36 protein-coding genes and 1 riboswitch (1 of these 37 running past the window's edge) are annotated in these 57,671 nt (G+C 71.2%); of the genes, 14 read left to right on the forward strand and 22 right to left on the reverse strand.

What is annotated here, in order from left to right; all coding sequences use genetic code 11:
• Nucleotides 1-583 precede the first annotated feature (583 nt).
• Nucleotides 584-1,633, reverse strand: a complete 1,050-nt coding sequence (locus tag ACFWBN_RS23220; RefSeq protein ID WP_385178809.1) for a phosphatidylinositol-specific phospholipase C domain-containing protein — start codon at nt 1,631-1,633, stop codon at nt 584-586.
• A gap of 204 nt (nt 1,634-1,837) precedes the next feature.
• Between ACFWBN_RS23220 and ACFWBN_RS23225 the strand changes: the two genes are divergently transcribed.
• Nucleotides 1,838-2,785: a trypsin-like serine peptidase gene (locus ACFWBN_RS23225; protein ID WP_385178810.1), complete on the forward strand. Its 948-nt coding sequence runs from the start codon at nt 1,838-1,840 to the stop codon at nt 2,783-2,785.
• Between the two features lie 95 nt (nt 2,786-2,880).
• On the forward strand, nt 2,881-3,489 hold the full coding sequence (locus ACFWBN_RS23230) for a TetR/AcrR family transcriptional regulator (RefSeq protein ID WP_385178811.1): 609 nt from the start codon (nt 2,881-2,883) through the stop codon (nt 3,487-3,489).
• A gap of 54 nt (nt 3,490-3,543) precedes the next feature.
• On the opposite strand, the gene ACFWBN_RS23235 is transcribed toward ACFWBN_RS23230, so the two are convergent.
• Both ACFWBN_RS23235 and ACFWBN_RS23240 read right to left on the reverse strand, forming a co-directional pair.
• The gene (locus ACFWBN_RS23235; protein WP_385178812.1) at nt 3,544-4,989 is read right to left on the reverse strand and encodes an FAD-dependent oxidoreductase; all 1,446 of its coding nucleotides are present in this window, start codon (nt 4,987-4,989) and stop codon (nt 3,544-3,546) included.
• A 128-nt stretch (nt 4,990-5,117) separates the two neighbouring features.
• Complete coding sequence (locus ACFWBN_RS23240) at nt 5,118-6,047, reverse strand: oxidoreductase (RefSeq protein WP_385178813.1); 930 nt, start codon at nt 6,045-6,047, stop codon at nt 5,118-5,120.
• A gap of 156 nt (nt 6,048-6,203) precedes the next feature.
• On the opposite strand from ACFWBN_RS23240, the gene cbiE reads away from it, so the two are divergent.
• From cbiE to ACFWBN_RS23255, 3 genes are read left to right on the forward strand one after another with little or no spacing between them, the layout of a single operon-like run.
• Nucleotides 6,204-7,457, forward strand: a complete 1,254-nt coding sequence (gene cbiE, locus ACFWBN_RS23245) for a precorrin-6y C5,15-methyltransferase (decarboxylating) subunit CbiE (RefSeq protein WP_385178814.1) — start codon at nt 6,204-6,206, stop codon at nt 7,455-7,457.
• Nucleotide 7,458: 1 nt separating this feature from the next.
• Nucleotides 7,459-8,208, forward strand: a complete 750-nt coding sequence (gene cobM / locus ACFWBN_RS23250; protein WP_385178815.1) for a precorrin-4 C(11)-methyltransferase — start codon at nt 7,459-7,461, stop codon at nt 8,206-8,208.
• Nucleotides 8,198-8,971, forward strand: a complete 774-nt coding sequence (locus ACFWBN_RS23255; RefSeq protein ID WP_385178816.1) for a cobalt-precorrin-6A reductase — start codon at nt 8,198-8,200, stop codon at nt 8,969-8,971. The genes cobM and ACFWBN_RS23255 overlap by 11 nt, the downstream gene beginning before the upstream one ends.
• A 93-nt stretch (nt 8,972-9,064) precedes the next feature.
• Here ACFWBN_RS23255 and ACFWBN_RS23260 read toward each other — a convergent pair whose 3' ends face one another.
• The 3 genes from ACFWBN_RS23260 to ACFWBN_RS23270 are packed head-to-tail and all read right to left on the reverse strand — an operon-like array spanning nt 9,065 to nt 12,438.
• Complete coding sequence (locus ACFWBN_RS23260; protein WP_385178817.1) at nt 9,065-10,561, reverse strand: precorrin-2 C(20)-methyltransferase; 1,497 nt, start codon at nt 10,559-10,561, stop codon at nt 9,065-9,067.
• Entirely contained in the window at nt 10,558-11,205 is a 648-nt protein-coding gene (locus tag ACFWBN_RS23265; protein ID WP_385178818.1) for a precorrin-8X methylmutase, read from the reverse strand. Before ACFWBN_RS23265 ends, ACFWBN_RS23260 begins: the two co-directional genes overlap by 4 nt.
• 36 nt (nt 11,206-11,241) lie before the next feature.
• The gene (locus ACFWBN_RS23270; protein WP_385178819.1) at nt 11,242-12,438 is read right to left on the reverse strand and encodes a cobalamin biosynthesis protein CobG; all 1,197 of its coding nucleotides are present in this window, start codon (nt 12,436-12,438) and stop codon (nt 11,242-11,244) included.
• A 438-nt stretch (nt 12,439-12,876) separates the two neighbouring features.
• Nucleotides 12,877-13,035: riboswitch (cobalamin riboswitch) on the forward strand.
• A 32-nt stretch (nt 13,036-13,067) separates the two neighbouring features.
• On the opposite strand from ACFWBN_RS23270, the gene cobN reads away from it, so the two are divergent.
• The gene (gene cobN / locus ACFWBN_RS23275; RefSeq protein WP_385178820.1) at nt 13,068-16,685 is read left to right on the forward strand and encodes a cobaltochelatase subunit CobN; all 3,618 of its coding nucleotides are present in this window, start codon (nt 13,068-13,070) and stop codon (nt 16,683-16,685) included.
• A 273-nt stretch (nt 16,686-16,958) separates the two neighbouring features.
• Here cobN and ACFWBN_RS23280 read toward each other — a convergent pair whose 3' ends face one another.
• Nucleotides 16,959-17,585, reverse strand: a complete 627-nt coding sequence (locus ACFWBN_RS23280; RefSeq protein ID WP_385178821.1) for a hypothetical protein — start codon at nt 17,583-17,585, stop codon at nt 16,959-16,961.
• Nucleotides 17,586-17,594: 9 nt separating this feature from the next.
• The gene (locus ACFWBN_RS23285) at nt 17,595-24,620 is read right to left on the reverse strand and encodes a polymorphic toxin-type HINT domain-containing protein (protein WP_385178822.1); all 7,026 of its coding nucleotides are present in this window, start codon (nt 24,618-24,620) and stop codon (nt 17,595-17,597) included.
• Between the two features lie 637 nt (nt 24,621-25,257).
• On the opposite strand from ACFWBN_RS23285, the gene ACFWBN_RS23290 reads away from it, so the two are divergent.
• Nucleotides 25,258-29,661, forward strand: a complete 4,404-nt coding sequence (locus ACFWBN_RS23290; RefSeq protein WP_385178823.1) for a ricin-type beta-trefoil lectin domain protein — start codon at nt 25,258-25,260, stop codon at nt 29,659-29,661.
• 149 nt (nt 29,662-29,810) lie between these two features.
• Here the strand turns inward: ACFWBN_RS23290 and ACFWBN_RS23295 are convergent, their stop codons facing one another.
• The 3 genes from ACFWBN_RS23295 to ACFWBN_RS23305 form a co-directional block, all read right to left on the reverse strand.
• On the reverse strand, nt 29,811-30,035 hold the full coding sequence (locus ACFWBN_RS23295) for a hypothetical protein (protein ID WP_385178824.1): 225 nt from the start codon (nt 30,033-30,035) through the stop codon (nt 29,811-29,813).
• A gap of 532 nt (nt 30,036-30,567) precedes the next feature.
• Nucleotides 30,568-31,065, reverse strand: a complete 498-nt coding sequence (locus ACFWBN_RS23300) for a hypothetical protein (RefSeq protein ID WP_385178825.1) — start codon at nt 31,063-31,065, stop codon at nt 30,568-30,570.
• A 318-nt stretch (nt 31,066-31,383) separates the two neighbouring features.
• A complete protein-coding gene (locus ACFWBN_RS23305; protein ID WP_385178826.1) occupies nt 31,384-32,679 on the reverse strand; it encodes an IS256 family transposase in 1,296 nt (431 codons plus the stop codon).
• A 2-nt stretch (nt 32,680-32,681) separates the two neighbouring features.
• Here ACFWBN_RS23305 and ACFWBN_RS23310 point away from each other — a divergent pair, with 2 nt between their 5' ends.
• From ACFWBN_RS23310 to ACFWBN_RS23320, 3 genes are all read left to right on the forward strand, one after another.
• Nucleotides 32,682-34,403, forward strand: coding sequence for a ricin-type beta-trefoil lectin domain protein (locus ACFWBN_RS23310; RefSeq protein WP_385178827.1), 1,722 nt, complete (start codon nt 32,682-32,684; stop codon nt 34,401-34,403).
• A gap of 340 nt (nt 34,404-34,743) precedes the next feature.
• On the forward strand, nt 34,744-36,771 hold the full coding sequence (locus ACFWBN_RS23315; RefSeq protein ID WP_385178828.1) for an ABC transporter ATP-binding protein: 2,028 nt from the start codon (nt 34,744-34,746) through the stop codon (nt 36,769-36,771).
• Nucleotides 36,772-36,882: 111 nt separating this feature from the next.
• Nucleotides 36,883-39,099 carry a germacradienol/geosmin synthase gene (locus tag ACFWBN_RS23320; RefSeq protein WP_385178829.1) on the forward strand — a complete coding sequence of 739 codons (2,217 nt, stop codon included), beginning with the start codon at nt 36,883-36,885 and terminating at the stop codon, nt 39,097-39,099.
• Between the two features lie 79 nt (nt 39,100-39,178).
• On the opposite strand, the gene ACFWBN_RS23325 is transcribed toward ACFWBN_RS23320, so the two are convergent.
• The 7 genes from ACFWBN_RS23325 to ACFWBN_RS23355 form a co-directional block, all read right to left on the reverse strand.
• Nucleotides 39,179-40,429 carry a GNAT family N-acetyltransferase gene (locus tag ACFWBN_RS23325; RefSeq protein WP_385178830.1) on the reverse strand — a complete coding sequence of 417 codons (1,251 nt, stop codon included), beginning with the start codon at nt 40,427-40,429 and terminating at the stop codon, nt 39,179-39,181.
• 145 nt (nt 40,430-40,574) lie between these two features.
• Entirely contained in the window at nt 40,575-41,810 is a 1,236-nt protein-coding gene (locus tag ACFWBN_RS23330; RefSeq protein WP_385178831.1) for a YncE family protein, read from the reverse strand.
• A 157-nt stretch (nt 41,811-41,967) separates the two neighbouring features.
• On the reverse strand, nt 41,968-43,119 hold the full coding sequence (locus ACFWBN_RS23335) for an XdhC family protein (RefSeq protein ID WP_385178832.1): 1,152 nt from the start codon (nt 43,117-43,119) through the stop codon (nt 41,968-41,970).
• Between the two features lie 98 nt (nt 43,120-43,217).
• Entirely contained in the window at nt 43,218-44,681 is a 1,464-nt protein-coding gene (locus tag ACFWBN_RS23340; protein ID WP_385178833.1) for an NCS2 family permease, read from the reverse strand.
• A gap of 352 nt (nt 44,682-45,033) precedes the next feature.
• Nucleotides 45,034-47,439, reverse strand: a complete 2,406-nt coding sequence (locus tag ACFWBN_RS23345) for a xanthine dehydrogenase family protein molybdopterin-binding subunit (protein ID WP_385178834.1) — start codon at nt 47,437-47,439, stop codon at nt 45,034-45,036.
• A 2-nt stretch (nt 47,440-47,441) separates the two neighbouring features.
• Nucleotides 47,442-48,050, reverse strand: a complete 609-nt coding sequence (locus ACFWBN_RS23350) for a (2Fe-2S)-binding protein (protein ID WP_385178835.1) — start codon at nt 48,048-48,050, stop codon at nt 47,442-47,444.
• Between the two features lie 2 nt (nt 48,051-48,052).
• Entirely contained in the window at nt 48,053-48,946 is an 894-nt protein-coding gene (locus ACFWBN_RS23355; RefSeq protein ID WP_385178836.1) for an FAD binding domain-containing protein, read from the reverse strand.
• 253 nt (nt 48,947-49,199) lie between these two features.
• Here ACFWBN_RS23355 and ACFWBN_RS23360 point away from each other — a divergent pair, with 253 nt between their 5' ends.
• Together ACFWBN_RS23360 and ACFWBN_RS23365 are read left to right on the forward strand one after the other, a co-directional pair.
• Nucleotides 49,200-50,879, forward strand: coding sequence for a PucR family transcriptional regulator (locus tag ACFWBN_RS23360; RefSeq protein WP_385178837.1), 1,680 nt, complete (start codon nt 49,200-49,202; stop codon nt 50,877-50,879).
• Nucleotides 50,880-51,060: 181 nt separating this feature from the next.
• Nucleotides 51,061-51,819, forward strand: coding sequence for a hypothetical protein (locus ACFWBN_RS23365; RefSeq protein ID WP_385178891.1), 759 nt, complete (start codon nt 51,061-51,063; stop codon nt 51,817-51,819).
• Between the two features lie 307 nt (nt 51,820-52,126).
• Here ACFWBN_RS23365 and ACFWBN_RS23370 read toward each other — a convergent pair whose 3' ends face one another.
• Nucleotides 52,127-52,789, reverse strand: coding sequence for a GntR family transcriptional regulator (locus ACFWBN_RS23370; protein ID WP_385178838.1), 663 nt, complete (start codon nt 52,787-52,789; stop codon nt 52,127-52,129).
• Between the two features lie 105 nt (nt 52,790-52,894).
• Between ACFWBN_RS23370 and ACFWBN_RS23375 the strand changes: the two genes are divergently transcribed.
• Together ACFWBN_RS23375 and ACFWBN_RS23380 are read left to right on the forward strand one after the other, a co-directional pair.
• On the forward strand, nt 52,895-53,770 hold the full coding sequence (locus tag ACFWBN_RS23375; protein ID WP_385178839.1) for a (2Fe-2S)-binding protein: 876 nt from the start codon (nt 52,895-52,897) through the stop codon (nt 53,768-53,770).
• 198 nt (nt 53,771-53,968) lie between these two features.
• Nucleotides 53,969-55,054, forward strand: a complete 1,086-nt coding sequence (locus tag ACFWBN_RS23380; RefSeq protein ID WP_385178840.1) for a DUF2637 domain-containing protein — start codon at nt 53,969-53,971, stop codon at nt 55,052-55,054.
• 35 nt (nt 55,055-55,089) lie between these two features.
• Here ACFWBN_RS23380 and ACFWBN_RS23385 read toward each other — a convergent pair whose 3' ends face one another.
• The 3 genes from ACFWBN_RS23385 to ACFWBN_RS23395 form a co-directional block, all read right to left on the reverse strand.
• Nucleotides 55,090-55,506: an ATP-binding protein gene (locus tag ACFWBN_RS23385; RefSeq protein WP_385178841.1), complete on the reverse strand. Its 417-nt coding sequence runs from the start codon at nt 55,504-55,506 to the stop codon at nt 55,090-55,092.
• Nucleotides 55,507-55,636: 130 nt separating this feature from the next.
• On the reverse strand, nt 55,637-57,379 hold the full coding sequence (locus tag ACFWBN_RS23390) for a pyruvate dehydrogenase (protein ID WP_385178842.1): 1,743 nt from the start codon (nt 57,377-57,379) through the stop codon (nt 55,637-55,639).
• A 78-nt stretch (nt 57,380-57,457) separates the two neighbouring features.
• On the reverse strand, nt 57,458-57,671 hold the 3' portion of the coding sequence (locus ACFWBN_RS23395; protein ID WP_385178843.1) for a hypothetical protein. 1,712 nt of this gene lie beyond the right edge of the window; the window shows 214 of its 1,926 coding nt (coding positions 1,713-1,926); its start codon lies beyond the right edge, outside the window; it ends in the stop codon at nt 57,458-57,460.

Genomic DNA, 57,671 nt, shown 5'->3' on the forward strand with positions numbered 1-57,671 from the left:
TCGTCCTGCGGGGACCCTCCTGCGTGTCCCCACCCCAACCCCCACTCCGCCCCCGCCCGACGCGCGCTTCGAATCCACTCCCCCCACACCGAGCCGGGGCCCTGGGACCCGCGGGGGGAGCGGGGGCGCGCAGGGGCGTCCCCGCAGGACGAGCGCGCAACCAAAGCAGCACGCCAGTGACGAGGCATAGTGCGCGAGGACGAGGAGACGTCCCGGAGGGACCCCGCGCACGGCCCGGGCACTCCGACCCCGCCCCGGCGAAACAAACCCACCTGGCCGACCCCGCCGGGGGGATAAACCCAGCCCGGGGGGACAAACCCAGCCCCGCCGGCGATTGAGGCGCGGGGTCTGGGGCGGAGCCCCAGCAACGGCGCCAAGCCCGGCCGGCCAGACCCCGCCCAGGGGAATCCCAGCCTCGCCGGCGTTTGAGGCGCGGGGTCTGGGGCGGAGCCCCAGCAGCGGCGCCGAGCCCGGCCGGCCAGACCCCGCCCGGGGGCGCCAAACCCAGCCCCGCCGGCGATTGAGGCGCGGGGGCGGAGCCCCCGGAGCGGCGGCGCGGCCCGGCCCAGGCCCTGGTGGCGGCCTAGCCCCGTGGTACGACCGCGCCCAACACCTGCGGCAGCGGGTACCAGTCCGCGGAGACGATCGACGCGTGGCGCCCGGCCAGGAGGGCGAGGCGGTCGCGCGCCTGGGCCTCCGTCGGGCGGGTGGAGTCGATGGCGGGGGCGACGTTGTGGGCGTCGGTGGCGATCACCAGGTAGTGGTTGCGGTCGTACCAGCCGGTGTCGACGGAGCCCGAGGCGTACACGCTCGCGTCCCCGTCGAAGATCACGAACCAGGGCCGCAGGGAGGCGTCGGCGTAGCGGGTGACGCGCGGGTCGCCCGCCTCGGCCCGGTGGACGGCGGGGAAGGCGGCGGCCTGGCCGAGCCGGCCCTGGGCGGCGAGGGAGCGCAGGTGGGTGGCGTACTCGCGGTCGGTCCACAGGGTGTCGGAGCCGTTGCCCTCCTCCACGGTGCCGGGGATCAGCTCCACGATGAACTTCCCGGCGAGCGCGGCGCGGCTGGGCCAGGCCCCGGCGCGAGCGGCGGCGTCGAGGTCGGGGTGGCCGGCGGCCAGCTGTCCGGGGCGGTAGACGGCGTCCCCGAGCTTCCCGGTGAGCAGTGCGTCGAGTTCGGCCGGGCCGCGGCCGAGGTTGGCGGCGAAGCCGTCCTTGAGCTCCAGCTTGAGGACGACCGGCCGGTGGCCGGGGTGGGCGTCGTGCCAGCTGCGGATGTCGGAGAGGCAGCCGGCGAGGTTCTGGTTGCGGGACTTGGTGCGCAGCTGGGCCGGGCCGGTGGCGTTCTCGCAGTTGTTGTCGTTGCCGAAGGGGTTGTCGTGGGAGACCCGCCACGAGCTGCCGAAGAAGTTGGTCCAGACGTCGAGTTCGAGCATGGCGGCGCCCGAGTCCAGCGCGTCCGCGAAGTAGGGGTACTTGGCCTTCTCGTAGGCGTTGTGCACGCCGACGCCCGTCGATCCGGCGTACGGGAGGTCGTCCGAGGGGCCCGCGGCGCCGGCCGGGGCCGTGCCCAGCGCGAGGGCGGCGGCCGCCAGTGCGGCGGTGACGGCGCCCGCCATCCGGTTGCGCAATCTCATGATCTCGACTCCTGTCGACTCGGTGGGAGTTCAAGTCGCCCGGAGAGTATGGGAGTTGAATGACGGGCGGAAGGCCGGGACATGGCGCGGCGACGACCGGGGGGCCGCTGTGACAACGGACACGTGGGCGGGACGGAACCCGGGCCCTCGCTCCCCCATCGAACGAGGAGTCGGAGGTGTCTGCGGGGGCGGGAGTAGGACCACATGTTCAGCAAGGTGCGCGGGCGGGCCGTACGGGCCTCCGTGTTCTTCGGCCTCTGCGCGCTGCTCGTCGCCGGCGGCGTGTACGTCTGGGAGCTGTGGGGCGTGGCCGCCCACCGCGCGGACGGGGACCGCGCGCTGGGCACCTACCAGCAGGACCCCGAGCGGGCCGACCGGACGGCGGCCGCCGTCCTGGACGGGATCGTCCAGGAGGACCCGAACCCGCCGGTGGACGGCAAGGCCTTCGCCGGCGGCGCCGTGAACTGGAAGTCGGCCGGCTGGCAGCCCTCCGACCCCCTGGAGGCCCGGCCCGCGCCCGCCGAGCCCGCGATCGGCGCGCTCTTCTCCCCCGGCTCCGACGGCGACCCCGACCACCACTGCTCGGCCGTCGTGGTCCACTCCCCCGGCGGCGACCTGATCGTCACCGCCGCCCACTGCGTGTACGGGGCGGGCTTCCGCACCAATCTCGCCTTCGCCCCCGGCTACCGCGACGGCGTGGCCCCGTACGGCGTGTGGGTGCCCACCCGGATCGACGTGGACCCCCGCTGGACCGAGGAGCAGGACCCCGACCGCGACATCGCCTTCATCCGGCTGCGCCGCCCCGGCTATCCAGGCCAGCGGCTGGAGGACGTCACCGGTTCCGAGACGATCTCCTTCCGGCCGGAACTGCCCGCGCCCGCCCGGGTCGTGGGCTATCCGAACGATTCCGAGCAGCCGCTGGACTGCCGGAACGCCGCCCGTGCGGCGGGGCCGACGCAGCTGCGGATCGACTGCGCGGACGTCCCCAACGGCACCAGCGGCGGCCCGGTGCTGACCGACGGCCATACGCTGATCGGCGTGATCGGCGGTCGCGACGGCGGCGGCGACGAAGAGACCTCGTACAGCAGCTACTTCGACGACGGCGTCCGCGCCCTGTACGAGCGGGCCACCAAGCCCCCGAACCGCGCCTAGCTCGTGTCCTGGAGTGCTTTTCTAGAAGGACCCTCTAGTTCCGGGTATTGCTAGGCTCTCCGCCACACACCAGCGGACACCGACGGGACTGGACCATGTCTCCCAAGCAGCAGCGCGGCGAAGCCACCGTCGACCTCCTCCTCACCGCCGCCCTGCGGGTGTTCGCCGAGTCCGGCCAGCAGGGGTTCACCGTGAACGCGGTCGTCTCGACCAGCGGGGTGAGCCTCGGCAGCCTCTACCACCACTTCGGCAGCTTCGACGGCCTGGCCGCCGCCCTGTACATCCGGTGCATGGACATGCTGTGCGACGACATGGTCGCCGCGCTGAACCGGTGCCGCACGGCGCGCACCGGCCTCCGTTCGTGGGTGACGTCCTACCTCCGCTTCACCCAGGAGCACCGTGACGTCGCACTGTTCCTGCACGCCTCGGCCTACTCCGGCTACCTGGTGGCCCACGCCGAGGAGATCGGCGCGGCCAAGGCGGCCAAGTTCGCGGCCATCATGGACTGGCTGCGGGTGCGCGTCGAGCGCGGCGAGATCGCCCCGCTCCCGGCCCCCGTGATCGAGGTCATGGTCATGGGCCCGCTCACCGAGGCCGCGCGCCGCTGGCTGTCCAGCACCTACGAGATCGACCTCAACGAGGCCGCCCGCCACCTGCCCGACCTCATCTGGCGCTCCCTGCGCCCCGAGTACGACGAGCGCTGAGCGGGGCCGGCCGGCCGGTGCGGCCGCCTGCTTCCGGGCGGCCGCACGGCGCGATCAGGCAGAGCCCGGCGGACCGTGGTGGGGCGGGTAGGCGGTGGTCGCCGGGGCGGTCGGGGTGCGCCACTTGGACAGGACGCGGAGCATCGTGGCCGGGCCGAGCAGGGTGTTCGGCGAGGCGGACAGCGACAGCACCCCGAAGAACCGGTCGGAGAGGGCGGGGTCGGTATTGGCCCCCACCATCACCCGTGACATGTAGCGCTGCAGGACGCGGGTGGCCCGGTCCGGCGGCGGTCCCTCCGTCTCCGGGTAGCGCATGTCCTCGCTGGTGGCGATCTGCCAGGCCACCTCGGCCGCCGCCACCGTCCTGCGCTGGATCCGCGGCGCCGCGGCGGGCACGTCGGCGACCGGCAGCATACGGATCTCCTTGCGCAGGGCGTCCGCGGCCAGGGCGGCCACCGTCATGCCGTGCCCGTACACCGGGTTGAACCGGCAGGCCGCGTCGCCGAGCACGACGAAGCCGGCGGGCGGGCGGTCCAGGCGCTCGTAGTGGCGCCATTCATTCGCGGTGGCCCGGAAGCCGATGGGGGACGAGAGCGGCTTCGCCGTGCGGATGGCGTCGTAGAGCGCGGGGCTGCGCAGGCTGCGGGCGAAGCCGAGGAACTCCTCCTCCTTGGTGGGCGGGGAGTGCTCGCCGTTGCCGATGAGGGTCACCAGCCACCGGTCGCCGTCCTGCGGAAGGACCACGGCCCCGCGCGGGCTCTCCGGGCGGCCCTGGACGTACATCCCCTGCCAGCGCCGACCGGGGTCCTGCGGAATCTCGAAGTAGCGGCTGGAGTAGCCGAGATGGGAGTCGTAGCGGCTGATTTCGGGGGCGGAGTGGCCGAGGGCCGCGAGCCAGGCCGAGGCCTTCGAGGTGCGGCCGGTCGCGTCGACCACGAACCGGGCGGCCAGCCGGTCACCGGCCTGGAGCTCCACGCCGGTCACCGCGCGGCCGTCCGCCGTGCCGACGAGCCCGGTGGCCGCACTGCCGGCCCGCAGCCGGATCCGCTCGTGCTTCAGGACCTCCCGACGCACCGTCCAGTCGATCAACTCCCTGCCGCCCACGAGGAGTTTGGCGCCGGGCACCGAATGGAACCAGTCGGCCGGGCTCAGCCAGAGGAAGTCCCCCGGCGTGTCCAGCAGGGCGGCCCCGTCCGCGATCAGCCTGTCGGTGATCCCGGGCAGCAGCTCTTCGATCAGCTGCACGCCGCGCGCCCACAGCACGTGCGCGTGCCGGGACTGCGGCACACCGGGCCGGAACTCCGGCCCGTCCCCTGTCAGTTCGTCCCGCTCGACCAGGGTCACGCACGCGAAGCGGTCCGCGAGCACCCGGGCCGCCAGCAGCCCGGCGACGCCCGCTCCGAGGACCACCGCGTGGTCCCGGGGGTCGGGTTCGCCGGGGGCCGTGCCGAGCGTGTCCGGTCGGGCTTCTGGGTGGTTGTCCTTACCGTCGTCGTCCATGCCGCCGAGTGTCCGGGGGCGGGGGCCGCAGGTCACGCCCGCTCCCGGGGCGCCTTGAGGCGTGCCGGGGGCGGACGGACTCACGCGCGGGGCGCCCGCGCGCGGCGGCATGGCCGGCCCCGGGCGGATCAGCGCGGCAGGGATGCGTACGAGACTCCCGTGAGCTTCTCGGAGGCGGCCCAGAGCTGTTCGCCGGACTTGTCGTCCAGGGTCCACTTCGCCCGCCAGGAGCGGGCGGGCGCGCCGCGCCAGCCGAACCGCGGGCCTATGAACGCGTCCTGCCGGACCCCGGGCGCCGTGGCCGCGTACAGCGTGGGCAGCGCGCCCCCGGCGGCGGGCTGCGCGATGACGTCGTTGGCGAGCGCCACCCCGCGCGCGTAGAGCGTGCCGCCGTCCTGCGTCGCGCCGGCGTGCAGGTTGGTGGAGGCGTAGCCGGGGTGGGCGGCGGCCGCGAGGAGGGTGGATCCGGCGGCGGTGAAGCGGCGGGACAGCTCGTGCGTGAAGAGCAGGTTGGCCGTCTTGGAGCGGCCGTAGGCGACCCAGCGCCGGTAGCCGCGCTCGTAGCCCAGGTCGTCGTGGTCGATGTTCCCCAGCACGTGGAAGCCGCTGGAGACGTTGACGATCCGGGCCCCGGGAGCGGCGGCCCGCAGCCGCGGCAGCAGCAGTCCGGTCAGCGCGAAGTGCCCGAGGTGGTTGACCCCGAGCTGCGTCTCGAAGCCGTCGGCCGTCCGCCCGAACGGGAGGGCCATCACGCCCGCGTTGTTGATCAGCAGGTCCAGGGCGGCGTGCCGCTCTCCGAACGCCTTCGCGAACTCCCGTACGGATCCCAGCTCCGCGAGGTCGAGCTCGGCGAACTCCACCTCGGCTCCCGGCACTTCGCCGCGCAGCCGGGTCACGGCGGCCCGGCCGCGCGCGGCGCTGCGGCAGGCCAGCACCACGGAGGCGCCGCGCCGGGCGAGCTCGCGGGCGGCCACGTAGCCGATCCCGCTGTTGGCCCCCGTCACGACGGCGGTCCGGCCCCTCTGGTCGGGGATGTTCGTGGCGTTCCAGCCCGGCATGGCAGCTCCCTGGCGACACGGTGGGTTACCGAGCGTAGACCCATGGCCCCGGCCGCGTGGGCGGGGGTCGGCAGCGGTGACCGAAGGCGCAGGCCAGTAGGCTGCGGGTCCGCACCCTTGTTCCGCTGTCCCCTTCCTGTTCCGAGGTACCGCGCAGTGAGTTCCGCACCGCCCCCCATACCCGTGACGGTCGTCGGCCTCGGCGCCGACGGCTGGGCCGGGCTCACCGCCGCCGCGCGGTCCGCGCTGTCCGCCGCCGAGGTGCTGATCGGCGGGCCGCGCCAGCTCCACCTGCTGCCGCCCGCCGACTGTCCCGGTGAGCGGGTGGCGTGGCCGAGCCCGCTGCGGCCGGCCGTGCCGAAGCTGATGGCCGAGCACGCGGGCCGCCGGATCGCGGTGCTGGCGAGCGGGGACCCGATGTTCTACGGGATCGGCCGGGCCCTCGCCGAGGAGCTGGGGCCGCGGTCGCTGCGCGTCCACCCGCACCCCTCCTCCGTCTCCTACGCCTGCGCCCGCCTGGGCTGGCCCGTCGAGGACACCGAGGTGGTCACGGTGGTGGGCCGCCCGGTGGCCCGGCTCGCGGCCGCCCTGTACGAGGGGCGGCGGGTGCTGGTGCTCAGTGCCGGAGCGGCGACCCCGAACGAGATCGCTGCTCTGCTTCGAGAGCGGGGCTTCGGCCCGAGCCGGATGCGGGTGCTGGAGCAGCTCGGCTCCGAGCGCGAGGACGCGTACGAGGGCGTGGCCGACGGCTGGGACCACCCGCCGGGCGATCCCCTGAACGTGGTGGCCGTGGAGTGCCGCCGGGACCCCGCCCACCCCGCCCCCCGGCTCGGCGCGACCCCCGGCCTGCCGGACGCCGCGTACGAGCACGACGGGCAGCTCACCAAGCGCCGGGTCCGTGCCGCGACCCTGTGCGCGCTGGCCCCGGCCCCCGGCGAGCTGCTGTGGGACATCGGCGGCGGCTCCGGCTCCATCGGCATCGAGTGGATGCGGACGCACCCCTCGTGCCGGGCGGTGGCGGTGGAGCGCGTACCGGAGCGGGCGGCGCGGATCACCCGCAACGCGGCGGCGCTCGGTGTGCCGGGCCTGCGCGTGGTCGTCGGCGCGGCGCCGGAGGCCCTGGAGGGACTGCCCGCCCCTGACGCGGTGTTCATCGGCGGCGGGCTGACCGCGCCGGGACTGCTCGACGCGGCATGGGCGGCGCTGGCCCCCGGCGGCCGGCTGGTGGTCAACACCGTCACCCTGGAGTCGGAGGCGGTCCTCACCGACCGCTACCGGCGGTACGGCGGCGAACTCGTGAAGCTCTCGGTCGCGCACGCCGTGCCGGTCGGCGGTTTCACGGGCTGGCGCCAGGCGATGCCGGTCACCCAGTGGTCGGTGACGAAGTCGACGAACGAGAGGGATCTCTGACATGACCGTGTACTTCATCGGTGCGGGCCCCGGCGCCGCCGACCTGATCACGGTGCGCGGTGCCCGGACCCTGGCCGCCGCCCCCGTCTGCCTGTACGCGGGCAGCCTCGTCCCGCGCGAGCTGCTGGCCGAATGCCCGGCGGACGCCCGGCTGGTCGACACCTCGCAGCTGAACCTGGACGAGATCATCGCCGAGTGCGTACGGGCCCACGCGGCGGGCCAGGACGTGGCGCGGCTGCACTCCGGCGACCCGTCGATCTTCAGCGCGGTCGCGGAGCAGATGCGGCGGCTCGACGCGGCCGGCATCCCCTACGAGGTCGTCCCGGGCGTCCCGGCCTTCGCGGCGGCGGCCGCCGCCCTGAAGCGGGAGCTGACCGTCCCCACCGTCGGCCAGACGGTCATCCTCACCCGGATCGCCCAGCAGGCCACCCCGATGCCGCCGGGCGAGGACCTGGCCACGCTGAGCCGCAGCGGCGCGCTGCTGGTGCTGCACCTGGCCACCCGCTACGTGGACCGCGTCGTCGACGAACTGCTGCCGCACTACGGGGCCGAGTGCCCGGTGGCGGTGGTGGCGATGGCCAGCCGCCCCGACGAGCTGATCCTGCGCGGCACGCTGGCCGACATCGCGGCCCAGGTGAAGGAGCACGGCCTGGTCCGCACCGCGGTCATCGTGGTGGGCCGCACGCTGGGCGCCGAGCAGTTCCGCGACAGCCACCTGTACTCCGCCGAACGCGACCGGCATGTCTGCTGAGCCGGCCCTCCGACCGGCCCACCACGTACTGATCCTGGGCGGTACGACCGAGGCCAGGCAGCTCGCGGAGGCGCTGGCGCCCGACCCCTCGGTCCAGGTGACCACGTCGCTCGCGGGCCGGGTCACCTCGCCGGTGCTCCCGCCGGGCGACACCAGGATCGGCGGCTTCGGCGGCATCGCGGGCCTCGCGGGCTGGATCGTCGGCCATGACGTCACGCGCGTCGTCGACGCCACCCACCCCTTCGCGGAGCGGATGAGTTTCCACGCCTCCGAGGCGGAGGCGCTCACGGGCGTCCCGCTGCTGGCGCTGCGGCGTCCCGGCTGGACTCCGGGAGCCGGCGACGACTGGCGGTTCGTCGACTCCCTCGAAGAGGCGGCCGCGGTACTGCCCTCGCTCGGCAGCCGGGCGTTCCTGACCACCGGCCGGATGGGGCTGCACACCTTCGCGCCCCTGACCGACACCTGGTTCCTGGTGCGTTCGGTGGACTCGCCGGCCGCGCCGGCCCCGCCGCACCTCGAAGTGCTCCTCGCCCGCGGCCCGTTCACCCTGGCCGACGAGCGCGAGCTGCTCGCCCGCCACCGGATCGACGTGCTGGTCACCAAGGACAGCGGCGGCTCGGCCACCGCCCCCAAGCTCACGGCCGCCCGCGAGGCGGGCATCCCGGTCCTCGTCGTACGCCGCCCCGCCGTGCCGGAGGGCGTACCGGAGGCGGATTCGGTGGCCGCGGCCCTGCGGTGGCTCGGCGTCGCGGATTCCGCGTAGGCGGATTCACCGTAGGCGGATTCACCGTAGGACGGCGGAGGGCCCGGGGTGGTTCACCGCCCCGGGCCCTCCGTCCGACAACGCCTCAGCCGGTCACGGGTAGCGGCGCGGGGTCCACGTGATCCGCGAGCCGTCGGCGCGCTCGGTGACCCGGGTCTGCGAGGAGCCGATCAGCAGGAGCGTGCGCATGTCCACTTCGGACGGCTCCAGTTCGGCGAGCGTGAGGATCCGCACCGACTGCTCCGGACCGCCCACGTCGCGCGCCACGACCACCGGGGTCTCGGGCGAACGCAGTTCCAGCAGGAGTTCCCGGGCCTGCGCCACCTGCCATGTGCGGCTGCGCGAACCGGGGTTGTACAGGGCGAGCACCAGGTCCGCCGAGGCGGCCGCGCGCAGCCGCTCCGCGATGACCTCCCACGGCTTGAGCCGGTCCGAGAGGGAGATGGTGGCGTAGTCGTGGCCGAGCGGGGCGCCGGCCGCGGCGGCTGCCGCGTTGGCCGCAGTCACCCCCGGCAGGACCCGTACGGGAACGTCCTTGTACTCCGCCTGCCCGGCGACCTCCAGGACCGCGGTGGCCATGGCGAAGACCCCCGGGTCGCCGCCGGAGACCACGGCCACCCGCTGTCCGCGGCGGGCCAGGTCGAGGGCGAACTCGGCGCGCTCCGACTCCACCTTGTTGTCGGAGCCGTGCCGGATCTGGCCCGGCTTCACGGGCACCCGGTCCAGGTACGTCGTGTACCCGACCAGCACCTCGGCGTCGGCCAGCGCCCGCCGGGTCTCGGGGGTCAGCCACAGCGGCCCGGCGGGACCGGTGCCGACGACCGCGACCTCGCCGGGACCGGACGGGACGCTGCCCGGGTTGCCGATCCGGCTGGGCACCACCGCGACGGCGAAGTAGGGCACGGATTCGGGGTCGGTGTCGGCGAGCCGGCCGGTCCGCTCCCCCTCCATCGTGGCGCGCTCGACGTAGCGGGCCTCGGCCAGCCGGCCGCTCTTGTCCATCGCCCCGCGCACGGCCGGGAAGGTCCGGCCGAGCTTCATCACGACCGCCGAGTCGGTGGCGGCGAGGCGGGCTGTGAGCTCCTCCTCGGGCAGGGTGCCGGGGAGGATGGTCAGGACTTCCTCGCCCTCCACGAGCGGGGTGCCGAGCCGGGCGGCGGCGGCGCTCACGGAGGTGACACCGGGGATGACCTCGGTCTCGTAGCGGTCGGCGAGCCGCTTGTGCATGTGCATGTACGAGCTGTAGAAGAGCGGATCGCCCTCCGCGAGCACGGCCACGGTCCGGCCCGCGTCCAGGTGGGCGGCGAGGCGCGCGGCGGCGGCCTCGTAGAACTCCTCCATCGCGCCCTGGTAGCCGCCGGGGTGGTCCGTGGTCTCGGTGGTGACCGGGTAGACCAGCGGCTCCTCGACGTGGTCCGCGCGCAGGTGCTTCGCGGCGATCGAGCGGGCGATGGAACGGCCGTGGCGGGCGCTGTGGTAGGCGACGACGTCCGCTTCGCCTATCACCTCGACGGCGCGCAGGGTCATCAGGGAGGGGTCGCCGGGCCCGAGCCCGACCCCGTACAGCCGCCCCTTGGCGATGTCGCTCATTCTTCCTCGCTCGCGATCGCGTTGACGGCGGCGGCCGCGATGGCGCTGCCGCCGCGGCGGCCCCGCACGATCAAGTGGTCGAGACCCGAGGGGTGTTCGGCGAGGGCGTCCTTGGACTCGGCGGCGCCGATGAAGCCGACGGGGACGCCGATGACGGCGGCCGGGCGCGGGGCGCCCTCCTCGATCATCTCCAGCAGCCGGAAGAGCGCGGTCGGCGCGTTGCCGACGGCGATCACCGAGCCCTCCAACAGGCCCCGGTCGCGCCAGACTTCGAGGGCGGCGGCGCTGCGCGTGGTGCCCATCTTCGCGGCGAGTTCGGGGACCGCCGGGTCGGAGAGGGTGCAGATCACGTCGTTGCCGGCGGGCAGCCGCTTGCGGGTGACGCCGCTGGCGACCATCTGCACGTCGCACAGGATCGGCGCACCGGCGGTGAGGGCGGCGCGGGCGCGCAGCACGACGTCCGGGGTGTAGCCGAGGTCCTTCGGCAGGTCGGTCATGCCGCAGGCGTGAATCATGCGCACCGCGACCTGGGCGACGGAGGCGGGCAGCCCGGAGAGGTCCGCCTCGGCGCGGATCGTGGCAAAGGACTGGCGGTAGATCGCTGCGCCGTCCTTCTCGTACTCAAACACTGTGTACTCGCTCATCTCTTCACTGCGTCTTCGGGACTGTGGTCTTTGTCTTCAGGAACCAGGAACATGGAGTGGGTTGCGCGCGGCGGCGAGGGTCGCGGCCAGTTCGTGGCGTGCCACCGGGTCCGCGCCGAGCCGGTACCCGTCGGGCGTGGCCACCAGGTCCACCCAGGCCGTGCCGCGCGGATGCCCGCAGCGGCGTTCGCAGCCGGACCAGTGCACGGGCAGGGGGCCCCGCGTCCGCTCGGCGACGGCCCGCGCGTCGGCGCGTACGTCGGCCAGGGACTTGGCGCAGCCGGGCCGGCCGGTGCAGGCGGTGACGGACTCCCAGGGGCTGTCGGGCGAGGTGACGAGCCCGGCGGGACGGGCGGCGGTGTCGGTGACGACGATGCTGCGCCACGGTGTGATCCGCAGATCGCCGGGCAGCTGCCGCCACTGCGCGGTGTCGAGCCGGCCGAGGGGGATCAGGACGCAGAGCGCGCCCGCGTGCACGCCGGGCGCGGGCGGGTCCGCGTACGGACGGGGGGCGTCGGGAACATACCGCGCACGAATTCCGGCACTCTCCAGCCGTGCGGCGAACTCCTCGACGTCCAGGGCGTGTTCGGGGGGCAGCTCGGCGATCCGCCAGGCCCGCGTCCCGGCGGCGGCCGCGGCGTCGAGGAAGTGGAGGGCGGCCTCCAGGCCGGCGGCCGCGGCATCGGCGGCGGCCACCTCGACGGCGGCCGGCGCCGCACCGAGCCGAACGAGCACCCGGCCGCCGGGCTGCGCGAGCAGGGTCACGTCGGGGTCGAGGGCGGCCACGTCCCCTCGCCCGTCGTCGACGGCGAACAGGAACCGGCCGGACAGCGCGGCGGCCTTCGGCTCGGCGCACAGCGCCCGGTCCAGGGCGCGCACCGGGGCCGGATCGGCCAGCGGGCTGGCGACGATGTTCCGGATCCGCTCGTGGCTCGGCCGGGGCAGCAGCCCGGCGGCGCCGAGCAGTTCGGCCAACTCGCCACCGCAACCGTCGGAAAGCCCGCGCAGCTGCACGTTCCCGCGCGAGGTCAGCTCCAGGTACCCGTCCCCGAACCAATCCGCGGCCTCCGCCAGCGCGGCGGCCTGCGCGGCGTCGAGCAGCCCGCCGGGAATCCGGACCCGCGCCAGGAACCCGTCGTCGGCCGCGTGCAGGCGCAGGGCGCCGGGGCAGGCGTCGCCGCGCTCCCGTATGACGGGCTCGTCCCGCACTGCGTCGGAAGGGGGCTGGGGCATGGCGGCGAGCATACCCACGATTCCCCTCCCCCGACCTGTGTCCGTCACCACCCCACCCCTCCCGACCAGCCACATCCACCCCCGCCGGCCGCCCCATCCAAGGCGTGCCCGCCCCACACCTCCAGCCCCACGCGGGCCACCTCCAGCCCCACGCGGGCCACCTCCAGCACCACGCCGGCCACATCCAGCACCAAGCCGGCCACATCCAGCCCTACGTCGGCCATATCCAGCCCCGCCGGCGTTTGAGGCGCGGGGTCTGGGGCGGAGCCCCAGGTCTTTTCAGCCCCGCCGGCGTTTGAGGCGCGGGGCCCGGGGCAGAGCCCCGGCGACGGCGCCGCAGCCGAATCCGCCCGTCCACGCCAGTGCGAACGCACCGGCAGAGCCCCGGCAACGGCGCCGCCCCCAGACCACCCCCACTCCCGGCCAGGGAAAGGGCCCCCTAAGATGACCTTCCGGCGGACCACACGGCCCGCCGTCGCCGAGGACGGCGACATGGGAGGAAGCCCGGTGGAAGTCCGGCGCGGTCCCGCCACTGTGAACCCGGCAGCCAACGGCCAAAGGGTGAGTCAGGAACTCCCGCTGTCCTCACTGCCCGGGGCGCGGAAACCCCGAGGAAGGCCTGCCGCCGCATGATCCTGCTGCTGTCGACGTCCGACACCGATCTGCTCAGCGCTCGCGCAGCGAACACGGGGGACGCCCCCGTCCCGTACCGGTTCGCGAACCCCTCCCGCCTTCCCCTCGACGACCTCCCCGGCCTCCTCGACGGAGTCGACCTGGTCGTCGTACGCCTCCTCGGCGGGCTCCGCGCCTGGCAGGAGGGCCTCGACCTGCTCCTCGCCCCCGGCCAGACCCGCCCGGTCGTGGTCCTGACCGGCGAACAGGCCCCGGACGCCCAGCTGATGGAGGCCTCCACGGTCCCCATCGGCATCGCCGCCGAAGCGCACGGCTACCTCGCCCACGGCGGCCCCGCCAACCTCGACCAGCTGGCCCGCTTCCTCTCGGACACGGTCCTGCTCACCGGCCACGGCTTCGAGCCCCCCGCCGGCGCCCCCACCTGGGGCCCCCTGGAGCGCACCGCGCAGCACACCACCGGCCCCAAGGTCGCCGTGCTCTACTACCGCGCCCACCAGATGAGCGGGAACACCGCCTTCGTGCACACCCTGTGCGAGGCCATCGAGGCCAAGGACGCGCAGGCGCTCCCCCTCTACGTCTCCTCCCTCCGCACCCCGGAGCCGGAGCTCCTGGCCGCGCTGGAGGGCGTCGACGCCATCGTCACGACCGTCCTCGCGGCCGGCGGCACCCGCCCCGCCACCGCCTCCGCGGGCGGGGACGACGAGTCCTGGGACGCGGGCGCCCTCGCCGCCCTCGGCGTGCCGATCCTCCAGGCCCTGTGCCTCACCGGTTCCCGCAGCACCTGGGAGGAGAACGACGAGGGCCTGTCCCCCCTCGACGCCGCCACCCAGGTCGCCGTGCCCGAGTTCGACGGCCGCCTGATCACCGTCCCGTTCTCCTTCAAGGAGCTCGACGAGGACGGCCTGCCCGCTTACGTTGCCGACCCCGAGCGGGCCGCGCGGGTCGCGGGGATCGCCGTACGCCACGCCCGCCTCAGCCACATCGAGCGCCGCGACAAGAAGGTCGCCCTCGTCCTCTCCGCGTACCCCACCAAGCACTCCCGCATCGGCAACGCGGTCGGTCTCGACACCCCGGCCAGCGCCGTGGAGCTGCTGCGCACCCTCATCGCCGGCGGCTACGACTTCGGCCCCGCCGACCAGATCCCCGGCCTGGTCTCGGGCGACGGCGACGAGCTGATCCGCGCCCTGATCGAGGCCGGCGGCCACGACCAGGACTGGCTGACCGAGGAGCAGCTGGCCCGCAACCCGGTCCGCATCCCGGCCGCCGACTACCGGCGCTGGTTCGCCGAGCTTCCCGCCGAGCTGCGCGAGAGCGTCGAGGAGCACTGGGGCGAGGCCCCCGGCAACATGTTCGTGGACCGCTCGGCGAACCCGGAGGGGGACATCGTCCTGGCGGCCCTGCGCCGCGGGAACCTCCTCATCCTCATCCAGCCGCCGCGCGGCTTCGGCGAGAACCCGATCGCGATCTACCACGACCCGGACCTGCCTCCGTCGCACCACTACCTGGCCGCGTACCGCTGGATCCAGGCACGCGCGGAGGACGGCGGCTTCGGCGCCGACGCGATGATCCACCTGGGCAAGCACGGCAACCTCGAATGGCTCCCGGGCAAGAACGCCGGCCTGTCGGCGTCCTGCGCGCCCGACGCCGCGCTCGGCGACCTCCCCCTGATCTACCCCTTCCTGGTCAACGACCCGGGCGAGGGCACGCAGGCCAAGCGCCGCGTGCACGCCACGCTCGTCGACCACCTGGTGCCGCCGATGGCCCGCGCGGAGTCGTACGGCGACATCGCGCGCCTGGAGCAGCACCTGGACGAGTACGCCCAGATCTCCGCGATGGACCCGGCCAAGCTGCCGGCCATCCGCGCGCAGATCTGGACCCTGATCCAGGCGGCGAAGCTCGACCACGACCTGGGTCTGGAGGAGCGCCCGGACGACGACGGCTTCGACGACTTCCTGCTCCACGTCGACGGCTGGCTGTGCGAGGTCAAGGACGCCCAGATCCGCGACGGCCTGCACGTGCTCGGCGGCGCCCCGACGGGTGCGGCCCGCGTCAACCTGGTCCTCGCGATCCTGCGCGCCCGCCAGATCTGGGGCGGTACGACGGCCCTTCCGGGTCTGCGCGAAGCCCTCGGTCTGGACGAGTCCGCGGCGACCCGCACCTCGGCGGACGCCGTGGAGGAGCAGGCGCGCGCCCTGGTCCAGGCGATGGAGGACGCGGGCTGGGACCCGTCGGCGGTGGCTTCGGTCGCGGCGGAACACTCGGCGGACGTCGCCGCGGTGCTGGACTTCGCCGCCCGCGAGGTCGTCCCGCGCCTGGCCGGCACCACGGACGAGATCGCCCACGTCGTGGCCGCCCTGGACGGCCGCTTCATCCCGGCCGGCCCCTCGGGCTCGCCGCTCCGCGGCCTGGTCAACGTCCTCCCGACCGGCCGCAACTTCTACTCGGTCGACCCGAAGGCCGTCCCGTCCCGCCTGGCGTGGGAGACGGGCCAGGCCCTGGCCGAGTCCCTCCTCACCCGCTACCGCACGGACAACGGCGAGTGGCCGGCCTCGGTCGGCCTGTCCCTGTGGGGCACGAGCGCGATGCGCACCTCGGGCGACGACGTGGCGGAAGCCCTGTCCCTGCTGGGCATCCGCCCGGTCTGGGACGAGGCCTCGCGCCGGGTCACGGGCCTGGAGCCCATCCCCCTCGCCGAACTGGGCCGCCCCCGCATCGACGTCACCCTCCGCATCTCGGGCTTCTTCCGCGACGCGTTCCCGCACGTCATCGGCCTCCTCGACGACGCGGTCCGGCTGGCGGCGTCCCTGGACGAGCCGGCCTCGGACAACTTCATCCGCGCCCACGCCCAGGCGGACCTGGCCGCCCACGGCGACGAACGCCGCGCCACCACCCGTATCTTCGGCTCGCGCCCGGGTACGTACGGGGCCGGCATCCTCCAGCTGATCGACTCCCGCGACTGGCGTACGGACGCCGACCTCGCGGAGGTCTACACGGTGTGGGGCGGCTACGCGTACGGCCGCGGCCTGGAAGGCCGCCCGGCCCGCGACGAAATGGAATCCGCCTACAAGCGCATCACGGTGGCGGCGAAGAACACGGACACCCGCGAGCACGACATCGCGGACTCGGACGACTACTTCCAGTACCACGGCGGCATGGTGGCCACGGTCCGCGCCCTGCGCGGCACGGCCCCGGAGGCGTACATCGGCGACTCCACCCGCCCGGAGACGGTCAAGACCCGCACCCTGGTGGAGGAGACGTCCCGCGTCTTCCGGGCCCGCGTGGTCAACCCCAAGTGGATCGAGGCGATGCGCCGCCACGGCTACAAGGGCGCCTTCGAGCTGGCGGCAACGGTGGACTACCTCTTCGGCTACGACGCCACGACGGGCGTGGTCGCGGACTGGATGTACGACAAGCTCACGGAAACCTACGTCCTGGACCCGGAGAACCGCGCCTTCCTGGAGGAGGCCAACCCGTGGGCCCTGCACGGCATCGCGGAACGCCTCCTGGAGGCGGAATCCCGCGGCATGTGGGAAAAGCCGGACCCCCAGATCCTCGAATCCCTCCGCCAGGTCTACCTGGACACGGAGGGCAACCTGGAAGGCGAAGCGGAGTAAACACCTGACGAGGGGTGATCCTGGGGCGATGTGCCACTACTGCGGCTGCCGCCAGATCCCCCTCATCAAGGAGTTCATCGCCGAACACGAGGCGGTGACGAACGCGGCGGGCGACGCCCTGCGCGCACTGGACGCGGACGACCTCCCGAAGGCCCGCGCCCTGGTCGGCACGATGAAGGCCGTCCTCCTCGCCCACTGGAAGGGCGAGGAGGACGGCCTTTTCACGCACGAGGCCCCGCCAGACACGCTGGCGGGGCCTCGACGTTCAGCTGGTCACTTCCAGTCGTTGGCCTCGGCGAACTCTTCCAGGGAAGGGGTCACCGCGGCGGCGAACTCGCGTGCAGAGTTGCGTAGTTCGACGAGCGCCGACAGGGCATCAGGCTGCTGCCCCGCGCCGCCCGACCTCCGGGAAAGCAAACCCAGTGCTGCGCCTGCCGCATCCAATTCGCGTTGGACAAGCGGGCCGGGAGGAGGCCTCTCTTCACCGCTCCGCACAATCACGGGTTTCTCTCCCGAGAGTTTGAAATCGACCATCGAGAAGAGCGTTCGCACCGTCTTGAGGGCAGTTTCGACACGGTCGCCGGATGGCATCAACGATGAAGCCAGCGATTCCCCGACCAGCCCGACGGCCTGATCGGCGTAGAAGCCGGGATGCGCAGTGGGATCCGCATCCTCGAATTCCTCCTCGTCGTCCTCCACCTCAAGCCAGTCGAGCATGGCTGAGCAATCGTCTGCCGCATCCTCTCCGGCAGCCATCCTCCATGCCAGCTCCAGCCCGCTTTCAAGCCAAGCCCGCTGCTCCTCTGTACCGAGGATTCGGCAGAAGGGCGCAGCCCTTTCGGCCGTTGCGGCGCAGAGCATGATCAGCTCAGAGTCCGACAGAGCAGAAAAACCCTCCACGACACCTCCTTAATCACCCGATAGCCAGAAATACCTGAACGGAGAATACTTAATGGTTCCATGCCCACCCTTGAGGGTCATGCCACGGACGTCCATCAGGGGCAGGCAATGCTCGAAGCAGAAGTTTGTTGTCGCCGCGCCGAAGATTATATGTTCATCCGGCCCGAGGTTCTTGATGATGCTCTCCTCGGCATGACCTGCGGCCTGAATGAACTCTTCTCCTTCTCGAAGCGTCCATGCTGCCGGCTGGTCGGCGCCCCCGCTGATACCGATACGGATTGCTACCTTCTTGGTCGCAGAGTTGAACACACCGATGACTGCCGTGGTGCCCTTGTAGTGCGCTCCGGGGAAGTCATCTCGGGTCGACTGCAGTTCCTGCGCTCGATCATGAGCTCGAATTGCGTCATCTTCGGTCGCAGCTCCGCAGTTGTGAACCAGGACCGACATCCCGGCAACGGCAACATAGTACGTGTGGAAGTCGGCAACCGTGAGGTTGTGCGTGGTGACGGCGTACGGGTAGTTGCGGGTCGCCTGGACGGTGAGGGTGCTGCCGTCGGCCTGGCGGAGCTTCTCGCCGAGGGCGAAGTCACCGGCGTCGATCCACTGGCGGCGGGTTTCGCTCCAGTGCGGGTGATGAGAGGTGGACGTGAGGAGCGACGGCGGGCCGCGGGGATTGGCGTCGTCGGTGAGGGTGAGGTCGGTGAATTCCTTGTCGTCAGGCGTGGTGATCGTGGCCGTGACCGTCTTGGGTGCGGTCTTGCCGGTCTGGGGGTCCGTAGCCAGGACCTGGTCGCCTACCTCGACGTCCTCAATGGCCTTGGTCGTACCGTCGGCCATCTGGACACGGGTACCCGTGGGGAAGCTGTTCCGCTTTATCGGGCAAGAGGCACCCGCGTCGGAGTCACCGCGCGAGCTCGATCCTCCACTGCCCGAATCGGCTTCGCTTCTGCTGGCCTTGGCCTCAGTACCGGCGGAGTCACTGGCCGATTCCTTGGCCGCCTTCGCGTCCGCTGATTTGGCTGCTTGTGACGCTGCGGCCGCTGCTTCGTCCTCAGCCTTCTTGGCCTTCGAGAAGGCCTCCATCGCCTTGGCCGCTCGGCTTTCCGCCGCATGGATCGTGTCGTAGGCCTTGTTCATCTCCTTGTAGATCTTGACGGCCTTGATGCCGACCTTGATGGCCTTGAAGAGCTTGCCCCAGGGCACGGCGTTCAGGGCGGTGTTGATGCATGCCATCACATCGCCCTTGGTGAAGCAGTCCCGGGCGTCGTTGAAGCCGATCAGGTCCCCGATGAGGTCGACGACACTGTGGACGAGCTCCTCACGGTGCTTCTTCGCCTTGGCCACTTCGGCGTTGGCGTCGTCGAGGTCCGTCTTGGTCTTACCCGAACCGCCACGGTTGCTCCCTTGGTCGCCGTTGCCGCTGGGCTTCGGCTTGGGCATCGTCGGCGTGGAGATCCAGGTGCGATTGCCTCCGCATTCGTTGTTCTCACACGGATAGGCCAGGCCGCTCGGGTCGGCCTTGTTGATCGGGTCGTTGCCGGCGTAGCCGTAGGCGTTCCACTGCTGCGGGTTGCGTGCGTCGATGACGGGGTCAGGGCTGATGAAGCGGCCCGTCGTGGGGTCGTACTCGCGGGCACCGAGGAGGGTGAAGCCTGTGGCCTTCTCCTTCGTGCCGCCGACGAAGCCCTTGTCGCCCGCCCAGGCACCGGGTGCCGGCTGGGTGCCGCGCTCATTGCCGAAGGGGTCGGTCGGGCGACGGACCTGAGCGAGGTCGGAGGCGTTGAACTGGACACCGTTGGTCCCGTGTCGGTCCGATGCCTGGTAGGCCAGTGACGAGGTGCCACCGGTCGTGGTCCGGGTGACGGCCAAGCCGCCGGGGGCGCTGTAGCTACGGACGTTGGTGACCTTGCCCGATGCCGTTTCCAGAGTGATCTGGTCACTGCCGAGGCTCAGCATGGTCGAGCCCGGGTCCCTGCGGATGAGCTGGTTGCCGGAAGCGTCGTAGAGGTAGCTGGTGCCGGCGCTCTCGCCGGTACCGGTGATCTTGTCGAGCTTGCCCTGGTCGTTCCAGGTCAGGGTCTTGGTGCCCGGAGTGCTGGTGATGGACGCCGTGTTACCCGAGGCGTCGTAGGTGTACGAGGAGAGCTTGGTGCCCGTGCTGCTGGTCTCCGTGGAGGTCATCAGCGCGTGCGGGCCGCCCGTACCCCCGCCGGTCTTCGGGTCCGTCGACTTGATGTTGGGACCGGTGCCGAAGGTCTGGGTGACCGTGGTGTCCTTGGCCACGACGCCGGTGACGTCCTTCTTCACCAGCTTGGTGCGGTTGCCGAGCTTGTCGTACTCGTACTGCTGCCAATAGGGAGCGGGACCGCCCACGCTTGGCTTGCCCGTGCCGTCGACCGCCGGACCGTCAGTGTTGGCGCAGCCGCCAATGCCGCGGACGCTCGGCTGCGGAGCAGTGCTCGTGGCGCCCGTGTCGGTCCACGCCTGCGCCATGCGGCCCAGGTAGTCGTACGTGAAACACTGCAGGTCACGGGTGGCCCCGTCCTGCGTGTTCCCGACGGAGGTGAGCTTGCCGACCTTGTTGTAGGTGTAGTCGACGACGTCGACACTCGCCGTGGCGGCTGTCTGCTTGTCCAGCGTCGTGCGCACCGGGCGACCGGTGCCCATGTCGTAGTCGAGGGTGGAGACGACCTGCTTGCCGCTCTTGCCGACCGTCGAACGGATCGCCTGGCCGAAGGCGTCGTATCGCACGTCTACGACGTACGGGCTGAGGGTTGAGCCGATCAGGCCATCCATCGCGAGCATGTTGCCGGCGTTGTCGACATTGAAGGTGAGCGTCTCGGCCTTCAGCCCCGCGGCGGGGATCGCCGGAAGGGTGGTCGACTCCAGCTGGCCGTACGGGCTGTAGGTGTTGGTCGACTCGTAGACCCCCTGGAGCTTCCCCTCCCCGGCCGGGATCGTGGTCTTCATGCCGAGCGGCCGGTAGCCACCGTCGTAGCCGGTGATCTCGGAGACGTACGCGGCTCCGGTGCTCCCGCCCACGAAGCGGGTGGTGGTGTCGGGCTTTCCGATGGCCTTGGCGTCGTAGGTGAGAGCACTCACCTGCTTGGCCGCGTCGACCGCCGTGCCCTCGTACATCGCGATGGTGCGGCCGAGGATGTCGGTGACGGTCGTGGCGCTCTTGCCGCGGGCGTCGGTGGCCGTGACCAGGTTCTTGCTGTCGTCGTAGACGGTGGTCGCGATGCCCGAGTCCGGGTCCGTCGTCTTCACCGTGCGGCCCAGGAGGTCGTAGGTGAAGGTCCACTCGTTGTTGGCGGAGTCCTTGCGGGACACCTCCTTGCCCTGGGTGTTGCTGACGTACGTGGTCTCGTCGTAGGCACCCGTGGGGGTGTTGCTCTTGTACTGGCGCAGGACCGAGGTCAGGCCGTTGGTGATGGTCGCCGTGGCGAAACCACCGGCCGGCGGGATCGTACGGACCTCGTCCGCGCCCGGGTACTCGGTCTTCGAGCGCCACTGCTCGATACCGAAGGACTGGAAGACCGAGTCGGTCACACGGTCCAGCCCGTCGAACACCGACACCTGCTGGGCCGGGATCTTGCTGTCCGGGTTGACGCCGCCGTTCGGCAGGAAGAGAGCCGCGGACGGGTCATTCTCGTCGTTGTAGTACGGCACGCTTGTCTTTACCTGGCGGCCGTGCGCGTCGAACAGCGCGTCCGTGATGAGACGGCCCGTCACTCCCGAGCCCGGCGTGGCCTGCGTCTGGCGGACGCGGCCCAGGCCGTCGTAGAGGGTGTAGCTGGAGGTGTAGGTCTGGCCGTCCTTCATGAGCGCCTGGCTCAGAGCCATCGACGGCGCGTTGGTGCCGTTCATCGCGTACGAGAACTTGCGCACCGGCAGGAACGAGTTGGCCCGTTCCTGGCCCGGCTGCCAGATCGCGGTGATCCGGCCGAGGGCGTCGTACTCGCGCTCGCCGACGTGGTTGTTCTCGTCCTTCGTGATCAGCGGCAGGGCGCGGCCGATGTCGAGGGTGGTCGAGGACTTCCAGCCCAGCGGGTTCGTGTGGACGACCTCGGACGGCAGTACGCCGGTGGCCGGCTTGTACTCGGTCGAGGTGACCGCGCCGCCGGGGTGGGCGGCATCCTTACGAACCTTGTTGGTGTTGCTGGTGACGCGGCCGTAGCCGTCGTAGGTGGAGGTGGAGTTCAGGCGGTACACCGGCTTGCCGGCGCCGTCGTACTTCTCCAGGACCTCCGTGCCCGTCTGGTCGGCGGTCGCGAGCGTCTGGCCGAGCGGCTTGCCGTCGAAGTACGAGCGGGTGTCGCCCACCGTGTTCGCAGGGGTCGGGGTCTGGCCGCACGCAGTGGACAGGACCAGGGTGCGGGAGGCCAGCTCGGTCAGGGTTCCGCCCGGACCCGTCGCGTACTCGAACGTGGTGCAGAGGCGTTCGTTCGCCTTCGAGACGTCGCGGACGTCGTCGACCTGGAGCGGTCGCGAGAGGAGCGTGCTGTCGTATGTCGACGTACGTTCACTCGTGCGCCAGGCGCCGCTGGCGAGCTTGTCGCGCGTGGTCACCTTTCCGGTGTTCATCGCACGGGCAGTGATGGCCGGCATGCCCCCCGACTGCGCGCGCGTAGCGGTGACCGCGCCGAGCCACGGGGTGGACACCTCGTCGCCGACGACGGTGCCGCCGTCGCGGTCGTAGGTCTCGACCTGGCGGACGAAGCCCGACAGGACGTCCTCGTCCTTGATGCTGCCGCCCTGCGCGTCGGCGACGTTCACGGTGCGCTTGCTGCCGTTGGCCAGGACGTCGCCGTCCATGCCCCGCAGGAAGGTGGCCACCGACTTGCTGCGCGGGCCGTCCGCCGCGTTGCCGTTGCCGGTGCGGGTGGTGACGGTCGCGTAGCCGCGGAACTGGTCCCACGTACGGGTCTTGGGGTCGGCCGCCTCGGAGTCGTTGCGGTGCCAGGCGACGCCGCCGCCGTACTCGTAGTCGGTGACCGTGGTGACCTGGCCGGCGACCATGTCCTGCTGCGTGACGGACTGGACGACGATCTTGTTGAACCAGTCGTTGACCGGGTCCGGGTAGGACTGCCCCGGCAGGTACCACTTGACCGGCATGCAGGCCATCGTGTTGCCGTCCTCGGAGGACGGCATGGTGCCCCTGACCCGCGAGCACTCCGCGGCCTTGTAGACCACGTTGATGCGGCCACCGGTCTCGGTGGTGATGGTCTGGATGCGCGGACGGTTGTAGGACGGGGCCGAGGCCTCGGTGCCGTCCGGGCGCTTGACGACGCCGTCGACGCGGTTGGCGATCTGCAGCGGCTGGAAGGAGACCTCGGGCAGCGTCTGCGCCGTCTTGCCGTTGGAGCCGGTGCGCTGGATCGAGTCGAGCCACAGGGTCGGGGAGGTGCCGTCGCCCGGGTCCTGGAAGGAGTGCTTGAAGGCGTAGGAGTCGACCCTGCGCCAGGCGGTGCCGGTCCACACCTCGCTGTAGAGCTGGGTGAACTTCTTCGTCGTGAAGTAGGTCGGCGAGAGGTTCAGGCACTGGCCGGTGGCCGGGCACTCCTGGTCGACGGGAGTGTCGGGCCAGGACTTGGCGTTGGCCTTGGTGCGCTGGGCCGTGTCCGTGCAGGTGACCGTGCCGATGACGACGCAGCGCTCGGCGTTCTTGAGCACGATCTGGGCGGCCGGCTTGGCGGCGCCCTTCGCGGCGATCTGGTCGGGCAGGCGCTGGCCGTAGCCGATCCAGGTCGGGTAGGAGGCGCGCTGGTACTTGGTGTTGGTGCCGGTGCCGTTGTTCTGGCCGCCGCCGCGCCCGTAGTAGTTGTTCTCCTGCTCGTAGCGGTAGGAGACCAGGTTCTGGTGCGGGTCCACGACGTAGTCGAGGTTCCACTGCCAGCCCAGCTGCTGCCAGGTGCCGTTGGCGGGGGTGTCGGCGCCCAGGCACTTGTCCTGGCCGCTGTTGAAGTACACGGGGACGGTGGAGACCGACTTGGCCTCCGGGTCCGTGCCGTCGCCGCCGGGCAGGCGGTTGGAGCCGAAGTAGTACTGGGTGCCGTCGGTCGTGGTGACCTTGAAGCCCTCGCCCTTCCAGGCCGCGTTCCGCTGGCCGGTCAGCCGCTCGATCTTCGTGCCGTCCTCGCCCTGGAGGTGGTACTGGCACGTGGCGTCGTCGCGGACGATCTGTCCCGCGTGACCCGCGAGCGAGAGGGAGAGGATGTCGCCGCCCCAGCACTCGTCGCCCGACTCCGCGATTCCGGCGTCCGCGCAGCCCTTGTACGAGCGGGAGATCGAGCCGGGGCTCCACTCCCAGCCCTCGCCGAACATGCCGGCCTGGCTGTTCGTCGAGGCCGTACGGCCGTCGATGGCGGAGGAGTCGTAGCCCAGGGCCACGTCCGGGCCCGCGCCCGCGATGGAGGACGGGACCTCGACGGTGTAGCCGTAGGTGAAGTTCGCGGCGTTGGAACCGGCCTGCCAGGAGGCCGACGGGAGCAGCGGAGTCGCGGAGAAGTCACCGCTCGCGCCCGAGGCGCCCGCTTCCACGGCCAGGGCCACGCCCTGGGCGGCGAGCACCTGCGGGGCGCTCTCGGGCGCGGACTGCGGCGCCGACTTCAGGAGGGAGGAACCCGCGGGCGCCGCCGCGGTGGCCTTCGGGGCCTCGACCTCGGCGACGAGGAGTCCGGAGGGGGCGCGGTGCGAGGCGACCGGGGTACGGGTCGTGCAGCCGGCGGCGCCGGGGGTGGTCAGGGCGCAGGTCGGCAGCTGGACCACCCGGGCGCGGTCCGCCCAGTTGGCGCCGGCCGAGGTGGCCCAGGCGGCGACGTCGAGGCCGACCTTGACCGTGCCCGACGGGGCGCTGCCGGCCGGGTTCGTGAGGGCGACGAGGGCGCCGTTGACGCCGGCGGCCCTGGTGCGGTCCGCGTCCTTCACTTCGACGGTGAGGGCGCCGACGCCCTGGGTGCCGGCCGCGTTCTGGGGCTGGCCGGCGGCCGCGGAAGGCTTCGCACTCTTTCCGGGTGCGACCCATACGGGCAAAGCTCCGGCCTGAACCGACTCCGGCCCGGCGCCCGTTCGGGATGTGGCTGAAATGTGCAGGTCAACGGTTGCTGTGCCGGCCGGAAGCTTTCCCTTCGCATCCGGCGCCCATTTCCGGCCGGATTCGGTCCGCTTTGCCGACGGCTTCGCGCTGGAGCCCTTGACCGGCTTGGTGTTGGACAGGGGTGTGTTCGGTGGAACCCACACCTTTGGCGGCTTGTCAGCCGCCTCGGCCAGGGGAAGCCCCAGGCCCGACAGGAGCACCGCGAGCACGGAGGCGACCGCTACGCGCGACCGTCCCGCGCGCGAGCGCTCGAAGTAACCAGCCCGACGAAACAACGAAATCCCCCACAAGTGCAAAAAAGGCATGACGAACGGACGGTCTGAGCCCGAATCGAACGCACTGTAGGGATCGTGTTCGCGCCACGTACAGGGTTTTCTTAAAAGATCCTTACATGACCAACATCACCCACTGGACATGCCGCCCCTTCCCCCGGCAAACGGGGCATCACGTATCCACGGCTTGTTGACACATTGCGCAAGTGAAGCGAATCTGCGCCTGGCTCACGCCATCTCAGTTCCCAAACCACAGCCGCAGCCACAGCCACAGCCACAGCCACAGCGAGGACCCGCCACCGTGAGGCCGTCACTACTTCCATCCTGGATACCGGGGCCGGGCTCCGGCCCCCGCCGACGGCGGGCCTCCCGTGTCTCGGCACTCCCCGTCGCCGGTGCCGTCGCACTCGCCCTCGGGGCCGGCCTGCTCACCGGGCAGCCGGCCCTCGCGGACGACGCGGCCGCCCGCGGCCACGGCCCGGCGAACACCGACTGGCCCGCCCCCACGGGCAAGCCCGGTGCCCAGAGCGCCGCGGCCAAGGCCGTCGAGGACGCCAAGGCCCAGGCGAAGAAGACCGGGAAGCCCGTCGCCGTCGACCGGCTGACCACCGGCAACGCGCTGACCGTCGCCAACCCGGACGGCACCTTCACCACCGACACCGCCCCCGTGCCCCAGCGGGTCAAGGGAGCGGACGGCAAGTGGCGCGGCCTCGACGCGACCCTCCGTACCAACCCGGACGGCACCGTCACGCCCACCGCTTCCGCCTCGAAGCTGAGCTTCTCCGGCGGCGGCACCGGCCCGATGGCCACGATGACCACCGCCGACGGCAAGAAGCTGGCCCTCAAGGCCCCCTTCCCGCTGCCCAAGCCGCAGCTCAACGGCGACAGCGCGCTCTACAAGGCCGTCCTGCCCGACGTCGACCTCCAGCTGACCGCCACCCCCGTCGGCGGCTGGCGCCAGGTCCTCATCGTCCGCACCGCACGGGCCGCGGCCGACCCCGCCGTCAAGAAGCTCCAGCTCGCCGTCGACGCCGACGGACTGACCGTCACCGCGGACAAGGCCGGCAACCTGACGGCCGCCGACGCCCAGGGCAAGGCCCGCTTCACGGCCCCCACGCCCCTCATGTGGGACTCCGCGACGACCCCGGCGACCACCCCTGTGACCGCCCCGCAGACCGAGCAGGCCCCCGCCGCGAAGTCCGGTACGGCGCGCAGCCTCACGGCGGCCCCCGGCGCCGACGCACCCCCGACCGACGCCACCGACGCCCCTGCCGCCGCAGCGGCCGCCGCGCCCGCCGCCGAACAGCCGCCGGTCTCCAGCGCGGACGGCCCCGGCCAGGCCGCGGCCGTCGCCGCCATCGGCACCACGACCGACTCGAAGACCATCCAGCTCGTGCCGGACAACGCCGTCCTCGGGAAGGGCACCGGCCCCTGGTACATCGACCCGGGCTGGAACCCGGACGTCGACAACGGCACCCAGGCCTGGTCCCAGGTCCAGGAGGCGTACCCCGACACCAACGAGTACAACGGCACCGCCGACGGCCAGGACAAGCCCGCCGCCGGCTACTGCGGCTACTCGTCCTGCACGCGCAAGGGCAAGGAGCGCGCCTACTTCCAGGTCGGAATCAACTCCGTCATCCACGGCGCGGTGGTCCTCGACGCCCGGCTGTACGCGACCGTCGTCTCCTCCTCCAGCCCCAGCACCGCCACCCCCATGGGCCTGTACTGGACCGGCGGGATCTCGAACCCCACCAGCTGGAGCCGGCAGCCCTGCGGCACCGGCTCCACCATGCAGGGGTGCTCCAAGATCGGCATCGTCTGGATGAAGGGATCCGGCGAGATCTCCTTCGACGTCAAGTCCCAGATGGAAGCCGCTGCCCGGGACAAGTGGTCCAACTTCACGTTCGGCCTCGCGCCGGACGACGAGGGCAACATGTACTACCGGCAGCGGTTCTCCAACACTCCGCACATCAAGATCACGTACGACATCAAGCCCACCATCTGGTACCCGCGCACCAGTCCCACCCCGGGCTTCGCCGACACGGCCTCCTACGCGGACTGCTTCACGCCGGGAGGCGCCCACCCGTGGGACAACCCGGGCTGGGTCGGGGCGAACAGCAACATCACGCTGACCAGCAACACCTACTCGGCCACCAACCGCCAGCTCATGACCACGTTCCAGTACTGGGACGACGACGACGGCGGCAAGACCTCGTACGCCCAGACGGGCTGGAACGGCAGCTACGGACCGGCCACCGTCGACGTCGGCCGGCTGACCGAGGGACACCAGTACGGCTGGACCTCGCGCACCACCGACGAGACGCTCACCAGCGGCGACAGCGACTGGTGCTACTTCCGCGTCGACCGGACCCCGCCGACCGCCGCCGTCACCTCCACCGACTTCCCCGAGTCCGGCACCATCGGCGGCCACCCCAAGCTCGTCAACCAGGAGGGCTCCTTCACCCTCACCGGCGCCGACCCGGCCCCGGCCGCGGGCGGCCGCAGCTCCGGCCTGGCCTGCGCCCGCTGGACCACCGACCCGGTCAAGGCCGCCGCCACCAACTGGAAGTGCACGGACACCGACCCGGGCGTCACCAAGCTCGTCGGCGGTACGGCCACCATCAAGGTCACCCCGCAGCGCTGGGGCACCAACTTCGTGTACCTGCAGACCCAGGACGTCGCGGGCAACCTCTCACAGCCCGTCGCCTACAGCTACTACGCCCCGTCCAACCCCAACAGCCCGGCCCCGCTCTTCGGTGACGTGACCGGCGACAAGAAGGCGGACGTCCTCCTTCCCGACACGGCGGGCAACCTCCGCCAGATCGGCGGCGGCACCGACCCCGCCGCGGCGCCCAACGCCCGGACCAAGCCCGCTCCCGGCAACAACGGCTGGAACGGCATCCAGATCACCCACCGCGGCAGCCTCGGCTTCAAGGAAGTCGACGACCTGATCGCCCACCAGCCGGGCAACACCGGTCTTCAGCTCTACACGAACAACGGCAGCGGGCTGTTCGACACCCAGGCGGCGGCCCCTATCAACAAGCCCTCCGGATGCACCAACCCGGCCGGCGCGACCATCGACTGCGCCGCGCACGGGTACGGCTCCAACTGGGCCAACGTCTCCCAGATCGCGGCCTTCGGCTCCCCCAACGGCGACACCCTGGACGGTGACGGGGCGCTCCCGCGCACGTCCCTCCTCTTCGTCGAGAACGGGCGCCTGTGGCTGGGCACCGCCGGCTCCACGAACCAGCTGGCCGCCAAGGCCGTCCTGCTGTCCGCCAACGACCAGCGCTGGGACGGCTACGACCTGATCGCCCCGGGCCGGGCCCAGGGCACGGCCTTCCCGACCCTGTGGGCCCGCTCCAAGAGCGACGGAAGCCTCCACGCCTTCTCGGTGAAGGGCACGGCGGACGACCCGGACCTGACCGGCTTCACCGACCCCGCCGCGGGTCTGCTGACCGGCCGGGTCGACCCGGCCGTCTACCCCCGCGTCGGCTCGAACGGCGACCTGAACGGCGACGGCCTCCCCGACCTGTGGGCCGTCGACGCCAACCAGCAGCTCGTCGCCTTCAACGGGGCCGGCACGGCCGCCGCGCACCCGAACGTCACCGGCATCGACACCACGGCCATCACCCTGGGCAACCTCAACATGCCCAAGGCCCAGTGGAAGCTGACCAGCCAGACCGGCGCGACCACCCCGAGCGCGGTCGGCAACTTCCCCGCCACAGCGGCAGGCATCACCTGGCCCACCGAGAAGATCGGCGGGCGCGACTCGGCGTACGCCGCCTTCAAGGACACCAGCTCCTCCATCACCACCGCCGGCCCGGTCATCGACACCCGCAGCAGCTTCACCATCAGCACCTGGGTCAAGGCCAAGGCGGCCGGAGGCGTCGTCCTCAGCCAGGACCTGAACAACCACAGCTCCCTGCTCCTGTTCCCCAACCACAACAAGAAGGTCTGGCAGTTCGCCCTCGCCAACGGCGACAGCGGATCCTGGCCGTACGACGAGACCAACGAGACCAACAGCGCCGCCACCCTCGCGCTGGACACCTGGACGCGTCTCAGCGCCGTCTACGACCACACGACCGGCCTGATGCGCCTGTACGTCAACGGCGCGCTCGCCGCGACCGGCCACCACAAGGCGTCCACCAGCCCGGCCCCCGTCGGGCCCTTCAACCTGGGCCGGTACAAGAGCTCCGGGGCGTACGCCAACTCCCCCTTCAACGGCGGCATCAGCAACCTCGCCGTCTACCCCTACGCCGCCTCCCCCACGGCCTCCGGCACCTCCGGCAAGATCTCGTACACCGCCACCGGTACCCACTGCGCCGACCTGGGCGCGGACGGCACCAAGGTCCAGATCTGGGAGTGCAACGAGATCAGCGGCGGCTTCGCCCAGAAGTTCGAGGTCCGCGGCGACGGAACCCTCCGCGTCCAGGGCAAGTGCCTGGACGCCAAGGACGCCGGCACCGCCCCCGGCACGCTGATCCAGGCCGTCGGCTGCCACGACCACCCGGCGCAGCAGTTCCTGCCCCGCGCCGACGGCAGCCTCTACAACCCGGTCTCCGGCCTCTGCGTGGACCTGGACCACGGCAACACCACCAACGGGATCCAGCTCCAGCTCTGGAACTGCAACCAGAGCAACCCCCAGCGCTGGACCCTTCCCGCGCTGAGCACCGCACCGCTCCCGGTTCCCAGCACCGCGTAGCACGCGCAACGCACCGAGGCCGCCTCCCCGTCCGGGGAGGCGGCCTCCGCCTTATCTCAAGCCCCCCTCACCGCACTCGGGAAGGGGACCGCTCCCTCAAGCCCCGGCGTACGGCCCACCCGGACCGCGAGCTGCACGCCGCCGGGTGGTCACACCTTGGTGGTCTGGTTCAGCGCGACGAGCGCGTGCGCCCACCGCGCGAACTTCAGCTGCCCGAAGTCGGCGACGGTCCTGACCCCGAACGCCTGCTCAAGCAGCTCACCGTCCTTGTCGGTGACCCCCTTCAGCGCCGCCACGGGGGCGGAGAGGATCTCGGCGAGGGGCTTGTCCTCCCAGGCCTTGTCCAGAACCTTGCTCAGATCGATCGAAGACATGCGTGTGCCCTCCCAGGCGGGGATCTACATACAAGTAGAAACATAGACGAATCGGACATCGACCCAAAGCTTCGACACCACCCGGCCCAGGGGCGGCGTCCGGCCCACCCAAGCGGAGCCGGCGCGGGCGCAACGTCGCGTCCGGCCTCGACGCCATCGCGCTCAACCAACGAGCAGGAGAACGCCCAGCCCTCGGGCGCGTGGATGGTCTTCGAGGCATTGACCACTAAAAGAACCATGAACCCCTCCCAGGAAGATTTCCGGAAAGGGTTCATGGGTGTCATCTCCTGATTCCCACAAAGAGAACCAATTAATGCCTCAGCGGGCTCTACAACTCCTACGCACGCCCTCGATCCACAGATTCGTCACGGACCGTCCACGATCCAGGGGACACCAATACACTGCCACCGCATCTCGGGTCCCGAGTAAGAATTAGAGCAGCATCCTACCGCTTGGGGTGCCGTGGACGGCTGGCTGGCCCCGATGGTGGTACCACCTTCCCGCAAGTACCGCTCTACCGCCGGCGCTGCCCTCAGTTACTACTGCCAATAGTCGGCGGTGCATCCCAAAGGGACTGGATAAGGCAGCTCCTGACCCATCCAGAAAACGCATCACTAGAGGGATCTCCAGGCGTCGCAAGAGATAGATGAAGCCCTTCCGGAATTGCAATATACGCATCCTGCCAAGATGTTTCATTTTCTACCTCGACACCACGGTCCACTCGAATGGAGAGCCTCTTGAACGGCTTATAGAAAATACCGACTGGACCCTCCCCCGTGGCGTCAAGCGAATACCCTTCCTCCTCCCAGAATTCCTCCATTTCGCGGTCCCGAGAGAACGTGACAATGTCCGACGTCATGTCGTCACTCTCGAAATCAATGGATGTCGACCCGAAATCAAACGACCGAAAAATCTCCCCATTCACCAGGTGGGCAGGCCATCTTTCTTCAAGTCTGACCGAGAACCGGCGGAACAAATGCCCCGCCGGGCCGGCCACGACGAGGTCCGTCGAGTACCCAGAGAAATCCACAGTGCCCCCTTTAGGCATCCAAGCCCGCTACCTGCCCCAGCCCTTGACTGGCCCTGCATACACAATGTCAGCGCGAGCAATATCAAGATCATCGGGGGAGAACCAGACGTGATCTCGCCCGCCTCTCAGGCGTCCAGAAACTCGGCATGCACAAACCTCAAACTGAATAACGTATTCGGATTTCTCTCTCGTCAATCCGAGGTACGACTTGAAGCCTCCCGGCTTCTTGGCGACGTCTGCAGGGCTCATCCCAGCCAAGTGGGAGTGTCAGTTTCTTTGTGTAAGCCCTGGTGCTGACGTTCCTTGCGGGTGGTGCGGTTACTGGTTGTCGGTGACGCGGTCGCCGTAGTAGCCGGCGAGGGTGTTGATCGCTTCCTTCCAGTTGTGGGTCCGGCCGGTGGGGTTGCGCCGGTTGGGTTGCCGGTCCCGGATGACGAGGTAGAGGACCTTCAACGCCGCGTCCTCGTTCGGGAAGTGTCCGCGGCGGCGGGTGGCCTGGCGGAAGCGGGAGTTAAGAGACTCGATCATGTTCGTCGTGTAGACGATTTTTCGGATCTCGGGTGGGAACCGCAGGAACATGACGAAGTGTTCCCAGCTGCGGCGCCAGACCGCGACCAGGGCCGGGTAGCGGCGGCCCCAGTCGGCCTCGAACTCGGCGAACCGGGCCTCGGCCGCGTCCGCGGTCGCGGCCGTGTAGACCTGCCGGAGCTCCTTCGCGATCTGCGACCAGTGCTTGGTGGAGGCGTACTTCAGCGAGTTGCGGACCATGTGGACCACGCAGAGCTGGACGTCCGCCAGCGGCCAGATCGCGGCGATGGAGTCGGGCAGGCCCTTCAGGCCGTCGCAGCAGGCGATCAGAACGTCCTGGACTCCACGGTTCTTCAGCTCCGCGAGCCAGGTCATCCAGGTCTTGGCGCCCTCACCACCGCTGCCGACCCACATGCCCAGGATGTCCCGCTCGCCTTCGAGGTTGATGCCCACCGCGATGTAGACGGGCCGGTTGGCGACCGCGCCGTCGCGGATCTTCAGGACGATCGCGTCGATCATGACGACGGCGTAGACGCGGTCCAGCGGCCGGTTGCGCCAGGCGTCCAGCTCGGCGCTGACCTTGTCGGTGGCCTTGGAGATCGTCTCGCGCGAGACGTCCACGTCGTAGATCTCCGCGAGATGGGCCTGGATCTCACCCGTGGTCAGACCCTTCGCGTAGAGGGACAGGATCGCCTCGTCGAAGCCCTCCGCCCGCCGCTGATGCTTGGGCACGATCTGCGGGCTGAAGGTGCCGGCGCGGTCGCGGGGAATGTCCAGTTCCACCGCCCCCACGTCCGTCAGGATCCGCTTGCGGCTGGTGCCGTTGCGGGAGTGGCCCGACCCGATCCCGACCCGGTCGCCCTTCTCGTAGCCGAGGTGGTCGGCCATCTCACTCTCGAGAGCGCCTTCCAGGACCAGCTTCACCGGTCCCTTGAGCAGCCCGTTCTCTCCGACCAGGTTCATGCCCTCCGCGCGGGCCCGCTCCACGAGCTGCCCAGCCAAGTCACGTTCCGTCTCCGCCAGTCGAGCCAACTCAGCCCCCGTCCGTACGATGCCTTCACGGGGCCGGTCATCCTTGATCCCCATCAGTGATCCTTCCCGGCAGAGACCACGTCTCATGCCTTACGGGTCACACCGGGGCGTACACAAAATTCCGGACAGTCCCCTGTGCGGCCAACGGCTACGGTCCCGACTGGTCCAAGGTCAGCCAGATAGCGGCATTCGGCTCGATCACCGGTGACACAGCAACTCCACCGGCACTACTGCCCCGCACCTCACTGCTTTTCGTTGAGAACGGACGGCTCTGGATAAGCCTCGCAGGCGCCGCTGACCAGCTGTCCACCCGCGCCATCCTGCTTTCCGCCAACGACACGAAGTGGGGCGGCTACGACCTGATCGCCCCGGGCCGCGCCCAGGGCACCGACTTCCCGACCCTGTGGGCCCGCTCCAAGACCGACGGAAGCCTCCACGCCTTCTCGGTCAAGGGCACCGCACAGGCCCCCGACCTCACCGGTTTCGCCGATCCGTCCGCAGGCGCAATCTCCGGAAAGATCGATCCGAAGACCTACCCGCGGGTCGGCTCCGAGGGAGACCTGACCGGCGACGGCATCCCCGACCTGTGGGCCGTCGACGCCAACCAGCAGCTCGTCGCCTTCAGCGGCGCCGGCACGGCGCCCAACGGTGGGACCGTCCCGTACCCCACCGTCACCGGCGTCGACCCCGGCACCGTCAGCCTGGGCAACCTCAACACGCCGAAGGAACAGTGGCTGCTGACCGACCACAAGGGCACCACCGTCCCCAGCGCGATCGGCAACTTCCCCGCCACCGCGGCCGGCATCACCTGGCCCACCGAGAAGATCGGCGGGCGCGACTCGACCTACGCCGCCTTCAAGGACACCAGCTCCTCCATCACCACCGCCGGCCCGGTGATCGACACCCGGAAGAGCTTCACCATCAGCACCTGGGTCAAGGCCAAGGCGGCCGGAGGCGTCGTCCTCAGCCAAGACCTCAACCGCAACAGCTCCCTACTCCTGTACCCCGACCACAACCTGAACGTCTGGCGCTTCGGTCTCGCCAACGCGGACACCGACACGTGGCCGTACGACCTGACCAACGAGTCCAACAGCGCCGCCAAGCTCGCTCTCGACACCTGGACCCAGCTCACCGCCGTCTACGACCACACCACCGGGCACATGCGCCTGTACGTCAACGGCACCCTCGCGGCCACCGGCCAACACGGAGCATCCAGCAGCCCGGCCCCCGTCGGCCCCTTCAACCTGGGCCGCTTCAAGGACTCCGGCGCATACGTCAACTCACTGTTCGACGGCGGCATCAGCAACCTCGCCGTCTACCCCTACGCGGCCTCCGTCACCGCTCCCGGAGCCGCGGGCCCCATCAACCTGACCGCCGCCGCCGGAAGCTGTGTCGACAACGACGCCGGGGAGACCGCCGAAGGGAACAAGATCCAGATCTGGGGGTGCAGCGGCAACTGGATGTCCCAGCAGTTCGAGATCCGCAACGACGGCACCGTCCGCATCCAGGGCAAGTGCCTCAATGCCGCAGGCGCCGGGACCGTGAACGCCACGCCCATCGAACTCCGCACCTGCGACAGCAGCGCCGGAAGCCAGAAGTTCCTCCCCCGAGCCGACAACGGCCTCTACAACCCCGCCTCCAACCGCTGCCTCGACCTCGGCAACTTCAACACCACCCCAGGCACCCAGCTCTGGCTCTACGACTGCAATTCCTCCCCTGCCCAGCGCTGGACCATCCCCACCCTCGGTACCGCCCCTCTCCCACTGCCCAGCCCGTAACCCCGCACCAGACCGAGGCCGCCTCCCCCACCCGGGGAGGCGGCCTCCGCCATGTCCCCGGTCCCGCCGTCACGGCCAGGTGCGCAATCCCTCGAAGGGGGTCATGACCACCCCCGAGTGGTTCGAACGCCGCGTTACGGGCCCCTGCCCGGCCGTCCCTTGGGGTCTTCGGGCCGGTCGCAACTGCGTGCGGGCGTTCGCTCCCCCCGCCCCGTGACGCCGCTCTGAGCAGCCACGTTCTTCCGGCGTCAGTTCGCAGACGCTGCGCCTCGGGAGGAATCTTGCGATCCGTGCACGTTCATGTGGTGTTCGACCCGGCCCCGGGCGGAGGTGGCCGCGCATGAGGCTCCTCAAGCGGCCCGCGGCCGCCGAGCCCGCCGTCTCCGAGAGCGAGCGCCGCCTCTTCGGCGGGCCCCTGCGCTACGACGCCGGCTGGTCCAACCACGACTACGCCCGGCTGGAGAGCCGGCTGTTGGCCACCCTGCGGTCCATGCCCCGGATGGTCGGCGGGACCCTGCGCCTCGCCTGGGACACCGACCGGCGGGCCCTGCTCACCGTCGCCGTGTCCGAGGCCGGGCAGGGGGTCACCTCCGCCGTCGGGCTGCTCGTCCTCAGCGAGGTGCTGCGTACGCTGCTCGGCTCGGGGAGCGCTGCCGACCGGCTGAACCACGCCGTGCCCGCCCTCGCCGCGGGTGCGCTGGTCGCCGTACTGGGCGCCGTACTGGCCTCGCGGTCGACCGCGGCCGCCGGGCGGCTGGAGCCCAAGGTGGAGCGGGCCGCGTACGAGCAGTACCTGAAGGCCGCCGTGGAGGTGGAGCTCGAAGCCATCGAGGACGGGGAGTTCCGGCGGCTGCTCGACAGCGCCCAGTGGGGGCCGCCCTCCGCCCGCCGGACGGTGGGGGCCTGTGTGGCCACCCTGGGAGGGGTGATCTCGCTGGTCGCGACCGCCGGGGTGCTGACCGTGCTGCACCCGCTGCTGCTGCCCATGCTGCTGCTGATCGCCGCCCCGCGCGGCTGGGGCGCGATGCGGGTGGCCCAGCGGCGCTACCTGTCCGTGATCACCTGGGTCGAGCACGTACGGGCCGCCCGGCTCATCGGCCAGCTGCTGATCTCCCGTACGTCGGCCCCCGAGGTACGGGTGCACGGCGTCGGCCGCTATCTGCTGGGCCACTACCGCAACATGGCCGAGCACGCCGAGGGCGAGGCCACCCGCCTCGCCAAGGACAAGGCCGCCACCGAGCTGCTCGCCGCCGCGCTCTCCGGCGCCGCCGCCCTCGTCACGTACGGGGCGATGGGAGCGCTGATCGTCTCCGGCCGGATGGACCTCGCCGTCGCCGGGACGGCCGTGATCGCGGTGCGCACCGGCTCGGCGAGCCTGGGCGCGCTGGTGAACACCACCAACACCCTGCACGAGGAGTCCTTGTACGTTAGGGACCTGGAGCGGTTCGTCGCCGCGGCGGGCCGCCGCGCCATCCCCGTCGGCGGGCTGCCGCTGCCCGAGCGGCTGGGCACGCTGCGGCTCGACGACGTGCACTTCAGCTATCCGGACCGGGAGGAACCGGCCCTCGCCGGGGTCTCCCTCACCATCGAGGCGGGCAGCGTGGTCGCCCTGGTCGGCGAGAACGGCTCCGGGAAGAGCACCCTCGTCAAACTCCTCGCCGGACTGCACCTGCCCGACTCCGGATCGCTGACCTGGGACGGGGTCGAGGTGCGGGAGGCGGACCGGGAGCAGGTCTTCGACCGGGTCGCCCTCCTCACCCAGGACTTCGAGCGCTGGCCGGTCACCGCCCGGACCAACATCTCCATCGGCAGGCCCGGCGCCGCCGAGGGCCCGGACCGCGCCGTGGACGAGGCGGCCGAGGTGGTCGCCGCCGCCCGCTACGCCGGGGCCGACCGGATCGTCGCGAAGCTGCCGCACGGCTACGAGACCCTGCTCGCCCGGGTGTTCAGGGGCGCCTCGGAACTCTCCGGCGGGCAGTGGCAGAAGTTCGGCCTGGCCCGCACCCGCTTCCGCGACGCCCGCGTCATCGTCGTGGACGAGCCCACCTCGGCGCTCGACCCGGAGGCGGAGGTCGCCGCCTTCGACAGCATCCGGGGCCTGGCCGGGCCGCGGCGGGCGGTCGTCCTCGTCACGCACCGGATGTCGGGGGTGCGGTACGCCGATGTCATCTACGTCCTGCACGAGGGCCGGGTCGTCGAACAGGGCGGCCACGAGGAGCTGTTGGCGCTCGGCGGCCGCTACGCGACCATGTTCCGGCTCCAGGCCGAGCAGTACGGGCACGGCGGACACGGCGGACACGACGCCCGGAAGCCCACTCCTATCCCCCGGCAGGCCCCCGCGCCCCGGAACGATCCGTCCGTCACCTGAAGCGGTGAACTCCTCCTTATCCCGGGCCCGCCCGGGGTAGGGCACTGCTGATCTCGTGCGGGGGCCGGGTGCCCCGGCCCCCGCACCAAAGGACGAAAGGCCGGCCCCGCCGTGACGCAGCCGTTCCAACTGCCGGATTTCTACGTGCCTTATCCGGCGCGACTGAACCCCCACCTGGAGGACGCGAGGGTCCACAGCAAGCAGTGGGCGCGCGCACTCGGGATGCTGGAGGGTTCCGGCGTCTGGGAGGAGGCCGACCTCGACTCGCACGACTACGCGCTGCTGTGCTCGTACACCCACCCCGACTGCGACGGCGAGGCGCTGTCGCTGGTCACCGACTGGTACGTGTGGGTGTTCTTCTTCGACGACCACTTCCTGGAGATGTACAAGCGCTCGCGGGACCGCGCCGGCGCCAAGGCCCATCTGGACCGGCTCGCCGCCTTCATGCCGATGGACCTGGCCGACGGCTTCCCCGAGCCCGTCAACCCGGTCGAGGCGGGCCTCGCCGACCTGTGGGAGCGGACCGTCCCGGCGATGTCCGCGGACTGGAGGGAACGGTTCTCCGAGTCCACGAGGAACCTCCTCGACGAGTCCCTGTGGGAGCTCGCCAACATCAACATCGGGCGGGTGGCGAACCCCCTCGAATACATCGAGATGCGCCGCAAGGTGGGCGGCGCCCCCTGGTCGGCCGGCCTGATCGAGTACGTCTCCGCCGCGGTCCCGGCGCGCGTGGCGCACTCGCGCGCGCTCGGCGTCCTGCGCGACGCGTTCTCCGACGCCGTGCACATCAGGAACGACATCTTCTCCTACGAGCGCGAGGTCACCGACGAGGGCGAGCTGTCCAACGCCGTCCTGGTCCTGGAGACCTTCCTCGGCTGCACCACCCAGGAGGCCGCCGAGGCCGCCAACGACCTCCTCACCTCCCGCCTCCAGCAGTTCGAGCAGACCGCGCTCGCCGAACTCCCCCAGCTCTTCGCCGACCACGCGATGGACCCGGAGGAGATCGCGGCCGTCCTCGCCTACGCCAAGGGCCTCCAGGACTGGCAGTCGGGCGGCCACGAGTGGCACATGGTCTCCGGCCGCTACATGAACGCGCATGCCAAGGCCACCGCCCCGCTCACCCTGCCCTTCCTCCCGACCGGACTCGGCACCACCGCCCTCGACCTGGGCTCCGTCTTCACCAGGCGCTCGATGGACCTGCGCCGCCGCTCCTTCACCCACGTCCCGTACGAGCGCACCGGCCCCTCCGTGATCCCGGACATCCGCATGCCGTTCGCGCTCTCCCTCAGCCCGCACCTGGACCACGCCCGCGAGGGCTCGGTCGACTGGGCCCGGCGCATGGGCCTGCTGGAACCGCAGCCCGGCGACCCCGGTTCGGCGATCTGGACCGAGGAGAAGCTGCGCGGCTACGACTTCGCGCTCTGCTCGGCCGGCATCGACCCCGACGCCACTGCGGAGGCGCTGCTGCTCAACGCCTGCTGGCTGACCTGGGGGACGTACGGGGACGACTACTACCCGGTGGTCTTCGCGCAGTCCAAGAACCTCTCCGCCGCCAAGGCGACCACCGCCCGGCTGGTCTCGATGATCCCGGTCGACCACGCCGATCAGCCGGTGCCCCGCACGGCGATGGAACGTTCCCTCGCCGACCTGTGGGTGCGCACCGGCCGGGACATGGCCCCGGCCGTGCGCACCGAGTTCCGGGCCACGCTCGTCAGCATGCTGGAGAGCTGGGTGTGGGAGATGGAGAACCAGATCCTGAACCGCATCCCGGACCCGGTGGACTACGCCGAGATGCGCCGCCACACCTTCGGCTCGCACCTCACCATGTACCTGTGCCGGCTCGGCCAGGCGGGTCGCGGCATCCCCGAGGAGGTCTACCGGTCCGGGACCGTCCGGTCCCTGGAGAACGCGGCGGCCGACGCCGCCTGCATGATGAACGACATCTTCTCGTACCAGAAGGAGGTGGAGGTCGAGGGCGAGGTGCACAACTACGTGCTCGTCACCCGGAACTTCTTCGACATCGGCTACCCGGAGGCCCTGCACATCTGCCATGAGCTGATGGCCCGGCGCATCGAGGAGTTCGAGCACATCGTCGCGACGCAGCTGCCGGTGCTCTACGACGACTGGCAGCTGGAGGTCGGCGCCCGGGCCGGGCTCGACGCGTACGTCGGCGAGCTCCAGGACTGGCTCGCCGGGATCCTCAACTGGCACCGGAAGTGCCGCCGTTACCGCGAGGAGGATCTGCACCGGCCGGCCGGCGTCCTGGCCACCGGCGTCCGGAGCTCCGGCTTCGGCATGTCGGCCGCGCGGATCTCCCTGCCTGCCTGATCATGTGGGGGTGGGGGCGGACCGCTCGCCCGCCCCCGCCCGACCCCCGACCCCCGCCGACCGCCGGCCGCCGGCCGCCTCAGAACTCGTCGGCCGTGTGCGGCAGCAGCGGCGTCCGCAGGGCCGCGTCCAGCGCCGTGGCCGCGCCCGGCGTGTGCTCGGCCACCAGCCCGGCCGCGACCAGCTCGGTGACCCGTGTCCCGCCCAGGTAGCAGGCGGCCAGCTCCCGTACGTCCAGGGCCAGATCCGCCGCCGCGCGGGCGGCCTCGTACGTCGCCCCGCCCGGCCCCGCCTTCAGCCGGAACCGTCCGGCGTTCGCGGGCAGCCGTACGTCGGTCAGCTCCAGCACCAGTTCCACCGGCGCGGCCCAGGACCGCCCGGTCAGCGCGGCCCGTACGTCGACCAGGCGCAGCCAGAGCGCCGGGAACTGGGCGGTGACCCGCACCTGGTCCCGGTCGGCGGCGAAGTGCAGCAGCGGGTCGTCGGCGGGGCGGCCCCAGGCGCGGACCCTGCCGGTGAGGTCGAGGGCGGCCAGGCACTCCCACAGCGCGGCGGCGACTGCCGGGGTGTCGGCCTCCAGTTCGTCCACGCGGACCAGGCCGGGGGTGCGGGTGCGCCCGGCGGCGGTGCCCGCGTCGTCCTCCGGCTTGGTGCGGTAGAGCACGTATCCGGCGATGGGCTCGCCCGGCTCGCCCAGGACGATGATCCGGGGCGGGCTCAACTCCTCGTCCTCCTCGTCCTGTTCGGACAGCCACTCCTCGGTCCAGCGCTCCGGGCTCCGGGTCGGGCGGCCGGCCCGGCCGGCGCGGGCGGCCTCGTGGAAGGGGCCGATCAGTTCGAGCGCCTCCTCCGGGGCGACGAGCCGCAGCGGGCGCCGGTCCGGTGCGATGCGCAGGGCGAGCGGGCGGGTGGAGTCGATCTCGATGGTGGCGCCGGTGGTGGCTCCGCCGTAGCCGAAGCGGCCGTAGATGGCGGCCTCGGAGGCCCACAGGGCGGCGATCGGGCTGCCCGCGGCCGCGGCGCGCCGCAGCTGTTCGGCCATGAGCGCGGTGAGGACGCCGCGGCGGCGGTGGGTGGGGGCGACGCAGACGAAGGTGAGCCCGGGACAGGACAGGTCCGCCCCGGGGACCGAGAGCCGGAAGTCGTGCGCGGCCATGAAGCCGACCAGGGTGTCCGTGTCCCCGTCGTAGGCGCCGATCCGGCCGCACCGGGTCAGCAGCGCGTGGTGCTTCTCGCGGCGCTCCTTCTCGGGCCGGTCGTGGAAGACCAGGTACGCGAGTTCCAGGGCGCGGTCGATGTCTGCCTCGGGTACGTCACGGATGTCCACCATGATCACGAGACTAATCGGCCATCGCGGACCAGTCATCCCAAATTGGCTTGATCTGCCCGTTTGGCCAGTTAGTGATCGGCCGAACCACTCTTGTGATCACCGGTCCGCGACCGCTGAACTCGCGCCGCGGGCGGCCGCTCCCCGGCTACCGGGCCGTCGGGCCGGTCCACCCGGCCGGGACGTGACCGAGTCGGACCCGCTGCGGGTGGTCGCCCACCGGTACGGACACCCGCTTGGTGCCGGTGGCGAAGTCGATGGCCGTGACCCGGTCGGAACCGCTCTCGGAGATCACGCAGGCGGTGCCGTCGCCGTCGACGGTGGCCCAGTAGGGCTTGTCGGCGGGCACGAGCGGCCCCTCGGTGAGGGTGGCCCGGTCCACGACGGTCGCGTAGTCGTCCATCGTGCCCGCGATGCAGAGCTTGGCCCCGTCCGGGCTCATGGACATCCCGTGGTGGCGGGAGTCGTTGACCCACTTGGTCCGGTCGGTGCTGGTGGCGGGGTTCTCCGGGAGGGTCTTGAGGCGGGTGATGCGGTCGGTGGCCACGTCGTACTCCAGGAAGCCGTTGAAGAACGACACCTGGAAGTAGAGCTTCGACTCGTCGGGGCTGAAGGAGACGGGGCGCACGGCGTCGGACAGGTCCTTGCGGCCGAAGGCGTCCAGCCGCTCCCGCATGTCGATCACCCGGACCGTGCGGAAGGTCTGCGCGTCGACGACGGTGATCTTCCGGTCGCCCTTCGTCCAGTCCAGCCAGGGCGCGTCCAGGGCGGAGGTCACGTCGCCGATGGAGCTGTTCCACAGGAAGCGGCCGTCGCGGCTGAAGGTGTTCTCGTGGGGCTTGTCGCCGGTGCCGAAGGAGCCGATCTGCCGGCCCGTGGCGATGTCGAGGACGTGGACGGTGTTGGCGGTGGAGGCGGAGACCGCGACCCGCGTTCCGTCCGGCGATACGGCCATGTGGTCGGCACGGTAACCAGCGACGGGGAAGCGCCAGTTGACCCGGCCCGACCGCACGTCGATGGAGACGACGTCGGCGAAGCTGGGCCGGGAGGCGACGACGGCCGAGCCGTCCGGGGTGGTGTACATGTCGTCCACGAACTGGTCGTGGCCCTCGCCCGCGGTGGCCCGGATGCCCAGGAAGAAGCCGAGCTTCACGGGGTTGAGGTAGATCTCCCGGAGCCGCTCCTCCTTGTCGGGGATCACGTTGATCCGGCCGACCTTGGCGAGGTCGCCGGTGGAGGCGAGGACGTCGGCGGTCCCCTCCCAGTTGTTCCCGACGAAGAGCACCTCGCGCAGCCCGTCTCCGGGCGCGGCCGCCGCGGGCGCGATCGCGGTCAGCAGGGTGGCCGCGGCCAGCGCGCCCAGGGTGCGGAGGGTACGTGACATCCGTTCAACTCCGGTGTGGGGAAGGGATGGAGAGGGTGCCTCCTGTTACCGGCCGGTAAAATAGGCGCAACGGCGAAAGGGCGCAACCCCCACGGGGTGCGCCCTTTTCTCTGCTTCGGGTCTCTGCTCCGGGTCCTCGGCTACGGGTGCCCGCCGGTCAGGCGACGGAGCCGATCCGGCCGACCACCGTGTTCGAGGCGTCGGGGTGGATCGGGATGTGCGCGCCGGTGAGGGCGGCGCCGGTGCCGCCTCGGCGGTTGGCGACGATCTCGGCGGCGATGGACAGCGCGGTCTCCTCGGGGGAGCGGGCGCCGAGGTCCAGGCCGATCGGGGAGCGCAGCCGGGCCAGTTCCAGCTCCGTCACGCCGACCTCGCGGAGCCGCTTGTTGCGGTCCTCGTGGGTGCGGCGGGAGCCCATGGCGCCGACGTAGGCAACGGGCAGTTTCAGGGCCAGTTCGAGGAGCGGGACATCGAACTTGGCGTCGTGGGTGAGCACGCACAGGACCGTCCGGCCGTCCACATCCGTGCTCTCCAGGTAGCGGTGCGGCCAGTCGACGACGATCTCGTCCGCCTCGGGGAAGCGGGTCTTCGTCGCGAAGATGGGCCGCGCGTCGCACACGGTCACCCGGTAGCCGAGGAACTTGCCGATCCGCACGAGGGCGGAGGCGAAGTCGATGGCACCGAAGACGATCATCCGCGGGGGCGGGACGCTGGACTCGACCAGCACCTTGAGCGGCTCTCCGCAGAGCCGGCCGTCGGCGCCTATCTCCAGTACGCCGGTCCTGCCGGCGTCGAGCATGGCGCGGGCCTCTTCGGCGATGGTGCGGTCCAGCTCGGGGTGTCCGCCGAAACCGCCCTCCCAGGCGCCTTCGGTACGGACGAGTACGGCGCGGCCCATCAGCTCGGCCGGGCCCTCGGCGATCCGGGCGACCGCCGCAGCCTCCCCACGGGCGGCGGCGGCCAGACCGGCCGCGAACACCTCCCGTACGGGAGAGCCCACGCTGACCGGGGTCACCAGGATGTCGATGATTCCGCCGCAGGTCAGACCCACGGCGAAGGCATCGTCGTCGCTGTACCCGAAGCGCTCCTGAACGGTTTCGCCGTCCTCGAGCGCCTGCCGGCACAGCTCGTACACCGCACCTTCCACGCATCCACCGGAAACCGAGCCGATCGCCGTGCCCTCGCCGTCGACGGCGAGTGCGGCTCCGGGCTGCCTGGGTGCGCTTCCGCCGACCGCCACGACCGTGGCGACCGCGAAGTCACGTCCCTGCTCGACCCACCGATTGAGTTCTTCGGCGATGTCCAGCATGAGGGCCTCCTCGGAGGGGTTCGGTTTCCAGTATCGGATACGTGGAGGGTGCGGTTCTCGTACGACTGCGCTGTCCGTACCGACCGGATCCGGCCGGGTCAGTGGACCCCGAGCCAGCCCTCGATCGGGTTGAGGGCGAAGAACACCAGGAAGATGGCGGTCAGTGCCCACATGAAGGCGCCGATCTCACGGGCCTTGCCCTGCGCGACCTTGATGGCCACGTAGGAGATGACACCGGCGGCCACACCAGCGGTGATCTGGTAGGTGAACGGCATGATCACGACGGTCAGGAAGACCGGGATCGCGGTCGCGCTGTCGGACCAGTCCACGTGGCGGGCGTTCTGCATCATCATCGCGCCGATGACGACCAGGGCCGCAGAGGCGACCTCACCCGGGACGATCTGGGTGATCGGGGTGAAGAAGAGGCAGGCGGCGAAGAACAGACCGGTGACGACGGAGGCGAGGCCTGTGCGGGCACCCTCACCGACGCCGGTCGCGGACTCGACGAACACGGTCTGGCCGGAGCCACCCGCGACGCCACCGATGGCGCCACCGGCACCGTCGATGAACAGCGCCTTGGACAGGCCCGGCATGCGGCCCTGGTCGTCGGCGAGCTTGGCCTCGGTGCCGACGCCGATGATGGTGGCCATCGCGTCGAAGAAGCCGGCGAGAACGAGGGTGAAGACGATCATGCCGATCGTCATCGCACTGACGTCGCCCCAGCCGCCGAACTCGACCTTGCCGAAGAGCGAGAAGTCGGGCATCGAGACCGCGGAGCCCGTGAGCTCCGGCGCGCCGTTCTTCCAGGCCTTCGGGTCGATGTCCACGATGGCGTTCAGGATCGCGGCCAGGACGGTTCCGCCGACGATGCCGATCAGGATCGCGCCGGGAACCTTGCGGGCCTGCAGCATGAAGATGGCGAGCAGGGTGATGCAGAAGAGCAGGACGGGCCAGCCGGCGAGTTCACCGACGGAACCGAGCTGCACCGGGGGGCCGAACTCCGACCCCTTGCCCACGAAGCCGGCCTTGACCAGGCCGATGAGGGCGACGAACAGGCCGATGCCCATGGTGATCGCGTGCTTGAGCGCGAGCGGGATCGCGTTCATGATCATCTCTCGGAGGCCGGTGACGACCAGGAGACAGATCACGACGCCGTACATCACGCACATGCCCATGGCCTGCGGCCAGGTCATCTGGGGGGCGACCTGCGAGGCGAGCACACCGGACACGGAGAGACCGGCGGCGAGCGCGAGCGGCACCTTGCCGACGAAGCCCATGAGCAGCGTGGTCAGGGCCGCGGCGAAGGCGGTGGCCGTGATCAGCGCCGCGGGCGCCATCGTGTTTCCGGCGACGTCCTTGCCGGAGAGGATCAGCGGGTTGAGCAGGAGGATGTACGCCATGGCCATGAAGGTCGTGATACCGCCACGAACCTCATTGCCGACGTTGGATCCTCTGTGGGTTATGTGAAAGTACCGGTCGAGCCAAGAACGTCCGGCGGGGTTCAGAGAGCCGTCGCCGGCCTCTTCCGCGGTGGTCTTGGGCTCCACAGACGACTGGGTCATGGTGCCTAACTCCCAAGGTTCAAAGGGGCACCCGCATAAAGATTGGAGACACGGGATTTGGGAAACTGCGTTGGCTGCACGACCCGGGGTGACGGCCCGAGGCGACGCGAATTGTGCACTGCGTGTACTGCGGGTAGTGCGGGGGTGACCGCTGGTACTACGAATGTTCTTGCAGGGGTACTGCGGGGTATTGCGGGGTGTTGCGGGGTGTTGCCGGTAAAGGACCGCGAGCGGTGCGGCACTTCGTGTACTCCGGGCGGTGCGACTGGAAGTGTGACGTTCCCGTGTGTCACACCGCCCGGAGAGTCTTTGGGGGGGTCCGGGGGCCACGCGGCCCCCGGACCACGCCGTCCTAGAGGGTGCCGGTGAGGGCTTCCGGACGGATCGGCGTCTTGTTGAGCTCCAGACCCGTCGCCTGCCGGATCGCCGCGAGGACGGCCGGGGTGGACGAGAGGGTCGGGGCCTCGCCCATACCGCGAAGGCCGTAGGGCGCGTTCGGGTCGGCGAGCTCCAGGACGTCGACCGGGATGGTCGGGGTGTCGAGGATGGTCGGGATCAGGTAGTCCGTGAAGGAGGGGTTGCGCACCTTCGCGGTCTTCGGGTCCACGATGATCTCTTCCATGATCGCGACGCCCAGGCCCTGGGTGGTACCACCCTGGATCTGGCCGACCACGGAAAGCATGTTCAGGGCCTTGCCGACGTCCTGGGCGGTCGCCAGCTCGACGACCTTGACGAGGCCGAGCTCGGTGTCCACCTCGACCACCGCGCGGTGCGCGGCGAAGGTGTACTGGACGTGGCCGTCGCCCTGGCCGGTGACCAGGTCGAAGGGGACGGTCGGCCGGTGCCGGAACTCCAGCTCCAGGTCGATCGCGTCCTCGCCCTCCAGGATGTCGGCCAGGTCCGCGAGGACCTCGCCGCCGTCGGTGACGACCTTGCCGCCCTCGAGGAGCAGCTCGGCGGTCGCCCACGCCGGGTGGTAGGACCCGTTCTTGCGGCGGCCGATCTCCAGGACGGCCTCGCGGACGGCCTCACAGGTGTTCTTCACGGCGCCACCGGTCATGTACGTCTGCCGCGAGGCGGACGTGGAACCGGCGGAGCCGACCTGCGTGTCGGCCGGGTGGATGGTCACCTGCGTGACACCCAGCTCCGTACGGGCGATCTGGGCGTGGACGGTGACACCGCCCTGGCCGACCTCCGCCATGGCCGTGTGGACCATCGCGACGGGCTCGCCGTTGATGACCTCGAGGCGCACGCGGGCGGTCGAGTAGTCGTCGAAGCCCTCGGAGAAGCCGACGTTCTTGATGCCGACCGCGTAGCCGACGCCGCGGACGACGCCCTCACCGTGGGTGGTGTTGGAGAGGCCACCGGGCAGCGCGCGGACGTCCGCACCCTGACCGGCGGTCTCCCACTGGTTCTCGGGCGGCAGCGGGCGGGCCTTGACCCGGCGCAGCAGCTCGGCGACGGGCGCCGGGGAGTCCACGACCTGGCCGGTGGGCATGATCGTGCCCATCTCCATGGCGTTCAGCTGGCGGAACTCGACCGGGTCCATGCCCAGCTTCGCCGCGAGCTTGTCCATCTGGGCCTCGTAGGCGAAGCAGGCCTGGACGGCACCGAAGCCGCGCATCGCGCCACAGGGCGGGTTGTTCGTGTAGAGCGCGATCGCCTCGATGTCGACGTCGTCGATGACGTACGGGCCGACGGAGAGGGAGGACGCGTTGCCCACGACCGCCGGGGAAGCGGACGCGTAGGCGCCGCCGTCCAGGACGATCTTGCACTTCATGTGCGTGAGCTTGCCGTCCTTGGTGGCGCCGTGCTCGTAGTAGAGCTTCGCCGGGTGACGGTGCACGTGCCCGAAGAAGGACTCGAACCGGTTGTAGACGATCTTGACCGGCTTGTTCGTGGCCAGGGCCAGGAGGCAGGCGTGGATCTGCATCGAGATGTCCTCGCGACCACCGAAGGCACCGCCGACGCCGGAGAGCGTCATGCGCACCTTCTCCTCGGGGAGACCGAGGACGGGGGCGATCTGCTTGAGGTCCGAGTGCAGCCACTGGGTGGCGACGTAGAGGTCGACACCGCCGTCCTCGGACGGCACGGCCAGGCCGGACTCCGGGCCGAGGAAGGCCTGGTCCTGCATGCCGAAGGTGTACTCGCCCTCGACGATCACGTCGGCGCGCTTGCGGGCCTCTTCCACGTTGCCGCGGATGATCGGCTGGCGGTGCACGATGTTCGGGTGCGGGACGTGACCGATGTGGTGGTCGTCGCGGCCCTCGTGGATCAGCGGCGCGCCTTCGGCGAGGGCGGAGGCCTCGTCCGTGACGAGCGGCAGCTCACGGTAGTCGATCTTGATCTTGGCGGCCGCGCGGCGGGCGGTCTCCGGGTGGTCGGCGGCCACGAGGGCGACCGGCTCACCGTGGTGACGTACCCGGCCGTTGGCGAGAACCGGGGTGTCCTGGATCTCGAGGCCGTAGTTCTTCATCTCGGCCGGCAGGTCGTCGTACGTCAGCACCGAGTAGACACCCGGCATCGCCAGGGCCTCGGAGATGTCGATCGAGACGATCTCGGCGTGGGCCACGGTGCTGCGGAGCGTCTGGCCCCACAGCATGTCCTCGTGCCACATGTCCGAGGAGTACGCGAACTCACCGGTCACCTTGAGGGTGCCGTCCGGGCGCAGCGTGGACTCGCCGATGCCGCCCTTGGTGTGCTTCTGCGTGACGTTGGTCGGCGTACCCGCCGGAACCGTGCGCGTGTTCTGGGCCATGGTCAGACCGCCTCAGACTGACGGGCGGCCGCGAGGCGGACCGCGTCGAGGATCTTCTCGTAGCCCGTGCAGCGGCAGAGGTTGCCGGACAGGGCCTCACGGATGTCCTGGTCGGACGGGGAGGAGTTCTCCTCCAGCAGCGCGTCGGCCTGGACCAGGAGGCCCGGGGTGCAGAAACCGCACTGCACGGCGCCGGCGTCGATGAAGGCCTGCTGGATGTTCGAGAGCTCGACGCCCTCGCCGGTCTGCGAGTCGCCGGGCTTGGCCTGCCACTGCTTGGCCGCGTCCAGGGAGACGCCGCCCTTGCTGCCGCAGCCGCCGCCGGTGCCGCAGGCACCGCCGTGTCCGTGCTCCTCGCGCTGCTTGGCGAACTCCGCCAGGCCCTCGACGGTCACGACGTCGCGACCCTCGACCTGACCGGCCGCGACCAGACACGAACAGACCGGCACGCCGTCGAGACGGACGGTGCACGAACCGCACTCGCCCTGCTCACAGGCGTTCTTCGAACCCGGCAGGCCCAGGCGCTCGCGCAGGACGTAGAGAAGGGACTCGCCCTCCCACACATCGTCGGCTTCCTGCTGACGGCCGTTGACAGTGAAATTGACGCGCATGATTACGCAGCCCCTTCAAGCGAGCGGCCGGTGGTGCCGCGGTACTGCTCCCAGGTCCAGACGAGCTGGCGGCGAGCCATGATGCCTACCGCGTGACGGCGGTACTTCGCCGTGCCGCGGACGTCGTCGATCGGGTTGGCCGCGCCGGAGGCGAGGTCACCGAACTGCTTGGCGATCGACGGAGTGATGACCTTGCCGGACTCCCAGAAGCCACCCTCTTCGAGCGCGGCGTTCAAGAACTCCTCGGCGGCCTTCGCCCGGATCGGCGTCGGCGCGGCCGAACCGATGCCCGTACGCACGGTGCGGGTCTCCGGGTGCAGGGCCAGGCCGAACGCGCAGACCGCGATGACCATCGCGTTGCGGGAACCGACCTTGGAGTACTGCTGGGGGCCATCCGCCTTCTTGATGTGGATGGTCTTGATGAGCTCGTCGGCGGCGAGCGCGTTGCGCTTGACGCCGGTGTAGAACTCGTCGATCGGGATCAGGCGAGAGCCGCGTACGGACTCGACCTCGACCTCGGCGCCCGCCGCGAGCAGCGCGGGGTGGGAGTCGCCGGCCGGCGAGGCGCAACCGAGGTTGCCGCCGACACCGCCGCGGTTACGGATCTGGGGGGACGCGACCGTGTGCGAGGCGAGCGCGAGACCCGGGAGCTCCGTGCGGAGGTTTTCCATGATCTGCGTGTACGGGACGGAGGCGCCCAGACGGACAACGTCCTCGCCGACCTCCCACTCCCGCAGCAGACCGATGCGGTTCAGGTCCAGGAGGTACTCCGGACGGCGGTGGTCGAAGTTGATCTCGACCATCACATCGGTGCCACCCGCAATCGGCACAGCTGTGGGGAACTCGGCCTTAGCGGCGAGCGCCTCCTCCCAGCTGGCGGGGCGAAGGAAGTCCATGTGCGGCTCTCTTCTTACTAATCGGGTCGTTCACTTCAAGCCAGGAGGCCTAAGGCCCTCGACTGGTCGTTCACGTGCTGTTAACGCGGTGTGGACTCAGTACACCGGCCGCCTGTCCCCCGGGTGCAGTCACCGAAACCATGAAGGAGTTGGCTGACGACCTCCCTCGTCTTGTAGATTCGTATGAAAGGCAGGATGCGACGACCTGCCCGATTTCCAACGGCAACATTCGAGACAGATCGGCGGCGACATCATGCGGCTGCGCGCACTGCTGGAAACCGAGGCGCTGGGGCTGCGGCTGCTGGGCGGCGAGGAAGAACTCGACCGGACGGTCCGCGGGGTCATGACGACCGACCTGAGGGATCCCAGCCGATACCTCTCCGGGGGCGAACTCGTCCTCACCGGCCTGGCCTGGCGAAGAAATTCAGCCGACTCAGAGCCGTTCGTACGAATCCTCGCGAGCGCGGGCGTGGCGGGGCTGGCCGCCGGCGAGGCGGAGCTCGGGGACATCCCCGATGATCTGGTCTCGGCCTGTTTGCGCAATCGTCTGCCGCTGTTCGCTGTGAACGAAGACGTTGCATTCGCCACGATCACCGAGTACGTGGTGCGGCAGGTCTCGGGGGAGCGCGCCGGGGATCTCGCGGCGGTCGTGGACCGACACCGTCGCCTCATGACCTCGGGACCGGCCGGTGGCGGCCCCGACGTGGTGCTGGATCTGCTCACCACCGACCTCGATCTCCGGGCCTGGGTGCTGTCCCCCACGGGCCGGCAGATCGCCGGGGCGGGCGAGCCGCTGGCGCCGGGCGTCTGCGCAGCACTGGCGAGCGAGCACCTCGCGGCGGTCCGGACGGGCCGCAGGGGACCGCACCGGATCTCCATCCAGGGTATTACCTACTCGCTCTTCCCGATCAGGGGACACGGTCGCGGCGCGGCCGGTCCGGGCGCCCGGGACGTGCGCGAGAGCGTGCTGTCGGACTGGCTGCTGGCCGTCGAGGCGGACGCGGGCGACTGGCCCGCCGAGCGCCTTGACCTGCTGCAGGGCGTCACCCAGCTGATCGCCGTCGAGCGGGACCGGCGCGACGCCGCCCGCACGGTGCGCCGGCGCCTCGCACAGGAGGTCCTGGAACTGGTCCAGACGGGTGCACCGCCCGCCGAGATCGCCGCCCGCCTGCGGGTGGCGGCCCCGGTGCTGCTGCCCGGGCTCGGGTCGGCACCGCACTGGCAGGTCGTCGTGGCCCGGGTGGACTGGGACGGCGGGGACATCCCCGGCGGCCCGGTGGCCCAGTCGCTGCTGGAGGAGATCCTCGTCGACCCGTCCGTGTCGGGGCCGGAGCCCTCGGACCGGATCGCCGTCGCCCACGCCGGGGACGAGGCCATCGCCCTCGTACCGCTCCCCTCGCTGTCCGGGGAGGGCGGGGAGGACAAGGGCCCCGACTCGGCCCTGCACGCCGATGTGCTGCTCGCGTCCGTACGGGACCCCCTCCAGGCGGGTCTGGCCGACGACGGCCGGCTCACGCTGGGCGTCAGCGCGGCCGTGCACTCCGCCGAGGGGCTGCGCGGGGCGCTGGAGGAGGCCCGGCACGCCCGCCGGGTCGCCGCGGCCCGCCCGGGCCGGGTGTGCGCCGCCGGCCACCACGAGCTGGCCTCGCACGTGCTGCTGCTGCCGTTCGTCCCGGACGACGTCCGCCGCGCCTTCACGGCCCGGCTGCTGGACCCGCTGCGGGACTACGACCGGCGCCACCGCGCGGAGCTCATCCCGACGCTGGAGGCCTTCCTGGACTGCGACGGATCGTGGACCCGGTGCGCGACCCGGCTGCACCTGCACGTCAACACGCTGCGCTACCGGGTCGGGCGAATCGAGCAGTTGACGGCGCGCGACCTTTCCCGGCTGGAGGACAAGCTCGACTTCTTCCTGGCACTGCGCATGAGCTGAGAAGATCCGCCCCGGTGGGACGGGGTCGGCCCGAGGGGGCGCCTGACGAAGGGTCCGGACTTTGTGAAAGAGTTCACCCGACCCCTTGGCCGAACCCGCCGATCCGTGCTCTCATTTCGCCCCAGGGCTCAACGATGTGCTGCTTGGTTGCTTTGGGGAGGGCAATGTGGCGGATACCGCCATGTCGAGTGCCGGAACTACCGGGGGAGACGACCCCCTCCAGCGGGCGATATGGCGGCTGCGCTCGCGCGGCTGTTGGACCGACGCCGCGGCGCTGCTGGCGCCGCATCTGGATCATGCGGGGGCCGCCGTGCAGCGGACCGCGCTGCTGGTCGAGCGGTGCCTGTTCACGGGGCAGGGCTGGGCGGAGGCCGAGGACGCGCTGCGGGTCGCCGAGGCGGTCGCGCAGGACGACGACGACCGGGGCGCCGCCGCGTGCGAGCGGGGACAGCTGGCGTACGCGGCGACCGTGCTCGGGGTCCGGGACCGGGCCGACGAGGCCCGCTCCGCCCTGGGCCGGGCGGCGGCCCTGCTCTCGCCGGGATCCCGCACCCGCCCGCTGCTGGACTTCCGCCGGGGCCTGGTCGCCGAGCACCTGACGGACGCCCCGCAGTCGGCCGCTCCGGCGTACCGGCGGGCCCATGCGGGGGCGCTGGCGCACGGGGACACGCTGCTGCTGTCCTTCACGTGGCGGCACCTGGCTGCGCTGGCCCTGCGGGACGGGGAAGTGGCGGAGGCCCGCAAGGGCTTCGCGGAGTCCCTCCGCATCCGGGAGGACCTGGGCTTCCTGATCGGCACGGCCCCGGCCCTTGCCGCGCTCGCGGAGGCCGAACCCGAACCCGAGGCCGCACGTCTACGCGCGGAGGCCCGCCGCCTGTTCCACCTCCTGGGTGGCATCCCCACCTGGCTGGCGGACCAGCTGGCCCCCGCCCCGGCGTAGCCGGATGGCGGTGCGGCGCCGCCGCTGGGGCTCCGCCCCAGACCCCGCTCCTCAAACGCCGGAGGGGCTGAGATTGCCCTCCGGGCAGCCCCGCCCTCCAAGGCCTGGGCGGAGCCCCGGGCTTGTGCCCGCACGGACGCACTCAGGCGGGGGCAAATCCAGCCCCTCCGGCGTTTGAGGAGCGGGGTACGGGGCGGAGCCCCGGGCTTGTGGCCGCGCCCGCGCACTCAGGGGGCACATCCAGCCCCGCCGGCGTTTGAGGCGCGGGGTGCGGGGTGCGGGGCGGAGCCCCAGCCCCCGCGCGGCCTCAGACAGGGGTGCCTGCGAAGTGTTCGCGGACCAGGGACTCCACCACCGGGAGGTCGCCGGCGATCAGGGCCTCCAGCAGCGCGGAGTGCTCCGCCGCGTCGGCGACGAGGTCGGCACGCCGGATCCGGGGGGCGCCCGGGAGGGGCCACTGGGCCCGGCGGTGGAGTTCCGCGGCCACCGCCACCAGCTGCGCGTTGCCCGCCAGGGCGAGCACCTCGCCGTGGAAGGCCCGGTCCGCCTCCGCATAGCCCGGCAGGTCGCCCCGCGCCGCCGCCGCGGCCGTGGCGGCCGCCGCCGGCCGCAGGGCCTCCCACGTGGCCGCCGGCACCGCCCGGGCCAGCCTCAGCATGACGGGGACCTCCAGCAGGGCCCGTACCTCCGCCAGCTCGGCCAGCTCGCGCGGGGTGCGCGACACGACCCGGAAGCCCCGGTTCGGAAGGCATTCCACGGCCCCCTCAAGGGCCAGCTGCTGCATCGCCTCGCGCACGGGCGTCGCGGAGACGCCGAAGCGCTCCCCCAGGGCCGGCCCCGAGTAGATCTCGCCCGGCACCAGATCCCCGTCGACCAGCGCCGCGCGCAGCGCGTCGAGGACCTGCCCGCGCACCGAATGGCGCAGCACCTTCCGGGGTTCCGGAATCCCCGTTCGGGCCGTGTCGTGCACTCGGTCCTCCTACGGGGGTCTCGGCCTGCCCTGAGGATACGGCCTGACCACAATCAGGTAAGGTAAGGCTAACCTGTTAACGATCGTGTGATTCGGTGGTCCCGCATGACCGTCACGACCTTCACGGCCCCCTCCCCCACCCTGCCCCCCGCCCCGGCCGGCTCCCCGGTGGCGGACGCGTACGCCCGCCTGGCCGAGGTGTTCAGCGGGCTTCGGGTCGTCGAGCGGGCCGCGCACGAACCGGCCCCTCGCGGTGTGGGGTGGGTCGGTGCGGACGAGCTCGCGGCGGGCGGCGCGGCCCTGGACGCCTTCCTCGCCTGGGACAACGCCCAGGTGCTCAAGGACTACGGGCGCCAGGCCCGCCCCGACGTGGTGGCGAGCTTCGGGCTGCACCGGTACGCCTGGCCGGCCTGCCTGCTGATCACCCTCCCCTGGTTCCTGCACCGGCGGGTCCCCCGGCTCCCGGCCGCCGACGTGGCCTTCCACCGGACGCTGGGCCGGATGGCCGTGCACGTCGCCGAATTCGCCTGCCTGCCGGACGACCCGGCGGCCGCTCTCCCCGGGGCCCGGGTCGTGCCCGACGAGGAGGCGCTGCGCGAGGAGGTGCGGGCCGCGGTGGCCCAGCACCTCGGGCCCGTGCTGGAGGGCTTCGGCCCGCGGATGCGGCGCGGCCGCCGCGCCCTGTGGGGCATGGTGACCGACGAGGTGGTCGAGGGCCTCTGGTACGTCGGCCACCTGCTCGGCGAGGAGCAGCGGGCCATGGCCGAGCTGGAGGCGCTGCTGCCCGGCTCGACCGCCCCGTACACCGGCGGCGCGGGGTTCCGTACGCTCGCCGGCCCGGACGGCACGGAGCTGCCCACCCGGGACCGGGCGAGCTGCTGCCTCTTCTACACGATCCGGCCGGACGACACCTGCGTCACCTGCCCCCGCACCTGCGACGCGGACCGCATCGCCCGGCTCACGGCGGCCGCCACCGGATGAACCCACCCCCAGGGGTGACCGTAATCGAACTCAACACCGTTCGCACGGGCTCCAGTTCGAGCCACAACACCCTATCCGGCGGGCCCCGCCCCCCGATGGCGTCCACTTGCCCCGAAACCCGCGTGTACGGCCGACCGGCTGCGCCACTATGGCGCCCGGAAAGCCGCACAGCCGCAGACGCGAGGCAAGGACATCCGCATGAGACTGACCGACATATCGCTGGACTGGCTGCTGCCCGGCAGCCTGCTGATCCTGGGCGTACTTGCGGCAGTTGCGGTACTGGCCCGGGGCAAGCGCGAGAGCGAGAAGGCCGCGGCCGACGACAGCTGGGAGCGCAGTGAGGAGCGCCGCCGGCGCAAGGAGGCCGTCTACGGGACCGCCTCCTACGTCCTGCTCTTCTGCTGCGCGGCGGTGGCCGCCGCGCTCTCCTTCCACGGACTGGTCGGCTTCGGCCGGCAGAACCTCAACCTCTCCGGAGGCTGGGAGTACCTGGTCCCCTTCGGCCTCGACGGCGCCGCCATGTTCTGCTCGGTGCTCGCCGTCCGCGAGGCCAGCCACGGCGACGCGGCCCTCGGCTCGCGCATGCTGGTCTGGCTGTTCGCGGGCGCGGCCGCCTGGTTCAACTGGGTGCACGCGCCGCGCGGGATGGGCCACGACGGGGCTCCGCAGTTCTTCGCCGGCATGTCGCTCTCGGCGGCCGTCCTCTTCGACCGGGCCCTCAAGCAGACCCGCCGGGCGGCGCTGCGCGAACAGGGCCTGATCCCGCGGCCGTTGCCGCAGATCCGGATGGTCCGCTGGATGCGGGCGCCCCGGGAGACCTTCGGCGCGTGGTCCCTCATGCTGCTGGAGGGCGTGCGCACCCTCGACGAGGCCGTGGACGAGGTGCGCGAGGACAAGAAGGAGAAGGAGAACGACCGGCACCGCAGGCGGGAGCAGCACCGCCTGGACCGCGCGCATATCAAGGCGCTGGGCCGCCAGCACCGCGCGTTCGGACGGGCCCGCGCCCGCCAGGTCGACCTCCCCGAACTGACCCAGGGAGCGGGCTCCGCGCCGGTCGGCGCGGAGCCGGCCATACCGGAATCGGACCAGCTGCCCCTGCTCCCCCAGCTACCGCTGGGAGGGGCCCCCATCCGGCCCTCCCTGCAGGCCGTGACCCGTACCCCGTCCGTTGAGGTGACCGGCCCCCGGACGGTGGACCTCACCGCCGAGGACGACACCCAGACCATCCCCCGACTCGACTCACTGGAGCGCAAACTGAAGGACCTGGAGCAGCAGTTCGGCTGACGGGTCCGCCCGCGCACCCCGGAGGGCCCGCCTGCTCAGGCGGGCTCTCCGTCCAGTTCGAACCAGACCACTTTGCCGCGGCCCGGCGCGTCCGCGTCCACGCCCCAGGCGTCGGCGAGCGTTTGCACCAGCACCAGTCCCCTGCCGTGCGTACCGTCGTCGGCGGTCGGTACGTACGGCCGGGGCAGGCGGGTGGCGAAGTCGCGGACCTCGACCCGTAACCGGCCGGCGGCCAGGCTTGCGGACACCTCCGCACCCTGTTCGGTGTGGACGAGGGCGTTGGTGACGAGTTCGGTGATCAGCAGCTCCGCCACCCCGGCGGTGTCCACTGTGCACCGGTGGCGCATCAACTCCCGCAGGGCCCGGCGGATTTCGCCCACCGCCTTCAGATCGGCCCGGCGCACACTCCGCGTGATCTCCAGCCTGTCCTCGGCCGACGGCTCACGCGGCACCGGCCTCCCTCTCTTCCACGGCTTCCCCGTCTTCGCCCCCACCCGCACGGCGATGTACCTCCCACGTCCGTCGGTCTCGAACAGAACTACGGGATGCATGCCCTCCGGGCCGTTCCGCACTCCTGCGGGCTTATGGCCGCGGTACGTTGCGGAGGTTGGATCGAGCCATCTGGATCATCCGGCCCACTCCGCCGTCGAGCACGATCTTGCTGGCGGAAAGTGCGAAACCGGTCACCATCTCGGCACTGATCCTGGGCGGAATCGACAGGGCGTTGGGGTCGGTCACCACATCCACCAGAGCGGGCCCTTTGTGCCGGAACGCGTCCTTCAAAGCCCCTGTGAGCTGCTTGGGCTTCTCCACGCGGACCCCGTACGCGCCCGCCGCGCGGGCGATCGCGGCGAAGTCGGGGTTCTTGTTCGTCGTCCCGTAGGACGGCAGGCCGGAAACCAGCATCTCCAACTCGACCATTCCGAGGGATGAGTTGTTGAAGAGGACCACTTTGACGGGCAGGTCGTACTGCACCAGGGTGAGGAAATCTCCCATCAGCATCGAGAAACCGCCGTCGCCCGACATCGACACCACTTGACGGTTCCGGTCGGTGAACTGTGCGCCGATGGCCTGCGGGAGGGCGTTGGCCATGGAGCCGTGACTGAAGGAGCCGATGATGCGCCGCTTGCCGTTCGGCGAAAGATAGCGCGCCGCCCACACATTGCACATACCGGTGTCGACGGTGAACACCGCGTCCTCGTCGGCCAGTTCGTCGAGGACCGCCGCCACGTACTCGGGGTGGATCGGGGTGTGCTTCTCCACCTTGCGCGTGTAGGCCTTGACCACGCCTTCCAGCGCGTCCGCGTGCTTCTTCAGCATGCGGTCCAGGAAGCGGCGGTCCGTCTTGGCCTTCACCCGGGTGTTCAGGGCGCGCAGGGTCTCCCGTACGTCGCCCCAGACGGCGAGGTCCAACTGCGAGCGGCGGCCGAGGTGTTCGGGCCGGATGTCCACCTGGACGATCTTCACGTCGTCGGGGAGGAAGGCGTTGTACGGGAAGTCGGTGCCGAGCAGGACCAGCAGATCGCACTCGTGGGTGGCCTCGTAGGCCGCGCCGTAGCCGAGCAGTCCGCTCATGCCGACGTCGTACGGGTTGTCGTACTGGATCCACTCCTTGCCGCGCAGGGCGTGCCCGATGGGCGCCTTGACCCGGCCCGCGAACTCCATCACCTCGGCGTGCGCGCCGGCGGTGCCGCTGCCGCAGAAGAGCGTGACCTTGTCCGCCTCGTCGACGAGCCGGACCAGCTTCTCGATCTCCCCGTCGCCGGGGCGCACGGTCGGCCGGGCGGTGACGAGCGCGTGCTCGACGGCCTTCTCGGGGGCGGGCAGGGAGGCGATGTCCCCGGGCAGGGCGACCACGCTGACGCCACTGCGGCCGATGGCGTGCTGCACGGCGGTCTGGAGCAGCCGGGGCATCTGGCGGGGGTTGGAGATCAGCTCGCTGTAGTGGCTGCACTCGCGGAACAACTGATCGGGGTGGGTCTCCTGGAAGTAGCCGAGGCCGATCTCGCTGGAGGGGATGTGCGAGGCGAGCGCGAGGACCGGGGCCATCGAGCGCTGGGCGTCGTAGAGGCCGTTGATCAGGTGCAGGTTCCCGGGGCCGCAGGAGCCCGCGCAGGCGGCGAGGCGACCGGTGATCTGGGCCTCGGCGCCGGCCGCGAAGGCCGCCGTCTCCTCGTGGCGGACCTGGATCCATTCGATGCCGCCCGTTCGGCGGATCGCGTCGACGATCGGGTTCAGGCTGTCGCCTACGACTCCGTACATCCGCCGCACGCCCGCGCGCACGAGGATGTCCACGAACTGCTCCGCCACGTTCTGCTTGGCCATGGAAGGGGCGCCCTTTCCGGTTCGGCTGTGCCGCTGCCTTTGCCGTGTGCGCCTTCCATCCATGCACGTTCCGTACGGTTACGCCTCCCAGACCGCGGCGGCCGTCCGGTCGTCGGCGTACCCCTTGAGGCGGAGCTGGGTGTCCGCGAGGAAGGCCGCCAGGCCGGGCGGCTCGGCTTCCGACCAGCGGGCGGCGAGCTCGGCCGGGAGCAGGCCCTCCTCGCGCATCGGGTCGGCGAGGCCGCCGGAGCACAGCAGCAGGGTGTCGCCGGGGCGGGCCAGGGAGGCGCGG

Source organism: Streptomyces sp. NPDC059989 (genome assembly GCF_042736975.1).
Taxonomy (GTDB): domain Bacteria; phylum Actinomycetota; class Actinomycetes; order Streptomycetales; family Streptomycetaceae; genus Streptomyces.

Excerpts from the sequence above, each read along its gene's own strand:
- ACFWBN_RS23220 (WP_385178809.1), bottom strand. The coding sequence starts at position 1,633 with ATGAGATTGCGCAACCGGATGGCGGGCGCCGTCACCGCCGCACTGGCG.
- ACFWBN_RS23225 (WP_385178810.1), top strand. The coding sequence starts at position 1,838 with ATGTTCAGCAAGGTGCGCGGGCGGGCCGTACGGGCCTCCGTGTTCTTC.
- ACFWBN_RS23230 (WP_385178811.1), top strand. The coding sequence starts at position 2,881 with ATGTCTCCCAAGCAGCAGCGCGGCGAAGCCACCGTCGACCTCCTCCTC.
- ACFWBN_RS23235 (WP_385178812.1), bottom strand. The coding sequence starts at position 4,989 with ATGGACGACGACGGTAAGGACAACCACCCAGAAGCCCGACCGGACACG.
- ACFWBN_RS23240 (WP_385178813.1), bottom strand. The coding sequence starts at position 6,047 with ATGCCGGGCTGGAACGCCACGAACATCCCCGACCAGAGGGGCCGGACC.
- cobM (WP_385178815.1), top strand. The coding sequence starts at position 7,459 with ATGACCGTGTACTTCATCGGTGCGGGCCCCGGCGCCGCCGACCTGATC.
- ACFWBN_RS23255 (WP_385178816.1), top strand. The coding sequence starts at position 8,198 with ATGTCTGCTGAGCCGGCCCTCCGACCGGCCCACCACGTACTGATCCTG.
- ACFWBN_RS23260 (WP_385178817.1), bottom strand. The coding sequence starts at position 10,561 with ATGAGCGACATCGCCAAGGGGCGGCTGTACGGGGTCGGGCTCGGGCCC.
- ACFWBN_RS23265 (WP_385178818.1), bottom strand. The coding sequence starts at position 11,205 with ATGAGCGAGTACACAGTGTTTGAGTACGAGAAGGACGGCGCAGCGATC.
- ACFWBN_RS23270 (WP_385178819.1), bottom strand. The coding sequence starts at position 12,438 with ATGCCCCAGCCCCCTTCCGACGCAGTGCGGGACGAGCCCGTCATACGG.
- cobN (WP_385178820.1), top strand. The coding sequence starts at position 13,068 with ATGATCCTGCTGCTGTCGACGTCCGACACCGATCTGCTCAGCGCTCGC.
- ACFWBN_RS23295 (WP_385178824.1), bottom strand. The coding sequence starts at position 30,035 with ATGTCTTCGATCGATCTGAGCAAGGTTCTGGACAAGGCCTGGGAGGAC.
- ACFWBN_RS23305 (WP_385178826.1), bottom strand. The coding sequence starts at position 32,679 with ATGGGGATCAAGGATGACCGGCCCCGTGAAGGCATCGTACGGACGGGG.
- ACFWBN_RS23315 (WP_385178828.1), top strand. The coding sequence starts at position 34,744 with ATGAGGCTCCTCAAGCGGCCCGCGGCCGCCGAGCCCGCCGTCTCCGAG.
- ACFWBN_RS23325 (WP_385178830.1), bottom strand. The coding sequence starts at position 40,429 with ATGGTGGACATCCGTGACGTACCCGAGGCAGACATCGACCGCGCCCTG.
- ACFWBN_RS23330 (WP_385178831.1), bottom strand. The coding sequence starts at position 41,810 with ATGTCACGTACCCTCCGCACCCTGGGCGCGCTGGCCGCGGCCACCCTG.
- ACFWBN_RS23335 (WP_385178832.1), bottom strand. The coding sequence starts at position 43,119 with ATGCTGGACATCGCCGAAGAACTCAATCGGTGGGTCGAGCAGGGACGT.
- ACFWBN_RS23340 (WP_385178833.1), bottom strand. The coding sequence starts at position 44,681 with ATGACCCAGTCGTCTGTGGAGCCCAAGACCACCGCGGAAGAGGCCGGC.
- ACFWBN_RS23345 (WP_385178834.1), bottom strand. The coding sequence starts at position 47,439 with ATGGCCCAGAACACGCGCACGGTTCCGGCGGGTACGCCGACCAACGTC.
- ACFWBN_RS23350 (WP_385178835.1), bottom strand. The coding sequence starts at position 48,050 with ATGCGCGTCAATTTCACTGTCAACGGCCGTCAGCAGGAAGCCGACGAT.
- ACFWBN_RS23355 (WP_385178836.1), bottom strand. The coding sequence starts at position 48,946 with ATGGACTTCCTTCGCCCCGCCAGCTGGGAGGAGGCGCTCGCCGCTAAG.
- ACFWBN_RS23360 (WP_385178837.1), top strand. The coding sequence starts at position 49,200 with ATGCGGCTGCGCGCACTGCTGGAAACCGAGGCGCTGGGGCTGCGGCTG.
- ACFWBN_RS23365 (WP_385178891.1), top strand. The coding sequence starts at position 51,061 with ATGTCGAGTGCCGGAACTACCGGGGGAGACGACCCCCTCCAGCGGGCG.
- ACFWBN_RS23375 (WP_385178839.1), top strand. The coding sequence starts at position 52,895 with ATGACCGTCACGACCTTCACGGCCCCCTCCCCCACCCTGCCCCCCGCC.
- ACFWBN_RS23380 (WP_385178840.1), top strand. The coding sequence starts at position 53,969 with ATGAGACTGACCGACATATCGCTGGACTGGCTGCTGCCCGGCAGCCTG.
- ACFWBN_RS23390 (WP_385178842.1), bottom strand. The coding sequence starts at position 57,379 with ATGGCCAAGCAGAACGTGGCGGAGCAGTTCGTGGACATCCTCGTGCGC.